Here is a 54,022-nt window from a genome sequence, read left to right on the forward strand (position 1 = left end):
GCCGAATCCGCGCAATCGTCTCCACGATCAGCATCCTCGACCACCTGCTTCATTCCAAAGCAGGCAGCGCAACAGACCAACCTATAGGGGGTCAATTTTGGACGCCGATCCCCCGGCTTAGGGGGTCAATATTGCAGGCCGAATGACAGGAAAGCTCTATCCCCTCATCACGTCGGCTATCTTCGCTAAACCGGACCGTGAGTGACGCCTGCGATAAAGCCTGCCTGTGACCCAAAGCAGTCGTTGCTGGAAATCAACAGGATTGAATGCTCCACCGAGAGGGCGGCAATGCCGGGGCAGCCGGGAAATCGTCAGAGTGCGATTGTTTCCTCGACTACATGTTTCAGCGGCGTCCCCTCAGCGGACAGGGTCATTTGCAGTTTGAGCTTGCCACCTTTCACCGCCCCGCTACGCACCAGGTTCTCAATTTCACGCTGCGATGTAACTCCGACATGCTTCAGAAATTTACGGATAGCCATATTGAAGCGGTCTTCATCGAACTCGGCGGTCATGGCTGTTCTCCCTGGTCGGGCAGGCGAAGTCTAACACGAGGCGAGCAAAGACCAAACATCGAGGCCCAACTCGCGTCGCCGCCGGTTTCCTCCTCAACCTGATTGCCTACAACGTCGGCCCGGAGCGAAGACTATACCTGAGGCTGCAAGGTCGGCCGTTTGAGGTGGACCGGACACGGCTGGCGCTGTCCCCGACCGCCACTCGTGACCCATCGCGGACCTCTGGCTGAGCCGAGCTGTCGGACGCCCCGACCGAGGTCACTCTTTTCATCGCAATTGGGATGACTTGAAAACAGAGCCGACCTCAGCCGCCTTGTTGCCCATCCTCGTCAGCGGGAACAATTGCTGGTGACCGCTCCTCCAATTTCCGAAGCCGTTCGATTTGGCCTCTAAGACTCTCCGGTTGTTCCTTCAGGCTTCAGCGACGCGCGCAGTTGCTGGCCAATCACTCGCATAATTGCTCGACCGTGGTTGTGGTCTATGTCCTTCTGAGTGGGCACAGCGAAGTCTCCTTCGATAAAGAGGCGCCAATATTCAGAACTAGCGCCTACCCCTCTCGCAGCTTTCCGCGTGCGAGCACGGCTGCCCAATCAATGGAACTGGAGACCGCCACTGTTGGCTATCTGCGCGACCGCTTGGAGAACAGCGGGTCGTTGTGGACCTTTGGCTATCCGCGACGTGCGCCGTTTAGTTGACGGCGAGCGACGGTCTCACCGAGCCAAGTCAATCGCAACACTTCGGCGCACGGCCTGCGCTTCGGCCTGAATTTCGAGCCCGAGCAGCACGATTATCGTGAGGGGTTGGCATTCCACTCAACGTCATCGGACTTCTTCCAAGCGTTCGCCCCAAGAGTTTAAGTAACTCGGCGGGTGCTGGAATCAGCGCTGACGATGGCAATCGGTCCGCGCACGGTGTCTTCGTTCCATTAAATGGAACCATCGGTATTCTTTGAAAGTGGGCGAAACATTTTCGCATCCCTGCAACTTAAGCTAAACGTGGGGCCTAATCGAAAGGTCGCGATATGGAACCGACCAATCGAATATCGGACCACATCGACCATAAGACTGCCCGGTCGATCTGTGACGAGGTGGGTGACAGATTGCAACAGAACTTATCTCGAGAAACCTCGCCTCTGCCGCCCTACCTCGTACGTCTAGTCGATGAATTGCGCAAACAGGAGCGTCATCCAATTGATGGCGTCGCAGCACCCGCTAACCGTTTCCTTCATGAGACGCGGCGGGTGGCCGCGGCCGTCTGATCGCGTAAAGAAGAACCGTCGCCGTTCCAAACCGGCGGCGGCTTTTCCGCTATCTTGTTGCTGAGCCATTCCAGGCTCGGCCGCGCCAGACGCCATGAGAACGTGCTTGTTCAGTGAACGGTCAAGCCGCGCTGTTTCCCCTGTTGGCCCTTATCCGACTAGTTAGGGCGAACTAGTCGTGTCCGATCCTGAAGACTGAACGGACACGGCTTTACCTCCGCGCGGGCTAATTGGGTTCACGACAGCCTAGGCAATTTCCGCCGGTTTTCGGACCGCCTCGGACCAGGGGCGCATCCCGCTGCAACGCGATAGAACTTACAATCGGGGCACTCGCCACCAGGTCGTCCCGTCCCACAGCTTGCGATAATGACCGCCGTCGCAGAATCGAACAACGTAACGGACGCCGCCCCATGTGCCTGTCGATCCCTGTGCGACACTGGGTCCGTCGAAATAGTCGGCTGTGTTGTTGAGCAAGACGTCCGGCACCGAGAACCGCCGACGCCGATGTAAGGTTGATCACCGCGTTGGCGCCCGATACCTTGCGGCGCACCTACGGAACAGCACTACATCTGAGAAATTCAGGGAACGAAACGGCTTATCAGTCTTTCACTGACCATTGGGAGGTGCCCATGACTTCTCAGGCACTCGAAGGCGCATGTGCATTCGCTTGGCGGAACTACTTGCTGCTCCATAGCGGTGTCAGCGAGGAAGATAACAGGCGTTCCGCCCTCTTTCGTTACATCACCAGTCTTCGCGATACCGGCGAATATGATTTCGATCTCTTGCAAATAGCGGCAGTCGCTTATTTGAAAAAGCTGGACGAACTGCATGACGACCGGCGTGCGAGACTGGCGGCAGATCAGGCTTTGGCTGAGCGGTTAGAATCTCGCAGCGCAAAACCCGGCGCTTAGCTTTGGGCTTAGGCAAGTCGACGTGGTGATGCCAAAGGTTGTTCAGTAATGGACCTAAAGCATATTTATCGCGACTATATCGACTGCCTGAATGAGCAAGCTTGGTCGCGCTTGGGCACGTTCGTCGCAGACGACATCACCCACAATAGCAATCCCCTCGGCCTGGCGGGTTATCGAAAAATGCTCGAACAGGATTACGCGGCAATTCCCGACCTTCGCTTCAACGTGGAAATGATGATTAGCGAGTATCCCTATCTGGGAAGCCGGCTACGGTTCGATTGCTCTCCAACGGGCGTCTTTCTCGGCTTGCCAGTGAATGGCAGGCGCGTTTCATTCCACGAGAACGTCTTCTACCAGTTCGACAACAACAAGATCGTACGTGTTCGATCGATTATCGATAAGGCAGCCTTGGAGGCGCAACTGTAGAAAATTGGACCAAATGGCTGGCGCTCAAACCGGAGGGTCTCGAGCATCACCCCAAATACGAAATGTCCTTTGCCCGTGACGCGAGCTCACCCTCCACTTTGTCGATTTCCGCTTGATTGCGCTCGATGAAAGCCGCGAGCTCATCCCGCGACATCTCAGAGAGGTTTCTGCTGGGACGACGGGTCCTTGCGAGTTGGAGCGATGTGCCCTGCCCGATCTAGAACTTTGATCGACAGATCGGCTCGGACACGGGCGCTAATGCTTGTGTCTTGGAGGAGCGACTTCGCAACTCGATAAGCAAGCAAGGCACCTACGACTGCAAGGTCAAGCTGTATCGATTCCGAGATCGCAGCCGCGACCGCTGGCAGTCGCATTGTCTTATAAACCGACTTTGGGTGATATCCGGCGAGCTCGGCCGCTTCTTCAGCTTCTTCCCGTCGTTGACGATTAGGCGCACCAAAGTCCGCTGCTGTTCGCTGAGGTCCGGCGACCTCAACGCTTGCATCAAAGACGTCACGGGCGAGGACTTCAGCGCCAAGGATTTCCGCACCTGGGCCGGGACCGTGCTGGCGGCGCTGGCGCTGTCCGAGTTCAAGAAGTACGACAGCCAGGTCGAGGCAAAGCGCAACGTCGTCGCCGCGATCGAGAGCGTCTCGAAGCAACTCGGCGACACGCCGGCCATCTGCCGCAACTGCTACGTGCATCCCGAGGTGCTGGACGCCTACATGTCCGGCGACCTCGTGAAGATGATCGAAGCCAAGATCGCGCAGAAGTTCAAGCGCCAGTACGCCAAGCTCACCTCCGACGAGGTCATGGTGATGGCATTTCTCCGCAAGCGTCTCGATGCCCTGAAGGCCGCCGCCTGAGCCCCGCGTACCAGTCGGCATGAGGCGTGTTCTTGACCGCGTGTCGGTTGAAGTCGGGCGCGCCATCCTTCCACCACACCGGTCCCCGCTCTCCCAGCCGGCGCTTAGCTTCGTCGACGAGGCGATGGGCGACGGTCTCTGCGTCTAGATCTATAGCCGCCCTGGCGTCCTTCACGGCTCGCCGCGCATCCATCAGCTGTTTCACCAGCCGCTCCTTGTCTTGGACAGCAAGGTCGGGATCGCTCATCCGCCAGAGCCTATCGCGAACGACGAAATAGCGCCCATCCGGCGTGACTGGATGCTGCAGGCCCGGCATCAGATGAAGGGCTTCCCTCCGGTCACCGCGACCGTGGTGCCGGAGGTGTAGCTCGATAGCGGATCGGCAAGCATCACATAGGCCGTCGCCAGCTCGGCCGGCTGCCCGGCCCGCTTCATCGGCACCTGCTTGCCGAAATTCTTCACGGTATCCTCCGGCATGGTCGATGGGATCAGCGGAGTCCAGATCGGCCCGGGCGCCACCGCGTTCACACGGACGCCCTTCTCCGCCAGCATCTGGGCCAACCCGCCTGTGAAGTTCTCGATAGCGCCCTTGGTTGTCGCATAGGCCAGGAGCGTGGGGTTCGGCATGTCCGAGTTCACGGAAGCCGTATTGATGATCGCGCTACCCGGCTCCATGTGCGGCACGGCGGCCTTCGCGAGGAAGAACATGGCGTGGATGTTCACGTCGAACGTCATTCGCCATTCCTCGTCGCTGATGTCGCCGAGATCCTTGAAGGTCGCTTGATGCGCGGCATTGTTGACGAGAATGTCGACGCCGCCGAGATCCCGGACCGCCCGATCGACGACCTTCCTGCAATGCTCCGCAGACCTTAGATCGCCTTCGACTAGAACGGCCTTGCGTCCCTCCGCCTCGACGAGGGCCGCAACTTCCTTGGCGTCGTCGTGCTCATCGAGATAGGCGATCAGGACGTCGGAGCCCTCGCGGGCAAAGGCGATGGCGACAGCTCGCCCTATTCCGCTGTCGCCACCGGTGATGATGGCCCGCTTGCCGTTCAGGCGGCCCGCCCCTTTGTAGCTGGCCTCGCCGTGATCGGGGCGTGGGTCCATCTTAGCGGTCAACCCGGGCATCGGCTGCTTCTGACTGGGGTAAGGCGGCTTCGGATAGTCGGGCATCGGATTCGATCTCCGCGGGTCGAGAGCGCGACAACCGCCTGACGACAACCAAGGTTCCTAGCCCGTTGCCCGCCACTCTCCTCCGGACGCCGCCCGCGACGCGCTTGCGCAAAGTAGGAGAAAGAGAGCGCGCTCGGCCTTGTACCTAGCGCCCGCGCGACTGGACTCCGAGCCGGACATGACGACTTCGCCCGCGGCGGTGCAGACCGCCCACTTCCATCGGCTCCGCCCGCGACGCTTCAGCACGACGTCGAACCCCGCAAATCCATCCTCGCCGTCCGGAGTCACGCCGCCACCCTGTTCGGCAACCCACCCTGGAGCTGGTCGAGAAGCCGTTCCTCGCGCTCGATCCGGCTCAGGTAGAGCTGGCGCTCCCGCTCTGTCTTCGCGCTCGCCAGCAGCAGTCGATAGTGGTCGATCACCTTCTCGCTGCCGCGGATCAGCAGGTCCCTGACATCGGTCATGACGCCACCCCCGCGCTCGGCCTTTCAGGCAGGACAAATGCGGTGGGGAAGGTTTCGGAAGTCAGCGCCTCGAGCGATGCGGTCTCCTCGGAGAGGCGCCGTTCGATGAACTGGCGTTCGAGGTCCGAGAGACGGGTCTTCAGCAGGCTGCGATAGCGGTGGATGTTGTTGCGGTGCGCACGGCTACGGGCAAAATCTTCATCGAGCATCGTCGCCACTCCTGACGGTCTTCTTGTCCTTTTCAGCTGCGAGAAACGGGAAAACGAATTCCCCGTCGCAAAAATATTCGGCGCGAAACCGCTGTCAAGATGGCAGTGGTGCAGCGTGCGAATTCTTGTGCCACCGGGTTGACCAAATCACGTTGGCCCGAAAAAAAATTTCCGACGGTCCTCTTGAAACCTCTTGTCGTTTTTCTAATTCATTTTTCGCCGCGAGAGCGGTGCCAGACGCCTTCAAGGGTCCGGCTCGTGCGCCGGCCGGCGGGTCTCGGACAGCCGTCCTGCGCTTCTTGTAGGGCGACGGAGGGTTCGCGCCGCCGTCCATCACACCTGCCCCATTGAAAGGAGTGAAGGGAGGCCGACGATGACCAATGTCAGAACGAATTCCGGCGATCTCAATCCCCTCTTCCATCCCGCCGCGCACTCTGCGTCTCCGGACGACGTGCTGAACAACGAGACCCTCTCGGCTTCGGAAAAACGCGTCATCCTGTCGTCCTGGGCGTCCGACATGTACGCCGTCGAATCCTGTCCCGCGCTGCGCGAGATCCCCGACAGGGGACACGCCATCAGGCTCGCCGAGATCCTCTCGGCGCTGCGGCGCCTCGACGGCGAGGACCACGATCCGCCCCGCCCGGGCGGCGCCACAATGCGGCTGCGGCGGCCTTGGGCCGCCGCGTGGCGGAGGTCTGCGTGATGTTCACTCAGGCCGTTCTTGGAATGGTGCTGCTCAGCCACGTCTCGGCGGCATGGACCGTGCTGCTTCTGGCGCTTTTGTCCGGCTCGGCGGCACGATCGCTCGATCAAAGGTTAGCCCCGCGGGGCTGCCTGTCTCAAGGAGAATCAGCATATGATGCGAAACTATAATCGAGCCTTGACGGCGGCCTCGCGCCGGTGCCGAATTGCCCGAAAAGCGCCAGCGCCAAGCGCGTGATATGGAGCAGGAATTCTATAAAGGTTTGGCACAGCGCGTGCGCGACCTCGCAGACAGAGCGGACCCCTTTACCAGGCGACGCCTGCTGAAGCTCGCCGAGAGTTACGATGCGAAAGGGGGCCGCGCGGGCCAGGCCTCGCAGCGCGCCGAGCGCCCCCTGCCGGTGCCGCGCATCCCACCGACCTAGATCTTCACCGGGTCGGGAGAAGCCTAACCGAGCGCGCCAACGCGGCTTCTCTTCAACAGCACGCCCTCGCCCCATTTAGTTTAGCGGCCTGGCCTTAAAATCTTAGCGCTCCGAACAGGAAAAGTAGCGCGACGGTGACGATGGCTGAAACCACGAGCGAACCGAGACAGCCCAGCCGGTTGGAGAAGAACAAGAACATGCGCCCTCCCAGGTGGACGTCAGCCCTCGATCAGCGTGCCGATCAACGCGAGCAAAGCTTGGTGCTGCGGTCCGTTGCCCTCTGCACGGAGGAAATGCCCGATCTCGATCAGAGACGTCCGTCCCCCTGAGTTTGCGTTCGGCTGATGCTCGACGACCGGGCCTCCGGCATTCGGATCACGGACGAGCCGCCAGATGTCGCCGTTGGCGCTTTCGTAGAGTGTTCTTCCGGTCATGCGCATCAACCTTGGACAGGGGAGCGCGGTTCCTACCGCCTGCAGGAACTGCTTCTTCGCCACGGCTGTTAGTGGTCGCGGAGAAGAGAATGGACCTCCAGAACCGACCCAGGAAACACGCCAGCGCCGACGGCTGGAGCATCGCCACGGCGCTAGGGCTGCTCGCCGTAGCGTTCGTATGGGACCGCATGGCGCCCGCGCAGCCGAAGGAAGGCGGCGGCCTGGAGCCGAAGGAGGACCAGAGCCGGCACGCATCCCCCGCCAGCCTCGTCACCGAAGGCGGAGACCGCGGCCGGCACGCGACGTCGCCGTCGGACATTCCAGCGCGGGGTTGGAAGGACATCCTCTGGCGGGTCTACGGCAACATCGGCAACCACCGCATCCTCGCGCTTGCCGCCGGGATGACCTACTTCAGTATTCTCGCGATCTTCCCCGCGCTCGCGGCGCTGGTGTCCATCTACGGCATTTTCTCGGACCCCGGCAGCATCGCCAAGCATCTCGACGAGCTCGGCGGCCTCGTCCCGGGCGGCGCGATCGACGTGGCGCGCGAGCAGCTCACCCGCGTCGCCACCAAAGGCGACCGGACGCTCGGTTTCACCTTCGCGATCGGACTGGCGATCTCGCTCTGGAGCGCGAACGCCGCCATGAAGTCTCTCTTCGACACCCTGAACATCGTCTACGGGGAGCAGGAGAAGCGCGGCTTCCTCAAGCTGAATGCCATCTCTCTCGCCTTCACCCTCGCCGCCATCGGCTTCATCCTGCTCGCCTTGGCCGCCGTCGTCGCGGTACCCGTCGTCCTGCAGCACCTCTGGCTGTCCCACGCCATCGAGCTTCTAATCCGGATCGCAGTCTGGCCGGCCTTGTTCTTCGCGGTCGCGCTGGGACTGGCCTGTATCTACCGCTTCGGGCCCAGCCGCGAGGCCCCGCGGTGGCGGTGGATCACCTGGGGCAGTACGGTCGCGACCGTGCTTTGGCTCGCGGCGTCCGCGCTGTTCTCCTGGTACGCCGCCAACTTCGGCACCTTCAACCAGACCTACGGCTCGCTTGGCGCCGTCATCGGCTTTATGACGTGGCTCTGGATCTCCGCCATCGTGATCCTGCTCGGCGGCGAACTCAACGCCGAGATGGAGCATCAGACAGCACGCGACACCACGACAGGCGCGTCGAAACCGCTCGGCGCGCGCGGCGCGAAGATGGCGGACACGGTCGGCGCCGCACGCGCCGAGTCGTAGGCAGGAACTGCCTAAAGCTTCGCCGGTTCAAGACTCCTAAAGTGAATCGGAGTCCCCGCGTGCGCATCCTTTTCGTCGAAGACGACCCTCCGATCCGAGAATTCATCGTCGAAGCGTTACGCGAGGCAGGCTATGACGTCATCCACGCCTGCGACGGCGAAGAAGCGCTTGCGTGGTGCAACCGGACGGCGGCCGACGTTCTGGTCACCTATGTGAGGCTACCCGGAAAGATCRACGGCTGGCAGATCGCCGAACACTGCCGTCAACATCATCCGGAGTTGCCGGTGATCTATGCAACGGGCTTCTCTCCCGTGACGCCCCGACCGGTATCGAACAGCCTCATGCTGCAGAAGCCCTACCATCCGGAGCAGATTGTCGAGGCGGTAAGAGAGATGACGGCGGGACGCTGACCGAACTCAGACGAGCCGCCCCCGCCGTATCACGGGCCGGCTCTTCTCATGCGCGGGCCAACTCCGGGATGACCTCGCCTTGCGTCGCACGAACCAGGCCACGACCGACACCGCCAGCCACGCCAGCGAGGCGCCCGCAAATGCGCCGCCGACGCTTCGTTCGACTAGTAGCCAGAACACTCCGGCGAAAACCAGCATCCCGAGCGCACCGAGCGCCGCGCCGGCGGCGTCGAGCGCTGCGGCCTGTTGCCCTCGCCGCCTTCCCTCGAGTCCGGCCTCGCGCATGCGGCGGATCTCGTGCTTCTCGATGAGGGTGGCGCTGGCGCAAAAGATCGCTGGCAGCGCGAGGAATAGCCCGCCGATTGACGCGCCGAAGCGGCTGCTGACCAGGCCGGCGAAGACCGTCGCCGCGCCACCGAGCACGAAGCGCACCACGTATTCGTACCAGCGGCCCTCCCGCAGCGAGGAAGACGATAGTTCGATCGGCGTGCTCATGTCTGACCTCCCGCGGCCGCCCACAGGCCGAATGCCGCTGCGAGCCACACGACGATCGACAGCAGCGAGGCCGGCAGCGCACGCATGCGCGCCCGGATCAACAGCTGGCAGACGACGACGCTATAGATGCCGAGCGCGATGGCACCGGCCATCATCGAACGGGTCTGTACGGCCGCGTAGGATTCGCCGTGCTGATAGATCGCGATGCCGAGGGTGGCGAGCGCGACCGAGGGCGCGGCTCCGAACAGGCCGGCGAAGCTCTTCGGCCTCAGCATGTCTCCGAGCATCGCGAAGACGGACACGACGGCGCCACCTATTAGGAAGCGGACGACGTACTCGCTCATTTTGGTTTCTTCCATAGCTTGGAAAGCGCCCCCTCCCCGCCGTACACCGGGTCCTTGCGCGGGACAGGCACCTTCGGGATCGTCTTCAGAGCTTTCGGACGGTCCTCGACCTCCGTGCACTCGTCGTAGGTGCCGAGGGGCGGATAGGCGCCGACGACGAGGAAGTCCTTCTCCGCAGAGAGGCACTGATGTCCCGTGCCTGCCGGCAAGATCGCGACGTCGCCCACCTTCAGCATAAAGATCCGTCCCTTATTGCCGCCGAAGCGCACCCGCCCCTTGCCGCGCGCGATGCCGAGCACCTCGTGTATGCGAGAGTGGTAGTGGACGTAGTCGTAGATGCCGTCCCGCCAGGTTTCGCCCCAGCCGTTGGCCTCGAACAGATCCTCCATGACGGCCGCCGGATCATGCCCGTCGCCGAGATCGACAGCGCGCCGGTAGATGACGAGAGGCCAGCGCGGATGGTTCGGGATGAGACCGTCGTCCTTGAAACGAGCCGTCTGAGGCTTTCTTGGCCGCGCCAGGTCAGGCGCCTCCTTCTTTCCGGGTCGGCGCAGACCGGTCGCGCGCTGCACGTATTCCTTCACGTCCTCAAGGATTGGCATTGTCATCCTCCTTCGGTGGCGACATCGGATAGCCGGTCCAGAGACGCAGTAACCGCTCCATGATGACTCCGAGCGCGAAGCCCGCGATCACGTCGCTCGCCCAGTGCGCCAGCACTATGACCCGCGTCAGGGAAAGGCCGACCGCCAAGGTACGGATTAGTCGCCGCAGCAGAGGCGGCAATGTGCCCGCAGCGGATGCCAGTGCGCCCATGTGGAGCGCGTGGCCGGACGGAAATGCGTCCTCGCGCTTGCCGGAAAACGAGACCCCGTGCAGATGACCGAGCACCGTCGTGCGATCCGGGCGGGTCTGGTCGAAAACCGATTTCATACCGTGAGGCGCCAGGGAGGCTGCGACTGTGACCAGGAGAGCGTGGTTGCCCGCGCGCTGCAGCTGCTCCGATCTGCCCCTCGTCACGACCCAACCGGCGACGGCCAAAGCCAGGAGGATCTTTTCGTCGGCGCCCCACGTCAGGCCGCGCGAGACCCTCTCCGCGCAATGGTTGGTCTTACTCGCCACGGTCCGTGCAATGAGCACGTCAGGCTTGGTAGGTTTGACAGTGACCAGCGCCATCACCTCGATCCGTGACGGCGTCCGCGTAGTCGCGGACGCCTCGTTTGAATTGCCTTTGCCATCATAACGTCGGAGCAGGTTCCAGGTTCATCTGCCTGTCATGGAACCAATCGACCAGGCCAAGATTTGGAAAACGGGTACAATCGGGAAGAAGCGGAAATCGCAATGGCTCGCATCTAGTCGAGCGCTGGTGCTCGCGACCGTTTTCCTCAGTTACCCGCTGATCGGCGGGAAGAATTCCGGCTCCGTCCACGTCAACTCCGGTGTGAGCACCGAGCAGGCCGCGGCCGATGTCGGAGCGAAAGTCCTTCCTACCGATCCTAAGCTCAAGATCGAGCCCAAGTAGCTACCGGCTTGTCGACCCTTGCCCCCTACGTCGGCGCACTTGCCGCCTTTCTCGCCTCCCTGTCCTACGTGCCGCAGGTCCGGAAGGCTCGGCCACGCGGATCCACGGACGACCTCTCTCTCGGCATGCTCACGGCACTCACGCTCGGCCTGACGCTCTGGATCGTCTACGGCGCCATTAAGGGAGTTTGGGTCATCGTCGGCTCCAACGTGGTCGGCGCCGCCCTCGCCGGTGCCGTCCTCGGCTGCAAGCTCCGCGACCGCAAGTGCCACTCGCACAAGCGAGGAACCAAGCCCTAGCAGGTCCGTTGGGGCTGGCTTTCGAGGATGGGAGCGATGTCAAAAAAGGACGAGCTCAGGTACGGGCCCGTGGGCGCCGAGGCGATCCACCTCTGCGTCGATATGCAGCGCATGTTCGCCGAAGACACGGATTGGAAGATGCCGTGGCTGCCCCGCGTCCTGCCGAACGTCGTGGCGATAACGGCCGCGCACCCGGCGCGCACGGTCTTCACCCGCTTCATTCCGGCGAGCGCTCCCGGCCACGGCGTCGGCATGTGGCGCCGCTACTATGAGCGCTGGAGCTCGATGACCATCGACGAGATCGGTTCCGACATGATCGATCTTGTACCGAATCTCGCCCGCTTCGTTCCACCTGCCCGCACTTTTGACAAGTACGTCTACTCGCCGTGGATCGGCAGCGACCTGCACGCGCAACTGCGCGCCGCCGGCGTCGACACCGTGATCGTCACGGGCGGCGAGACCGACGTCTGCGTGTTGGCGACCGTGCTGGGCGCGGTCGATTGGGGCTTTCGAGTCGTCCTCATGACCGACGCGATCTGCAGCTCCGCCGACGAGACCCACGACTCCATGATGACCATCTACGCGAACAGGTTCGGGCAGCAGGTGGAATGCGTGACGACGGAAACGCTTCTCGGCAGCTGGCCGGGCGGCACCCGCACGGGCCTTCTGCCATGAGCGAGTCCTATCTTGTGCAGATCCTGCTACCGAAGGAGACGGGCAAGGGAGAAAAGATCCCGAAGGATTGGTTCGACGGGCTTCTGAGAGAGCTGACCGACAAGTTCGGCGGCGCAACGAGCTTCATCCGAGCGCCCGGCGAAGGTCTGTAGCGAAGCGGCCGCGGCACCGAGCGCGACAATATCGCCGTCGTTGAGGTCACGACGGAGCTTCTCCTCCCGGACTACTGGCGCGGTCTTCGCGAGCGACTGGAGTCGGAGCTCGCGCAGCATAAGATCGTCATCCGCGCCCAGGAAATCATCGCGCTGTGAGTCCTTAGGAACGCTATCCCGTGCCGGCTGTTTGCAGTGCAGACGCCACCCAGGAGGACACAATGGGCTTTTTCACCAGGGACATTAAAACGCTGAACGACCTCTTCGTGCATACGCTGCAGGATATCTATTACGCCGAGCAGCAGATCGCGAAGAACCTTCCGGACATGATCGAGAAGGCAAGCGATCCCGGCCTCAAGAACGGCTTCCAAACGCATCTCTCCGAAACCAATGGCCAGATCACCCGGCTCGAGAAAGTCTTCGAAATGCATGGCGTCGCGGCGAAGGGCGTCGATTGCCCCGCGATCGACGGCATCCTCAAGGAAGCGAGTGACGTCGCGGGCGACGTCGACGACAAGCAGGTGCTGGATGCGGCTCTGATTGCGGCGGCCCAGGCCGTCGAACACTATGAAATCACCCGGTACGGCACACTGATCGCATGGGCCAAGATGCTCGGCCGCGATGATTGCGCCTCCGTCCTGCAGCAGAATCTCGATGAGGAGAAGGCGACGGACGAGAAGCTCAATACGATGGCGCTGCGCAGCGTGAACCGGAAAGCCGCCTAGTCCGTTGGCAGGATTGAAGTGGAGGGCCGCCCGGAAGGCGGCCCTTGTTTTGAGCAGGAAAGCATGAGCCTTGAAGTATTAAGGACACTGGCAGCCGCCAAGACGATTATCGCTGCCGCCATGGTGGCGGCGAACTGGAACGCGCGCATCACCGTGTGCGGGTTCGCTCTCTTTATCGCCGCGTCTCTCGCATGGATCGCCGACGGGATAATTGAGCCGAAGAACTCGCTCATCATCCAGAACGCCGTTCTTCTTGTGATCAACGTACTGGCGTACGGCGCTGGCTACCGCGCGCCGACAAGGAAGCCGCCGCGTCTCAGCCTGCGGATCACGCGGCCCGGTAGAGAAGATCAGGCCTGCTTCCTGTCTGAAATGGCTCGGCGTGCGAGCGCGGCTTCTCCCGCCTCCGTCAAACCGCCGATCGATGTCTGCCCTTTTCTCGCGCAGGCGATGATGCTGTCGGCGATATGGCTATCATTGATGAGGCGGCCGTCCCATGCTTGCGACTAATCGGCATGCGCAACTGATTTACTTGTCGACGACCAAAGAAAAGCGGCGCGCGTTGCTAGCGGGTTCATGAAGGATCTATTCTTCGACTACGGAGCACTGATCTCGCCGCGCTTTCGCGCGGCATGGCCTTCTCGTTAGGTGCGTTACTATACAATGCAACCTCAGATACCCCATATTTTCATTTGTGGATGCGCGAATTTTCGGGGCGGTCGCTAAAGGCGACGATGGGAGGGATCGAGATCACCCCTCCCCGGTCCAAGCGCTTCAGGGTCGACGGCCCATGGCCGCCTTAATCCTGCGGCGCGCGGCTACATTGTTGGTATTGGCATTAGAGGCGCGAACTAAAAAGTCCGCATGCAGCCGGCACCAAGCCGGAAATGACGACGTCCGCCCAAATCGGCACCAGTTTGACGTCACGTCTGGATCAGCATCCCTGTAACTCAATACAGCCCGAGTTCAGGGTAGGAACGCGCGTCGACAAAGACATTGGCGGTCAGTTCAGAAACTTCACGGCCAGACGGCGCCCATCACGCCATACAACCGAGCAATCAATATCCAAGCCAGCACTTGGAACGCGCAGGCCGAAGGCCGCGGGTACGAAAGGCGCGTTATCGATCTGGACTATCGCAGAGGAATCCGTGAGGTGGCGGACCTTGCACCGCACAGGACTGCCGTCCACCAAGATCTGCGCAGCATAGACATTGCGCCGCCGCTCGCTCGCCACGTCTTGCTCCCCCGCTATAGCGGGGGAGACGTTGATCGGCGTTCCAGTCTCAAATGAGGCTAGACCATGGTTTCATTGCTAGGCGGCGAGCTTTTTCTCCATCGCAGTCAACGGCCAAAGCATTGTCCTGAGCGCGCACAGTTTTGCGCTCCCAGGCCTTGCCGTCGCCCCCGCCGTTCGCCGCAGCGATCCGTCGGGCTGTCCGGCCATCAAGGCTAGCCTCCAGTACCGCGAAGTGCTCGCCAAGCCCCACCCTCACCCGTGGTGCGTCCAAGCTGGCGACCAGCATGCTCTTTCGGGCTGGCTCTTCGTTTCGCCGGCCTCTGCGGGCCGATCGAGTGTTTGGATGGGGTGGCTTCAAACCCTCGGTCGGTTCGTCACCATACCGGTATGGGCACTTGCGGACGCGACGCCGCAGGTTTCCAAGAAGTGTCACCGGGAAAAAATAACCTCGAAACCTGCGGGATGACGCGCCCGATTGTGGGGCCGGAAGTTAAGGCCCACGGTGGGGGAGATCGAAATGGCCCCCTAGCCGGGGCTGATGCCAACCAGTCCGGCGGGCGGCAAGGTCGGTGAATTCGTCGGCCCGAATGGGGCCGTTGTCGTTTGCTGGTGTCATTTTGGCTCCGTGAAGTGCTGTTGGCCGTCTGCGCGGCTCAAGAGACGTCTCGGTGATCAGGCGCCATCCTCTAACTGGGCCTCAAACCAAGCATCGTATTCGGCTTGCTCCTCATCAACAGTCATCCGGCGCTTTGGTGATGGTGAATCGTCGACCGGTGCATCCTCGAAGAATTCCGGATGCGCCGCGTCCCATTCCCTTCGGCCAGCTTCACGTCGCCGCTCCCATTCGGTTGGCTCGCGTCGCGGCGCAATGGCTTCAATGCGCGCTTTGATTGCTGCCTCCTCGGCTTCAGTCAGCGGCTTGGACTCCGGCGCGGGCAACGGCTCCGGCTCGGGCTTCACCGGCAGCGGCGTCTCGTCGTCCGGCCGGGTTGCTGGCGCTTCAAAGCCGTCGCCGGTGATGACGATAGTCCGGCCGTGCAGCTCACCGGAGTCGGAGATTGTCTCCAGGCCGGCCGCGTGTACCAACTTGGCGAGCTGCTTCTGACCTGCGAACTGCGTTTCTGCGTCTGGATGCTCCAGCGTGATAACGTGCTGGTGCTGAATGCCCGCCTCGTCGGTTGCGGTAAAGTGCAACTCTGAGCCGCTGCCGACCTCGACGAGCGCGCTTGAGGTAACGCGGGCCGTTATCGGCGGAGCTGGCTGGCGGGGCTTGGCTGGCTTGGTAGCATTCGATTTCGCCTTGCTGCGCTCCGCCTTTTGGAAACCGCGTGGCGCGTCCTCGTCGTACCGCTCATCTTTCAACCACCGCGCCAGCGTATATCGCGGCGCATTCGGCTTGCCTTGCGCAGCCCATGACGCCTTCCAAGCCGCTGCGGCCTGGATGACGGCGGGGCGGTCTACCTCGGCCGGGAGCGCATCCCATGCCGCTTTGGCTTCCTTCTTGCCCTTGGCGTGGGCGTAGGCGCGCCAGAGCGCTTCGAAGGTTGGCCTGGTATCGGCTGGGGTTCCGGTGCGCTCATCCACCGCCGTCCCGCCCGCAGCGGTGGCCGCAAGGCCATCCGCAAGCGGCGGCGCCGTAGGCGCGGCGGGGTCAATCTCTCTTTCTGTAGACCCGTCTGTAGCCGGGTCCAGTAAGAGAGTCTTTGTCCCGGTAATCTGGGACGCTATTTCGCTTTGCGTCCCGGTAGAGTGGGACACCACTGTCCCAGTAGAGTGGGACGCTAGGGAAATCTCCGTAGCGTCCCGGTGATCTGGGACGCTAAGCGGTAAGGTACCCTGCGCGGCCAATTCCAGAACATTGAGCACAGGCACGTAGCGGCTGCCGCCACGGCCCTTTCCGGTGTAGGTACGAACGAGCCAGCCGCATTCAATGAGCAGCACAATGGCGCGCTGAACTGCGCTGCGCGACAGATGGCGAGCACCGTCCGGCGCGCGACCGCGCATTGTCTTGACGATATGCCTCACTGAGGCGAGTGCATCGCCGTGCTTAGCGTGCATGTACCAGCCGATCATGAACCGATAGACGGTGCGGGCTGGATCTGTGAGACGCAGGTCGTAATCAACGAGCTGGGCCATGYGGAACTGCGCCACCGGCCCGGCCATGTTCTCGATTTTATAGGTCCAGTAGGCGCGCGTGAGCGACTCGCCGCCTCGGCTAGGGGCCTCAGACGTTGGTGCTGGCATCGGCCGGAAGCTCCAAGAGTTTCGCAAGGGCAAGATCAGAAATCGCGCGGTTGAACTGCTCGCCAAAAGCGGCAGTTCGCTCGCTGAAGGCGTTGGGCGCAACGGTCCAAGACCTGTCGCCAGGGCGCTGCCGCAAAGCCAAGTYGTAGAGACGAAGGTGGTCGTTCAGCTCTAAGTCGAAACGGGCGAGCGTCGTCGATCCCGGAGGGCCGGGCCGGACGGATAGGATTTTCAAAGGAGGGATTCCCCTAAAGGGATTTGGGCGGGTATCTCGCCACGGCCGAGGCCGGTGCGCTCAGGCGGTTACAGCTCGTTTGCTGGCTGCCAGGTCGATGTACGCCGCCGCGAAAGCAGCCACGCATCCACGTCTTGTGCCGCGTATTTGATGGTCCTGCCGAGCTTAAAAAAGGCCGGGCCGGTACCAGCCATGCGCTTCTTGGCAAGTGTCGACTGCGACAGGCCGGTGATGGCCGCCACTTCATCCAATGTGAGGAGGGTCACGAAAGACTCCCGAGCGGGGAGAAGTAATCAGCGCCCCGGCAATCCAGTCAGCGCGCCGGAGTTGCCGCGCGTGGCGCTGCATTCCGATATTATCTAATTATCGGTCGAGCGGCCCGCCTAACAGGGGCGGCCGAAAAAAGAATGAGCAGTAGCGGGCGGCTATTTGGCGTCGGGTGGCTACCCGGTGGCGACTCGCCCAGAATCTCGATTTCAGACTTCCCGCTAAGCCTTTGAGGTTATTGGTCGGAGCGAGAGGATTTGAACCTCCGACCCCTAGTCTCCCAGACTAGTGCGCTAACCGGGCTGCGCCACGCTCCGAACGTCGTTCCATTAGCTAGGATCGCCGCTTTGCGCAAGGCGAGGTCGCAGCATTTTGGCGTCCGCGCCCACAGCCCCCGGAACTGCCGGCAAAGCTCGCAAAAAGTCCCCTAGCCGTCCTTCAGCGCCTGATCCAGCATCTCCCGGCACGCGACGAGGTCAGCGAGCACCCGTCCGAGCCGCTCCCGGTCGATGGCGCTGGGCCCGGCAGGTGCGGCGGGAGTGCCGCCCTTGCGGAAGGTGGTGAGGATGTCCTCGTCGTCGACCTCCGTGAAGCGGAAGTCGATGCCTTCCTCCTCGTCGCCCTGGTAGTCGTCTTCGTCGGCATCCGTGACGCCCTTGATGGGCGCCTCGTCGTCATCGTCGGGCTCCATCAGGCTGGCGCCGATGGCGTCCTCGATGGCCCCGAACGAGACCGCGGCCGCGCCGTCGGCGAGGCCCTGCACCGACTTGACGCCGTGCTCCTTGAGGATCCGCTGCACCCCGCGGATGGTGTAGCCCTCCCCGTAGAGCAGGCGGCGGATGCCCTTGAGCAGATCGACGTCGTCGGGGCGGTAGTAGCGGCGGCCGCCGCTGCGCTTCATCGGCTYGATCTGGGAGAATCGGGTCTCCCAGAACCGCAGCACGTGCTGCGGAATGTCGAGTTCCTGCGCTACTTCGCTGATGGTTCGGAACGCATCCGGCGCCTTGTCCAAATGCCAAATCCTTCGCGCAGGCGGTTAAGCCTCGGGTTGAGCCTTGCTGGCGTCGCCATTGCCGCGATGCTGGGTGTTGATCCGCTGCTTCAGGATAGCCGACGGCTTGAACACCATGACGCGGCGCGGCGAGATCGGCACCTCGGTGCCGGTCTTCGGATTGCGGCCGATACGCTGACCCTTCTTGCGGACCATGAAGGAGCCGAAAGAGGACAATTTCACCGTCTCGCCCTTCTCCAGGCAGTCGGTGATCTCCTTCAGGACGAGTTCCACGAACGCAGACGATTCCGTGCGCGACAGGCCCACCTTCTGGTAGACGGCCTCGCAGAGATCAACACGCGTTACGGTTTTGCTTTGGTCGGTCATCGCCCTGCCCCACATCACGGCGAACAATTGTTGTCTGAAATTATGAGGTTACGATACGCCGGTCAACAGCGCTCATCAATGCAGGCGCATCGATAATCGCGGCTAATTCCGGCAAAATTTTATCGAATGTGGCGCTACCAGCGCACCAGCGCGGAGCCCCAGGTGAAGCCGCCGCCCATCGCCTCCAGCAGAACCATGTCGCCGCGCTTGATGCGGCCGTCCTTGCGCGCCACCGACAGCGCCAGCGGGATCGAGGCCGCCGAGGTGTTGCCGTGGCGGTCCACCGTCAGCACCACCTTCTCCGGCGCGATGTGGAGCTTGTGGGCGGAGGCGTCGATGATTCGCTTGTTGGCCTGGTGCGGCACAAACCAGTCGATGCTGTCGGCATTGAGCCCGGTGGTCTGGAAGGCGTCGACGATCACGTCGGTGATCATGCCGACCGCGTGCTTGAAGACCTCGCGGCCCTCCATGCGCAGATGGCCGACGGTCTGGGTCGAGGACGGACCGCCGTCGACGAACAGCTTTGCCTTGTGGCGGCCGTCGGAGCGCAGGTGAGTGGTCACGACGCCGCGGTCGGTCGCGGCATTGCCCGGCTGCTCCTGTGCCTCCAGCACCACCGCGCCGGCACCGTCGCCGAACAGCACGCAGGTGCCGCGATCATTCCAGTCGAGGATGCGCGAGAAGGTCTCGGCGCCGATCACCAGCGCGCGCTTGAAGGCGCCGGTGCGCAGGAAATTGTCGGCGGTGGCGAGCGCGAACACGAAGCCCGAGCACACCGCCTGGAGATCGAACGCCGCGCCATGGTTGATGCCGAGCGCGTGTTGCACCGCGACCGCGGTTGCGGGGAAGGTGTTGTCAGGCGTCGAGGTCGCAAGCACGATCAGCTCGATCGACTGCGCGTCCACGCCGGCGTCGCTGAGCGCAGCCTGCGCCGCCTTGATCGCCAGATGCGAGGTGAACTCGCCCTCGGCCGCGATATGCCGCTCGCGAATGCCGGTGCGCTGCACGATCCATTCGTCGGACGTGTCGATGCGCGCCGCCAGCTGGGCGTTGGTCACCACCTGCTCCGGCAAATAAGAGCCGCAGCCCAGCACGACCGAACGAATTTGAGTCACGAAACAGCCTCCTGCGCGGTCTGCACGGAACTAAGTGCACCACCCTCGCGGTTGAGCATCTGATTGATCTTGTTCAGGAGATCGTAGTGAGCCATCTCATARCCAACATCGATCGCATAGGCAAAGCCTTCGGAGCTGATTCCACCATGGCTCTTGACCACGATCCCGTTCAATCCAAGGAACACGCCGCCGTTGGACTTGTTCGGGTCCATCTTGTCCCGCAGGGCCTTGAAGGCGCTGCGCGCCAAGAGGTAGCCGAGCTTGGACAGCCAGCTCCGCTGCATCTCGTTGCGGAGTAATTCCGCCATCTGCCGTGCGGTTCCCTCGGCGGCCTTGAGCGCGATATTGCCGCTGAAGCCTTCGGTGACGATGACGTCGGCCAGCCCTTTGCCGATACCATCCCCCTCGACGAAGCCGAGATAATCGAGCTCCGGCAGGTTCACCGCACGCAGCCTGTCCCCGGCCTCGCGGATCTCCTCGTGCCCCTTGATCTCCTCGGTCCCGATATTGAGCAGGCCGACCGTGGGCCGGGGCTTGTCGAACAGGACGCTCGCCATCGCGGCGCCCATGACGGCGAGCGACACCAGATGGTGTGCGTCGCCACCGATGGCGGCACCGAGGTCGAGCACGACCGATTCGCCGCGCTTGGTCGGCCATACCCCGGCAATCGCCGGGCGGTCGATGCCCGGCAGCGTGCGCAGGTGGAAGCGCGACATCGCCATCAGCGCGCCGGTATTCCCGGCGGAGATCACGACATCCGCCTCGCCCTTCTTCACCGCGTCGATGGCGAGCCACATCGAGGATGTCTTGCGGCCGCGCCGCAGTGCCTGGCTCGGCTTATCATGCATGGCGACGGCGACGTCGGTATGGATGATCTTCGAAGCGGCCTTGAGGGCGGGATGCTTCTCGAGCTCGGGCTCGATCTTGGCGCGGTCCCCGACCAGCAGGAATTCGATCTCGCGATGCCTGTGAAGCGAGATGGCGGCGCCTGGAATGACCACGGCGGCGCCGACGTCGCCCCCCATGGCGTCAAGCGCGATGCGAACCTTGCTTGGCATAAAAGTCCTGGAAACCTGGTCTGGTGCGGTCTTGAACGAGCGGTGCCGCAAAATGGGTCCGCCATGGACATGGCGACCGGTCAGGCGCCACGCGGCGCCCGGACCGGGGCGCGACAATAGCGTTTTGTTATCCCGAAACAACCTCTTGCCCCCAGCCTTTTGCATTCGGGGCGACCCGCGGGCGGCGGCGAAAATTCACAATAAGCGCATTGAAATCAAACAGATATAAGCTCCTTTCAAAGCATCCGGACAGGCATCTCACGCTCCCCGCAAAGCGATCCCCACCGGGAATGCCCAGCTATTTGCCTTTCTTCTTGTCCTGGAGCGCCTTCAGCGCCGCGAACGGATGGTCCTCGGGGTCCAGCGCGGTGACCTCGGCCTCGAACTTGACGCCCGGCTTGCGCGGATAGGGATCGACCGCCAGGAACAGGGCATCGGTGGCAATCCGGCCGAGATCGATGATGCCGTTCACGATTGCCTCCGGCGGATCGATCACCTCCGGCGGCTCCGCGTCGTCCTGCCCCTCCTCGATCAGGTCGGCCATCTTCCGAACCTCGGCTTCCGGGGCAAACACCAGGTCGACGTCTTCCTCGATCTCGCTCTCGATCGGATCGAGGGTGACGACGCAGGTCTGGCCGATCCGGGCGCGGACGTGCCCCGTAACCTGGATCCGGCCGCCGCTCTTGGGGACGACCTCGAAAGCAGCCTGGGCGGAGAGCACCTCCCGCAAGCCGCCGACCTCGGCGATGGCCTGCAGTTCGGCGACTGAAGCCTCGAGCTTGCGGTGCAGGCCGGTGTCGGGGATCTGCGCGACGATGACGGGGGACCGCCAGGGATCGGGTCTGGATTCGGCGTTCGGTCGGCTCATCGGGTGATGTCCTCAGTGAGCGCTGGGGGATACTTGAAGGATGCGCACAGCAGCGTGGCCTCGTCGGTCCGGCCGAGATCGGCCTCGGTGGCCCGGGCGTAGGCCGCGAGCCGCCGCGCCTGGTCCATGCCGGTCCCATTCAGGATATTCTTGCAGATGGCGGCTRCCAGCGCCTCGCCGCCGCCTTCGATGGCCTGGTCATAGGCCTGGACGCGGCCGTAAAACGCCTCGCCGAAGGCCCGCATCCGCTTCGGCACGGTCTGGTCGCCTATCCCCATCTCGCGCAGATTGTCGTCCATATCCTCGCAGAAACGGTCGAACAGCGCCTGCGACAGCTCCGTGGCGCCTTGGCCCTGGTTGGCGCCTTGGTTGACGCTCTGGACCGTGCGCAGGCGTCGCAGCAGCAGCCAGAGATGCAGCAGCAACAGATCGAAACGCCCGTTAACCGTATCGGGCACGCCCAAGTCGCGGTAAAATATGGGTTCTCGCGCCTGCGTCACGATCATGCCATAGATGGCTTCAATGGTGCCGCGCGGGGCTTGCCGGGGTTTCCTGAAGTGATTGAACGGCCAAACCATTGTGGGTTCCGCAAGCGGGCGTGCGCGTGTTGCAATTGCAGTCTCCGCCCGGTACTTCAGCGCCTCGCGCGACGCAAGGGGACGGAATCAGTTCCACGATGACGATAACGAACCAGACCAGCCTGCGCGCCAACAAGCCGCGCGGCCTTCATGCACGCTGGCGCGGTTTGCGCATGCTCGCGGCCGTCGCCCTGGTCGGCGCCGCCCTTGCCGGCTGCACCGGCGAGCAGTTCCAGAAGGGTTACATCCTGCCGCCCGGCGCGCTGGAGCAGATTCCGATCGGCGCGAGCCAGGACCAGGTGCTGATCGTGATGGGCACCCCCTCCACGGTCGCAACCCTCGACGGCGAGGTGTTTTACTACATCTCGCAGCGCTCGGAGCGGATGGTCGCCTTCATGAACCAGAAGGTGGTCGACCAGCGCGTCATCGCGGTCTATTTCGACAAGAATCGGCGCGTGCGCCGGCTGGCGAATTACGGCCTTCAGGACGGCAAGATCTTCGACTTCATCAGCCGGACCACGGCGACGTCGGGTCAGGAGATGAACTACCTCACGCCGCTGTTCAAGCTGCTCAGCTTTAACTGAGTCTTCAGCCTGCGGCGTCGTGCCGCCCTCCGCGCGGCACTTGCCGTCGCGTGCGGCTTGCCGTTGCGCGCCCGGTTCCATACGCTCCCTGCAAAACAAGAAGCAGGGAGTGGATTCGTGCCCAAGACTTTGTTGTCCCGCCGTCGCGTGCTCGCCGGTGCTGCCGGCCTCTCGGCCGCAGCGATCCTGCCGCGATCGAGCCTGGCGGACTGGAAGCCCACTGAAAACGTCCGCATCATCGTGCCGGCCGCGGCCGGCGGCTCGACCGACGTCATGGGCCGGCTGCTGGCCGCGCATCTGCAGACCGCCTGGGGCCAGTCGGCGGTCGTGGAGAACCGCTCCGGCGGCGGCGGTACGATCGGCACGGCCGAGGCCGTCCGCGCCAAGCCTGACGGCCACACCATCCTGATCGGCAACCCCGGGCCGAACGCGATCGCCTACAGCATCTTCAAGAACCTCACCTACAAGCCGGACCAGCTCCAGCCGGTCTCCAACATGATCCGGATCCCGAACATCGTCTCAGCGCATCCGAAGACCGGCATCAAGTCGGTCGCCGAGCTGATCGCATATCTGAAGACCAACCCGGACAAGCTCAGCTACGCCTCGTCCGGCGTCGGCCAGAGCCCTCACCTCACCGGCGCCTGGTTTCTCCAGCTCACCGGACTGAAGATGACGCACATCCCGTTCCGCGGCGCGGGCCCCGCGCTCCAGGCCGCGCTGGCCGGCGACATCCAGATCCTGTTCGACAATCTCTATCCGAGCCTGCCGCAGGTGCAGAACGGCACCCTCACCGGCCTCTGCGTCACCACGACCGACCGTAGCGACCTCGCGCCGAACCTGCCGACCATGCGCGAGAGCGCGCCGGAGCTGGCCAATTTCGACGTGTCGTCGTGGTTCTCGGTGTTCCTGCCGAAGGGTGTGCAGCCCGCCGTGCTGGAAGCGCTCAATCTTCAAGTCAAGGCGATGCTGGAGCGCGACGACATCAAGAAGAACATCGCCGCCATGGGCGCCCGCGCCGACTACGGCACGCCGCAGCAGTTCGCCGACTTCGTGGACGCCGAGACGAAGAAGTTCGCCGGCATCATCCAGAAGGAAGGCCTGCAGATGGACGTGCAGTAGGCACCACATCCGTCATTGCGAGCGCAGCGAAGCAATCCAGACTTTCGCCGCGGGAAGATTCTGGATTGCTTCGCTACGCTCGCAATGACGTGGTGAGAGCCTCCAGCCCATCAAACAAAAACCCCGCGGCTCGCGCCGCGGGGTTTTGTCGTGTGTCGCTTGCGCCGTTCAGTGCGCGAGGATCGCCAGCAGCAGCAAGGCCACGATGTTGGTGATCTTGATCATCGGGTTCACGGCCGGTCCCGCCGTGTCCTTGTAGGGATCGCCGACGGTGTCGCCGGTCACCGCCGACTTGTGGGCATCACTGCCCTTGCCGCCGAAGTGACCGTCCTCGATGTACTTCTTGGCGTTGTCCCAGGCGCCGCCGCCCGAGGTCATGGAGATCGCGACGAACAGGCCCGTCACGATCACGCCGAGCAACATCGCGCCCACCGCGGAGAACGCAGCCGACTTGCCGGCCGGGCCGCCACCCGCGATCGCATAGATCACGAAGTAGACGAAGATCGGCGACAGCACCGGCAGCAGCGAGGGGATGATCATCTCCTTGATCGCCGCTTTGGTCAGCAGGTCGACCGCCTTGCCGTAATCCGGCTTGTCGGTGCCCTGCATGATGCCCGGCTTTTCGCGGAACTGCCGGCGCACCTCCTCGACGATCGCGCTTGCCGCGCGACCGACCGCAGTCATGCCCATCGCGCCGAACAGATACGGCAAGAGGCCGCCGAACAGCAGGCCGACAACCACGTAGGGGTTGTTGAGCGAGAAGTCCGGATTGACGCCGGCGAAGTACGGATGGTGCGCGGAGTCCGCAACGAAGAACTTGAGGTCCTGGTTGTAGGCCGCGAACAGCACGAGGGCACCGAGACCGGCGGAACCGATCGCGTAGCCCTTCGTCACCGCCTTGGTGGTGTTGCCGACCGCATCGAGCGCGTCGGTCGACTTGCGCACCTCCTTCGGCAGGCCCGCCATCTCGGCGATGCCGCCGGCGTTGTCGGTGACCGGGCCGAAGGCGTCGAGGGCGACGACCATGCCGGCCAGCGCCAGCATGGTGGCCGTCGCGATCGCGATGCCGAACAGGCCCGCCAGGCTGTAGGTGACCAGGATGCCGGCGATGATGACGATCGCGGGCAGCGCGGTCGCTTCCATCGAGACGGCGAGACCCTGGATCACGTTGGTGCCGTGACCGGTCACCGACGCGTGGGCGATCGACTTCACCGGCCGATAGTCGGTGCCGGTGTAGTATTCGGTGATCCAGATGATCAGCGCGGTGACGACGAGGCCGACGATGCCGCATTGGAACAGCGACATGCCGGTGTAGTCGACGCCGTCGAGCTTGCCGAAGCCGATCAGATAGTAGATCACGCCAGCGATTCCGATCAGCGACAGGATGCCGGTTGCGATCAGGCCCTTGTAGAGGGCGCCCATGATCGACTGGCTCGGCCCGAGCTTCACGAAGAAGGTGCCGATGATCGAGGTGATGATGCAGATGCCGCCGATGGCGAGCGGCAGCGTCATCATGTTCATGAGGATCGGCGTCTTGGCGAAGAAAATCGCCGCGAGCACCATGGTGGCGACCGCAGTCACCGCATAGGTCTCGAACAGGTCGGCGGCCATGCCGGCGCAGTCGCCGACGTTGTCACCGACGTTGTCGGCGATGGTGGCCGGGTTGCGCGGATCGTCCTCGGGGATGCCGGCCTCGACCTTGCCGACGAGGTCGCCGCCGACGTCCGCACCCTTGGTGAAGATGCCGCCGCCGAGACGGGCGAAGATCGAGATCAGCGAGGCACCGAAGCCGAGCGCCACCAGGGCGTCGACCACGAGACGGCTATCAGGCGCCAGTTTCAGCGAGTGCACCAGGAAGCCGAAATAGAGGGTCACGCCGAGCAGCGCGAGACCCGCCACCAGCATGCCCGTGATGGCGCCTGCCTTGAAGGCGAGCTCGAGGCCGCCGGCAAGCGACGTGGTCGCTGCCTGGGCGGTGCGCACATTGGCGCGAACCGAGACGTTCATGCCGATGAAGCCGGCCGCCCCCGACAGGACGGCGCCGATCAAGAAGCCGATGCCGACGTAGAGACCAAGGAAATAGACAAGCAGGACGAAGATGACGACGCCGACAATACCGATCGTCGTATACTGGCGCCGCAGATACGCCTGCGCGCCTTCAGCGACTGCGCCTGCAATTTCCTGCATGCGCGGTGACCCCGCATCCGCACTCAACACCGAAGACGTCGCCCAGATCGCGTAGACGATGGAAAGCACTCCGCAGAGCACTATCAACCATAATGCTGTCATGTGATTTTTGCCTCAGATCCTTGATGTACGTACCCCCGGCGCCTTTTGTTTTTCCGTCATGCGGTGGGCGCCCTTATGTTGAACAGGGCCGCCCCTTGCACGAAGGTGTGGCCCTGGTCGGTCACAAGCTTRCCAAAATCAAATTGAGGGTGCAACGCCGGATGAGGTCGAAAAAGCCGATCTCGGCAAGTATTTAGGCCAATTCTGGTGCGTTTGACCGACGGCTTGACGCAACTCCGCGAGGCGCCTCTCCGAAACCGGCGAGGCTTGGCCGCGGCCACGCCTATGCGGCCGACCTCACGGGATGGCGAGACGCTGCCGCCAGTTCCAAGGTCTGCCCGTCGGCTGTCGTGCGTCGGTTGAAGATCTTGACGTCGTAGACGCTGCCATTGGGGCCAGCCTCCAGCGTCACCGAAACGGCCTGCTCGGGCTTGAGGACGCCGAGCGGCACATCCTGGTCGGGCAGGATGAGCGTCGCCTGCTCATTGACCAACACCACGACAAGATGGCCTTTCGCCATGTTGGCCTTCGACAACCCGCGCAACTGGCCGTGATAAGGCTCCCGGGTCCAGGCCGATGGCAGGCCGGGATCGACCACGACATGGATGTTGTTAGTCCCGGGATGCAAGGTGAGCACCATCTTCGACTGATCCGGCTTCCATTGCATGGACATCGACGGCATGGTTTTCCAGAGACAATTGAACGCGGCGCACTCGTCCGGCAGATTGTCGTGGATCGTGCAACCCCGGCCGGGCTTGCAATGCGAGCACCATTTGCCAGCGGCCTTGCCGAGCTCGACCACGTTGTAGACCTTGCAACAGAGCGTGCAGCTTCCGCACTCCCTCCCGGGAACAATCTGCGCCTCGTTCAAACCCGCAACGGCCGCCGTCATCGAATCAAATCCATTGGCTGCATTCGCACCAACGGTTCGGATACATCTACTTGCTTTCGTCGGGGTTGCGGCAAGCGGCGACCGGCAAATCCGGACAGATCGGGCTTGAGGCGAGTCGAATTCAGAAGTGGCTGTAGGACAGGCGCTTCAAGGTCAGTTCCTGACCCTGCCCGTCCAGGAAGCGCGGCTGCTCGCGGCCCGCGACGATCGTGCCGATTGCTGTGACGGCCACGCCTGCCGCCCGCCCCGCGGAGATCAGCGCATCGCTCTCGGCTGGTGGTACCGTGCACAGCACCTCGTAATCGTCGCCGCCGGCAAGCAGCGTCTCAACGCAAATAGCGTTGCGCGCGATCAGGCCGGCCGCAGCAGCCGAGAGCGGCACGTTCGCGACGTCAACCGTGGCCGAGACGCGCGACGCTGCACAGAGTTTCGCCAGATCGCCGGCGAGCCCGTCGGAGACATCCATCGCGGCCGTCGCGTGGTCACGCACGGCCTGCGCCAGCACATTGCGCGGCTGCGGCACGCGATAGCGTGAGACCAGCACCTCCTTCGCTTGCGGTTCGGACGCGAGCGCCCCGGCCGCGGCGCCGCCTGTGAGCACGTCGAGGCCGAGCGCGGCGTCGCCGATCGTTCCCGTTACCAGGATGCGGTCGCCCGGCCGCGCGCCGGTACGGCCGACCATCCGTCCCTTCGGCACGCGGCCAAAGGCGGTGATCGAGATCATCTGCGGCCCCGGCGTCGACACCGTGTCGCCGCCAAGCAGCGGGCACGCGAAAGCCCTGCTGTCCTCGCCGAGCGCATCGGCGAACGGCCTGAGCCAGGCATCCTCCTTGCTGCGCAGCGCCAGCGTCAGCACGAAGCCGGCGGGCGCCGCGCCCTTGGCGGCGAGATCCGACAGGTTCACCCGCAGCGCCTTGCGCGCGATGGTGTCGGGCGGATCGGTGGCGAGATAATGCACGCCTTCGACGACGGCGTCGGTGGTGACGACGATGTCGTCGCCGGACGAGGACAGCACCGCGGCATCATCGACCAGCCCGAACGCGCCGGGGTCAGTCGCCAGCGGCTTGAAATAGCGCGCGATGAGGGAGTCTTCGGCGGAGGGGTTTTGAGAGTCTGCCATCGGCCTTAGCCACACCCAATGCTGTCATCGCCCGGCAAAAGCGCGAAGCGTGTCTTCAAAGAAGACACCGGGCGATCCAGTATTCCAGAGACGGTCGTGTCAAATCGATAGGCCGCGGCGTACTGGATCACCCGCCTTCGCGGGTGATGGCAGCGGAGTATGGGGCAGCCGCATCGCATCTCTTCACCGCCCTCGTGGATAACTACCCCCGCCCGAACTCGTCGCCGCGGAACTGGCGGCCGATCTGGTCGAGCACGGCGTTGACCATGCCGGTCTCCTCGCGGTCGACGAATGCATTCGCAACGTCGACATATTCTGACACGACGACGCGGCCCGGCACGTCCTTGCGATGCTGGAGCTCATAGGCCCCTGCCCGCAGCACCGCGCGCAGGATGGCCTCGATCCGCTTCAGCGGCCAGCCCTTCGACAGCGCCTCGTCGATCAGGGGATCGAGCATCTTCTGGTCGCGCACGACGCCGGAGACCACGTCGCGAAAGAAGGCCGCTTCGGCCGGCAGGTAAGTATCGCCCTCGACCTCGTTGCCGAGCCAGTGGCTCTCGAACTCCGCAAAGATGTCGTTGATGCCGGCGCCGGCGATGTCCATCTGATACAGGGCCTGGACGGCCGCGAGCCGCGCCGCACCGCGCCGGTTCGCTTTCTTCTCGGTGCCGGCCGGCGGCTTTTTGCTGTGATCGGCCATGATCAAGCCCGCGCCAGCCGGCGCTTGATGCGCAGCATCGCAAGCGCGGCGCGCGCGGCATCGCCGCCCTTGTTGAGCTCGCTGGCGCGCGCCCGCGCCCAGGCCTGCGCCTCGGTGTTAACGGTAAGGATGCCGTTGCCCAGCGGCAGCTTTCGCAAAACCGCAAGATCCATCAGCGCGCGCGAGGATTCCTGCGAGACGATCTCGAAATGGATGGTGTCGCCACGGATCACGCAGCCGAGCGCGATCACCGCGTCATAGGGCTTGCCGTTCGCCGCCGCGGCATCGATCGCGATGGCGACCGCCGCCGGGATTTCCAGCGCGCCGGGAACCGTGATGACGTCATGCGTCAGACCGGCCGCCTTCAGCTCGGTCACCGCGCCGTCCAGAAGCGCATCCTGGAGATCGTCATAGAACCGCGCCTCGACAATCAGCGCGCGTGCGCCGGAAATGTCGGTCTGGTTCTTCAGGGGTGCGCGTCGCGCGTCTGCCATCGTCTAAATCCGTTCTACAGAGGTCGGCGCTATGTAGTCGCCGGACGCATGTAAGCCAAGTTCAAAAGACACTGTCATTCCGGGGGCGATGCGAAGCATCAAGCCCGGAATCTCGAGATTCCCCGGCGCGCAATTGCGCACCTGTGGTCTGGTCCTTCGGACCATCCCGGAATGACGGCTCAGCCGTCACTTCATTTCCGTCAGCCGCGCGGCATAGCGGGCCATCAGGTCGACCTCGATATTGACCTCGGCGCCCGCTTTCCAGCCGCCGATCGTCGTGACCGTCAGCGTATGCGGGATGATCAGCACCGAAAAGGTCACGTCTCTCACCGTATTGACCGTCAGGGACACGCCGTCGAGCGTGATCGAGCCCTTGGTGGCGATGAAGCGCGCGAGCTCCCGCGTGGTCGAGAGCTCGAACCGCGCCATATCAGGCAGGTCCTCGCGACTGACGAGGGTGGCGACACCGTCGGCGTGGCCGGCGACGATATGGCCGCCGAGCTCGTCGCCTATCTTGAGCGCGCGCTCGAGATTGAGCCTCGTGCCGACCTTCCAGTGCCTTGCAGTCGTCAGCGCCAGCGTCTCGGCGGCGGCATCGACGTCGAACCAGGTTCTGCCGCCTTCGACGCCGGAAGCAACCACCGTCAGGCAGACGCCGTTGCAGGCGATCGAGGCGCCGTCGGCGATGGTGGTCTGATCGTAGCGGCAAGCGATGCGCAGCCTGTGCAACTGGCCCTGCGCTGTCGGCGTAAAGCCGACGATCTCGCCGATATCGGTGACAATGCCAGTGAACATTACGCGCGCTCGTAGATGGTGAGAGTATCCTTGCCGAATGTCTCGCTAGCATGAACCTTATAGGCCTGCGACTGCGTGATTTTCGACAGGGGCAATGCATCGAGCGCATCGACGCCGCCCGGGCCGACCCCTTCCGCTCCGCGGAACAGCCAGATCTCGTCGGCGAGGTCGGCCGCGACGAAGGACGCCGCGACACGGCTGCCGCCCTCGACCATCAGCCGCGTGATGCCTTTCTCCGCCAGCACATGCAGCACGGCCGAAAGATCAAGCCCGGAAGCGTTTCCTGGTGGTACGCGGATGATCTGAGCGCCGGCCGCTCCGAGCCGCGTGGCGGCGGCGGCTTCCGCAAGCTCGGAGCCGATCACCCAGAGCGGCGTCTCCCGCGCGGAACGACCAAGCTGGCTCGCGGCCGAAATGCGCAGATTCTGGTCGAGCACGACGCGTATGGGAGAACGCGCTTCCATGCCCGGCAGGCGACAGTTGAGCTGCGGATCATCCGCCAGCACCGTGCCGATGCCGACCAGGATGGCGTCGCTCTGTGCGCGGAGCAGATGCACGCGATTGCGCACGGCCTCGCCCGTGATCGCAAGCGGCTTGCCGCCAGCCGCACCGATCTTGCCGTCAGGCGAGACCGCGAGCTTCAGGATCACATGCGGGCGCTTGTCACGGATTCGGCGAAAATGCCCGGCGTGGTCGAACGCGGCCTCTGCCGCGCACAGACCCACCTCCACCGCGATGCCGGCCGCGCGCAAGCGCGCATGACCCTGGCCCGCGACTTCCGGATTGGGATCCTCGATCGCCGCGACCACCCGCGTGATGCCGGCGGCGATCACCGCGTCTGCGCAAGGCGGCGACTTGCCGAAATGCGAGCACGGCTCCAGCGTGACATAGAGGGTGGCGCCTCGCGCGGCCTCGCCGGCCCGCCGCAGCGCTTCGGGCTCGCCATGCGGTCGCCCGCCTGGCTGCGTCCAGCCGCGGCCGATGATGACCCCGTCTTTCACGATGACAGCGCCCACGGCAGGATTGGGCCAGGTGCGCCCCTGCCCGCGCTTGCCGAGCGCCAGCGCCAGCTGCATGAAGCGGCGATCAGCGTCCTTGGACTCGCGGGCCTTCTGCGCGAACTGATCCTCCAGGATCCGGAAGATCATTTGCGGATCGCGGCGAGCCGCGCTTCCTCCTCACCGGAGAGCTCGCCGAGCACGTCGGCGAAATCCTTGGCCTCGCGGAAATTGCGATAGACCGAGGCAAAGCGCACATAGGCGACGTCGTCGAGCGTGCGCAGATGCTCCATCACGGTCTCACCGATCACCTCGGAGGAGATCTCGGCCTCGCCGCCGGTCTCGAGTTCGCGGACGATGGTGGAGACCATCTTCTCGACCCGCTCCGGCTCGACCTGCCGCTTGCGCAAGGAGATCGACACCGAGCGCATCAGCTTGTCGCGGTCGAACGGCACGCGGCGGCCGTTGCGCTTGATCACCGTGAGCTCGCGCAACTGCACGCGCTCGAAGGTGGTGAAGCGGAAATTGCAGGCGACACACACGCGCCGCCTGCGGATCACGGAAGAATCCTCGGTCGGACGCGAGTCCTTTACCTGCGTATCGAGACTGTTGCAGTTCGGGCAGCGCATCCGTTTACCCTAGACCTTACTGATAGATCGGGAACCGATCGGTGAGCGCCTTGACCCGTTCCTTGATCGCGGCTTCGACCAGCGGCGCCTTGCCGTCGTCGGACTGCGCGATCGCGTTGAGGACCTCGGCGATCATGCCGCCGACCTGCTGGAACTCGGCGACGCCGAAACCACGGGTCGTCGCCGCCGGGGTGCCGAGACGCAGGCCCGAGGTGACGAAGGGCTTTTCGGGGTCGAACGGAATGCCGTTCTTGTTGCAGGTGATGGCGGCGCGGACCAGCGCCTTCTCCGAGACGTTGCCCTTCAGGCCCTTCGGCCTGAGGTCGACCAGCATCAGATGGTTATCGGTGCCGCCGGAGACAATATCGAACCCGTGGCTCTTCATCGCCTCGGCCAGCGCCTTGGCGTTCTCGACGACGTTCTTCGCATAGATCTTGAAGTCCGGACGCAGCGCCTCGCCGAAGGCGACCGCCTTCGCCGCGATCACATGCATCAGGGGGCCACCCTGCAGGCCCGGGAAGATCGCCGAGTTGAGCTTCTTGGCGAGCGCCTCGTCGTTCGAGAGGATCAGGCCGCCGCGCGGACCGCGCAGCGACTTGTGCGTGGTGGTGGTGGTGACGTGGGCATACGGCACGGGCGAGGCATGCACGCCGCCGGCGACGAGACCGGCGAAGTGCGCCATGTCGACCAGGAGGTACGCGCCGACGCTGTCCGCGATCTCGCGAAAACGCTTGAAGTCCCAGGCGCGCGAATAGGCCGAGCCGCCGGCGACGATCAGCTTGGGCTTGACCTCTTCGGCCTGCTTGGCGACCGCGTCCATGTCGATGATCTGGTCCTCGCGGCGCACGGTGTAGTGCGCCGCTTTGAACCACTTGCCGCTCATGTTGACGGGCGAGCCGTGTGTGAGATGGCCACCGGCCGCGAGGTCGAGGCCCATGAAGGTATCGCCGGGCTGCAGCAGCGCCAGAAACACCGCCTGGTTCATCTGGCTGCCGGAGTTCGGCTGCACATTGGCGAAGTTGGCGCCGAACAGCTTCTTGGCGCGATCAATCGCGAGGTTCTCGGCGACGTCGACCCACTCACAACCGCCATAGTAGCGCGCGCCCGGATAACCCTCTGCGTACTTGTTGGTCATCACCGAACCCTGCGCTTCCAGCACGGCACGGCTGACGATGTTCTCGGAGGCGATCAGCTCGACCTCATGGCGCTGCCGGCCGAGCTCGCCCTTGATGGCGGCGGCGATTTCCGGGTCGGCCTGGTCGAGCGAGGCGGTGAAAAACGAGTCGGGCGCGGAGGCGGTTCTGGCTGAGGTCATCTTGCGAATATCTCCACCGCCGCAGCCTTTTGGCGGGCTACGGGCGGTCTGGTGTGGCGATCGGAAGCGGCGAGCGCGATCTACCACATCACCCGCCCCCGGCCAAGTATTTGCGGGTCGAGAGCGAGAATTATGCCAGATATGGTGGGGATTGAAGGATCCGGGCGAGAGGACGGCTGCTTGAACCGTCCGCCCCGGTCAGTCCTGAAGGGTCCGATTTGGACCTTAAAATCCGTGCCGATGCGGGCCGGACCTGCCCCTACAGCCCGGTATACCCCGCCTTCACGGGATCGACGCTGCCGTCGAGCTGGCGCAGATAGGTCAGTCCGCACACCGTCAACCTGTGGGTGTCCTTCTCGCCGGCTTCCATCAACGTATTGAGGTAGTTCGTGACCTTGGCCCGTGCCTCCGCGCTCGCCGCGGACGTGCGGTTCGCGAGCAGGTCATAAGTCTGCATGATCCGGTCGATGGCAGCTTCCATATCACCCTCTGGTTCTGTCGAATTTTGGGAGTTTTGATCAGGCAACCGCGCGGGCCCCGGACTGGGCCTCGAACCGGCCAATGGCCTTGTTGGCGAGCCTGATCTTGTTCAATTCGCCGTGCTGGAGCAGCTTGATGATGATCTCGAGCAGGCTTTCGTTGGTGACCAGCGTGTCGGGAATCGCGCCGGAGCGGCGGAGGTAGTTGGCTGCGATGGCATAGGCGTCGCTCACGAGTTCGACGTTCATTGCCTGAAGCCCGCGCTCGACCAGCATCGCATCCTCCGATCCGCAGTAACAACTGCGGTGCGGGGAACTGGTTCCGCCTGGCCGGCAATTATTTCGCAGTCGCGAAACGACAAAACGCACCGGTCCGGGGCAGAGCCGGGCCGGCGCGCTTGGGGAGGTCAGGCACGTTCGGGAGGCTTGCCGGTCTTGTTATGGGCCGGCTTGGCCAAGTCCCGTCGCAAAGAACTCAGAGACGATACAGGATCTGGTCGGTCCAGAACCGCTCGAGGCGGTGCAGCGACTTGTTGAGGGTCGAGAACTCCTCGCCCGAGATGCCGCCGACCTGCTCCACCGTCTTGACGTGCTTCTGGTAGAGGGAGTCGACGATGCGGCGGACTTCCTGGCCCTGCGGGGTCAGGCGGATGCGCACCGAGCGGCGATCGACGCGCGAGCGCTGATGATCGAGGAAGCCGAGCTCGACGAGCTTCTTCAGATTGTAGGAGACGTTGGAGCCGAGATAGTAACCGCGCGTGCGCAGCTCGCCCGCGGTCAGCTCCTTGTCGCCGATGTTGTAGAGCAGGAGCGCCTGGACCGAGTTGATGTCCGCACGGCCGCGGCGATCGAATTCATCCTTGATGACGTCGAGGAGCCGGCGATGCAGCCGCTCCACCAGAGTCAAAGCTTCCAGATAGAGCGACTGCACCGAACCCTGCTGGCCGGAGACGCGCTCTGCGGTATCTGCCGCAGTTGCGACGGCTTTCATCATGACACTTCCCCTGTTGTCGTTTTTATCGACACTCATTCGACGAAACTTTTGCTCCGTCTGATAGGTGCAACTTAAGGGGGGCGTTTGAAGATCGGCTTAAATAAGAGAATAAAGAGATCATGAATTTAAGACAGTGAATTGCGGATTAAGCCTGTGTCACAAGGGCTTTTCGCAACCGTCTGTTGACCCTCGCAAGGTCCTGTTCACCCTCCGTCCGCCACCTCTGTCGCATTCCAGTACAGGGCCGCCCCGTTTCGAAACGGGCGCGTAAGAGCTGTGGCGGAACGCACGGAGTCAATGAAAAGTTACCTCGAATTTTAGGCAACCAACGGTCAACCAAGCCACGACTTTGGAAATGCCGCTCTCGTGTCCCGGACAAGCGCAGCGAAGCGGAGCGCAGAGCCGGGACCCAGAAGCCGCAAACGAGATCGTGGAGAGCTGGGCCCCGGCTCAGCAGCGCATCACTGCGTGCTGCGCTGCGTCCGGGGCACGAGAGAGTGTGAGTGTGCGTTGAAATCGCAAGCGCGCTACGGCGGCCGCTCGCGCGCGGCCATCCAGGCGAGCGCGAGATAGGCGGCGAGCATGAAGGCTTCGACACCGACGACGATCAGGCTGCCGCCGTAGATGCCCGGGAACATCAGTTCGATCACCGCCATCGACACCACGGTCGTCAGCCACACCACCGCGCCCCAGGGCGTCGCAAGCCAGAGGCCGACCGCGGCAACGAGCTCGATCACGGCGAAATAGACCGTGGCGGCCTGCCAGGCCATCGACTGGTTCTCGAACGCCTCGTCCTCACCGCCGACGAAGCCGGTGACCTGGGCCCAGTGATAGAGGCCCTTCAGAATCGACAGCAGCGCCATCACGCGCAGGAACAGCACGAGCCGGCGCGTCCAGACATTGTCGTCGGACTCGGGGCGCTCCGACGAGATCGCCGCCACCGACATCGCGTTGTCTCTGGCGTTGTCTCTGGCGGCGTCCCTGGCACTGGCGCCGTCGCGGGCCGCATCGCGGGTGGAGATTTCGGACATGGTCCCCTTCTGGCTGCTTCGCCCCGCAAAATCAATCGGCTGCCCGATTGACCTCAATTTTGCCTTGCGGCAGGTCAAGCCGCGGTGACGGGAACCATGCGAGCTGGTATAAGAATAATTCCAGCCGGAGGAAGAATGATGGCGATCAAATACGGACGTCCGATCGAATTGCGCGAGGTTTCGCGCCGGGATGGCGCCAGTGCCTCCCCTGCCCTCGATCTGGCCGTCCGCCCGCGCCGCAACCGCAAGGCCGAATGGGCCCGGCGCATGGTGCGCGAGAACGTGCTGACCACCGACGATCTGATCTGGCCGCTGTTCCTGATCGACGGCAACAACAAGCGCGAGCAGATCGCCTCGATGCCGGGCGTCGACCGCCTCAGCGTCGACCAGGCCGTGCGCGAGGCCGAGCGCGCCATGAAGCTCACCATCCCCTGCCTCGCGCTGTTTCCCTACACCGACCCGTCCCTGCGCGACGAGGAAGGCTCCGAGGCGACCAATCCGAACAACCTGGTCTGCCAGGCGGTGCGCGCGATCAAGAAGGAGTTTCCTGACATCGGCATCCTCTGCGACGTCGCGCTCGATCCCTTCACCAGCCACGGCCATGACGGCCTGATCTCCGACGGCAAGATTTTGAACGACGAGACGGTCGCGGTGCTGGTGCGTCAGGCGCTGGTCCAGGCCGAAGCCGGCTGCGACATCATCGCGCCCTCCGACATGATGGACGGCCGCGTCGCCGCGATCCGCGAGGGGCTGGACCGCTCTGGCCTGCTCGACGTGCAGATCATGGCCTATGCGGCCAAATACGCCTCCGCCTTCTACGGCCCGTTCCGCGACGCCATCGGTTCGGCCAAGACGCTGACCGGCGACAAGCGCACCTACCAGATGGACAGCGCCAACACCGACGAGGCGCTGCGCGAGGTCGATCTCGACATCTCCGAGGGCGCCGACATGGTGATGGTGAAGCCCGGCATGCCCTATCTCGACGTGGTCCGGCGCGTGAAGGACACCTTTGCGATGCCGACCTTCGCCTACCAGGTCTCCGGCGAATACGCGATGATCGCAGCCGCCGCCAACAATGGCTGGCTCGACGGCGAGCGCGCAATGATGGAGAGCCTGTTGGCGTTCAAGCGTGCCGGCGCCGACGGCGTGCTCAGCTATTTTGCGCCGAAGGTGGCGGAGAAGCTGCGGAGCCAAACGTAAGGTATCGCGGGGTGGGCCAAGCGGCTTGTCCGCCGTAGCTCGAAGAGCGAAGGCGGAAGCGTGCCCACCATGCCAGCTAGCGATCGCGGAACGATGGTGGGCACGGCGCTAACGCGCCTTTGCCCACCCTACGACGCCTTCCCTGAACGACAGCGGTAACAGCCCCGCCCCCGAATTGCCGGAATATTTCGGCTTGTTGACGCCCGCACGCCCTTGGCACGGGGATGACTTGCTCCCATGTCCTGCCACGGGAGTTTCCCTTGGGAGAACGGACTATGTCGTATTCGGACTCGCGCAATGCCTGGCGCAATGACGGCGCCATGCAACCGCACGCCTTCGATCCCTATCTGCACCCGGAATTGTTCCGTGGCGTGGCAACGCGGCGGGCGTTCGCGTTCCTGATCGACATGGTCGTGATCTCCGTTCCCGTGATCCTCGGCTACATCTTCATCGCGCTGTTCGGCATCGTCACGCTCGGCATCGGCTGGGCGCTGTTCTGGCTGGCCTGGCCGGCCTCCGTTGTTTGGGCGATCGTCTATTACGGTGCCTGCATCGGCGGTCCGTCGTCCGCGACGATCGGCATGCGCCTGATGGATCTGGAGTTGCGCACCTGGTACGGCGCGCCCGGCTATTTCGTGCTCGGCGCCACCCATGCCGTGCTGTTCTGGGTGACGGTCTCGTTCCTGACACCTTTCGTGGTGCTGGTTGGGCTGTTCAACGGCCGCCGGCGCCTGCTGCATGATGTCGTGCTGGGAACGGTCGTGATCAACAATTCCGTCCGCGCGCCTGTGCCGCAGGCGGCAAGGACCTACTGAGAGCCTGATGATCAAGAACCTATCAACCAGGACCGACTAAACTGACTGATCTGACCTGCCGAGTAGACCGATTGACCGGGGGCCTTCGTAGCGCGATGTTAATGCCCACTTTGGAGGCCCACGACGTCCCTTGACCCAGCACTCGCGCGACACCCCCCAATTTTACCTCACGGCGCCCTCTCCCTGCCCGTATCTGCCGGGCCGGCATGAGCGCAAGGTGTTTACGCACCTCGTGGGGGAGCGCGCAGGTGACCTCAACGACCTCCTGACCCATGGCGGGTTCCGCCGCAGCCAGTCGATCGCCTACCGGCCGGCCTGTGACCAGTGCCGCGCCTGCGTCTCCGTCCGGGTGGTCGCCAACGAATTCCGCCCCTCCCGGAACTTCCGCAAGGTGATCGCGCGCAACGCCGACATCATCGGCGAGCAGCGCAGTGCGGTGCCGACCTCCGAGCAATATTCGGTGTTCCGCGCCTATCTCGACTCCCGCCACCGCCATGGCGGCATGGCCGACATGACCGTGCTCGACTACGCCATGATGGTCGAGGACAGCCATGTCGAGACCCGCATCATCGAGTACCGCAAGCGCGGCCCCGACAGCGGCATCACCGGCCGCGGTGAGGAGCTGATCGCGGTGGCGCTGACCGATGTGCTCAGCGACGGCCTGTCGATGGTCTATTCGTTCTTCGAGCCGAGCCAGGTCAGCCGGTCGATGGGCACCTTCATGATCCTCGACCATATCGCACGGGCGCGACGTCAGGGCCTGCCCTACGTCTACCTCGGCTACTGGATCGAAGGCTCCAAGAAGATGGACTACAAGGCCCGCTTCCTGCCGCAGCAGCGCCTCGCGCCGTCAGGCTGGCTGCGCATCGATGCGCAAGGTGACGCGACGTCAGAGCCGCAGGATTAAGGGAGCGGTGGTTCGACGTCCCGCGGCGAGAATAGGCCCGTGCTTGCGGTCTGCAATTTCCGTCCTGTTCGCACTGTCGTTGATCATCCCGTCGAGCATCGACGCCCATGCCTGTGACGCCGGCCACAAGGACTATTTTGGCCGCTGTATCGCGGTGACACCTCTGCCCCCGAAGCTTCGCGCGTTCCTCAAGGACTACGGCCAGCCGATCGGCAAGGCTGGCGAGGTCGCTGATCTCTTCGCGCCAGACCTTCCCTTGTTCGACAAGCCCGAGCCTGGCCGCAAAATCATTCACACGTGGCGGCGCCCGAACGCCAACGTCGAATCCGAAGCCCGGATCGAGGACGTTCTTCCCGACTTCTATGTCGTGACAGTGAGCGTGTACGAAGGCCCGACATCATGCGGGATCGAGGAGTTCAAGCAGAAGGGACCGAAGACGCTGCGGGGTTACGGTCCCGAAGACCAGCCCGCAAGGACTGCCCTCGCTCTGGAAGTTCAAGCATATGAGTGGACTCTGCTAGCGGCCATAACCGCAAGCGCACTCACCCGAACAGCGTATCCACCAGCAACTTCACGTTCAAAATCACGATGATGCCCGCGACGATCCACGCGATCGCGGCGACGTATGGCGGTATCGCGAACTTGCCCATCTTGCGCCGATCCGAGACGAAGCGGACCAGCGGGATCACGGCGAAGGGCAACTGCATCGACAGCACGACCTGGCTGAACACCAGGAGATCCGCCGTGCCGCGCTCGCCATAGATCGCGGTGACGACGATCACCGGCACGATAGCGATGCCGCGCGTCAGCAATCGCCGCGCCCAGCTCGGCAGGCGCAGGTCGAGAAAGCCCTCCATCACGATCTGGCCGGCGAGCGTCGCCGTCACCGTCGAGTTCAGGCCCGAGGCGAGCAGCGCAATCGCAAACAGCGTCGAGGCGATACCGAGGCCGAGCAGCGGCGACAACAGCTCGAAGGCCTGGCCGATTTCGGCGACGTCGGAATGGCCGCTCTTGTGGAAGGTCGCGGCTGCCACGACAAGGATCGCTGCATTGATGAACAGTGCCAGCATCAGGGCGATGGTCGAGTCCGTCGTCGCCCATTTGATCGCCTCGCGCCGGCCGGTGTCGTTGCGCTCATAGGCGCGCGTCTGCACGATCGAGGAGTGCAGATAGAGATTATGCGGCATCACGGTTGCGCCGATGATGCCGATCCCGATGTAGAGCATTTCCGGGTTGGTGAAGATTTCGGTCTTCGGCATAAAGCCGTGCAGGACTTCCGCCATCGGCGGCGCGGCGGCCACGATCTGGACCAGGAAGCAGACCGCGATCACGACAAGCATCGCGATGACGAACGCTTCGAGGAAGCGAAAGCCGCGGTTCATCAGGAGCAGCAGCAGGAACGCATCGAGCGCAGCAAGCAGCGCGCCGCCGATCAGGGGAATGCCGAACAGCAGTTTGAGCGCGATCGCTGTGCCGATGACCTCGGCGAGATCGCAGGCGATGATCGCCGCCTCGCAGGCGAGCCAGAGCAGGAAGTTCACCGCCGGCGAATAGGTCGCGCGGCAGGCCTGCGCGAGGTCGCGGTCGGTGACGATGCCGAGCCGCGCCGCCAGCGACTGGAGCAGGATCGCCATCAAATTCGAGAGCAGGATGACCGAAAGCAGCGTGTAGCCGAACTTCGACCCTCCGGCGAGGTCGGTCGCCCAGTTGCCGGGGTCCATGTAGCCGACCGAGACCAGATAGCCGGGGCCGACAAAGGCGAGGAATCGCCGCCACCACACCCCCGCCGTGGGGATGGCAATCGTGGCGTTCACCTCGGCGAGGCTCTTGGTAGCAGGCGCATCAGTGCGCCAGCCGGCGGCATCTTGGGTCAAATCGGGGGAGCGGGCATCCATATCAGCACAATACCGAAGTCGAAGCTTATTGCAACTCATTTGCAACTGCATCTAGCCGCATGAGTTCCCGGCGCGGCGGTTATTGGCCGCCCTGTCGGGAAGCGGGTGGGTTTGGCCGTCCTCGGGGGCGGATACTGGCGGCAACACGACTTTGCAGGAAATGCGCCATGTCAAACCCGCTTCGCCTCCCAGACACCTTCAACCGCCTCGCCTGGTCCAACCTGGCGGCGCAATCGGCCGAGCAGATCGCGCTGGCCGCGGCCCCCATCGTCGCCGTGCTCACGCTGGGTGTTGCGGAAGGCCAGACCGGCCTGCTCCAGACCGCCCTCACCCTGCCCTTTGTCCTGTTCGCCATTCCGGCCGGCCTACTCGCCGACCGCATCTCCCGCCGCTCGCTGATGGCGGGTGCCGAAGCGCTGCGCGCGGTCGCGCTGGCGGCCATCGTGCTGCTGCTCACACTTGGCGCGCTCAATTTGCCGCTGCTCGCTCTGCTCGGCTTTGCCGCCGTATGCGGCACGGTCGTCTACAGCGTGGCGGCGCCGGCCCTGGTGCCCTCGCTGGTGAGCGCGGAGCTGTTGCCGTCGGCAAATGCCCGCATCGAGCTCGCCCGCACCATCGCCTTTGCAAGCGGGCCTGCGCTCGGCGGCGCACTGGTCGGCTGGTGGGGCGCGAGCCCGGCCTTCGGCTTCGCCGCAGCGCTTTCGGCCATCGCCGTCGTGCTGCTCTCCGGCATCTACGAGCCCACCCGGACGCCCTCGCCGCGGCGCCATCCGTTCCAGGACATCCGGGAGGGCGCGGCCTTCGTGTTCCACCATCCGCTGCTGCGGCCGGTGTTCATCACCCAGTTCATCTTCAACACCGGCTGGTTCCTCCAGATCGCCGTGTTCGTGCCCTATGCGGTACGCCATCTCGGCCTGACCGCCGCAGGCGTCGGCACCGTGCTGACGATGTACGGCGTCGGCATGGTGATCGGCGCGCTGTTCGCCACGCGCGTGATGAAGCGCATCGCCTTCGGCACGGTGGTCGGCCTTGGCCCGGTCACAGGTTTCGTCGCTGCGGTGGTGATGGCGCTGACGGTGCTGGTCCCCTCCCCCTGGCTCGCAGCCTTGAGCTTCTTCCTGCTCGGGGTCGGGCCGATCCTGTGGGTGATTTCGACCACGACCCTGCGGCAGTCCGTGACGCCGCCGCGCCTGCTCGGACGCGTCTCCGCCATCAACATCATGAGCTACGGCGCCCGCCCGCTCGGCTCGGCGCTGGGCGCGATCGTCGGCGGCCTCTGGAGCGCGGAAGCCTGCCTGTATCTCGCAGCCGCCGTGTTCGGCGTGCAGGCGCTGGTAATCTGGCTCTCTCCCGCCGTGGCGCTGGATCGGCAGCCCGCCATGGTGGGGGACGAAGTGCCGGCGCGGTGCTAGTCCGGTACGCAATCAGTGGCGATGGCCCGCGCCAGTCGGGCAACCGCCGGCGCAATGGTCTGCTGCGGGTAGCCGCTGAAGCCCAGCATCAGCGCCGACTGCGCCGGGGCCTCGATATAGTGGCGGCTCATCGCGCGAACGGTGACGCCGTGGTCGCGAGCGGCCCGTTCGATCTTCACGTCGGACAGTCCCCGTCGCGTGTAGGCAACCAGGTGCATGCCCTGGTCCGGCGGCTCGACCGACAAATGGTCGCCCAGGCGCCGCCTCAGTGCCGCAACGAGGGTATCGCGCTGGCGGCGATACACTTCCCGCATTCTGCGGATGTGGGCTGCGAAATGCCCCTCCTCCATGAAGGCCGCAGCAACGGACTGGCAGAGGCTCGACGGTTGACGGTCGATCAGATAGCGCGCGGCAACGAAATTCCGCACCAGCGGGTGTGGCAGCACGGCGTAGCCAAGCCGCAGTCCGGGGAAGAGCGCCTTGTTGAGAGTTCCGACGTAAATGACACGGCCGGCCTCATCCAGGCCCTGAAGCGAAGCGAGGGGACGGCCGCCGTAGCGGAATTCGCTGGCGTAATCGTCCTCGATGATCCAGGCGCCGGACTCGCGGGCCCAGGCGAGAAGTTCGAGGCGGCGCGCCATCGACAGGGGAACGCCTGTCGGAAACTGGTGCGAGGCCGTTATGAAAACTGCGCGCGCCTTCGGGGCGCGGCGGATCCCTTCCGTGACGTTGACGCCGTGCTGGTCAACCGGGATGGCGCAAACCTTCGCGCCTGACGCAGCGAGCGTAAGACGGGTCAGGGTATAGCCGGGGTCTTCGATCCAGACCTCCTTGTCCGGCCCGGGCATGACACGTGCGGCGATGTCCACGGCTTGCTGCGTGCCGGCGGTGATCACGATCTGATCGACCTCGCAGCGCACGCCGCGTGCGGCCCGAAGATAGTCGCAAACCGACTTGCGCAGCTCCAGCAAGCCACGCGGATCGCCGTAGCCGAGATGATGTCGCTCAAACGATCGCAGCGTGCGCGCCGTGAGTTTGCGCCACAATTCGGCGCTACGTGCATCCAACAGCGTGCGACCCAGGTTGAAGGGACGCTCGTCATTCTGCGTCGTCACATCGACGAAATCGCCGAGGCCGTGAAAGGAGGCCGCGCCTGCCGCGGCCGGTGCCGCCCGCGTCTTGCGGCCATGAGGCGCGGCAAACGGTTCAGGCAGATCGGACGCAACGTAAGTCCCCGCCCCCTTCCTGCCGAAGGCATAACCTTCGGCCAGCAGCTGCTCGAAAGCCGAAACAACTGCGGTACGCGAGACGCCGAGCTGCGCCGCAAGGTCGCGCGTCGAGGGCAACTTGGCCGCCGGACGAAGCGCTCCGGACAGAATTGCCGATCGTAGCTCGAGGTAGATTTGGCGGAATACCGGCGCCTCCGCCGTGCGGTCGACGCTGAAGGAATAGAGTTCTGCCCAGCTCTGCCTGCTCTTCACGGGTCCTCGTCCGACAGGGTGAGCCGCACGTCGGGAAGTGGTATGCTGCAATAGGGCCAAGTGGACCTTTGCTCAAGACCACTATTTTTCTATCCTGTTTCGGATAACAAGGAAACCTGAAATGTCCGCTCATTCGGATGGCGGCGCGGAGCGTCTTGCACCATGAGTTCACCGCAAATCCGTCGCGAGGACCGCGCCATGTCGCAGGAGCGGATCCTGGAGATGCTGGCACGCGGATATGCTGGCCATCTTGCGACAGTCAGCGAGGACGGCTTTCCCTACTGTATCCCGCTCCTCTATCTCTGGCTCGACGGTGAGGTGTATCTGCACACGACAGCCGCCCGGGGACATCTGCGCGCAAACATCGAGCGAGATCCCCGCGTCTGCATCGAGATCGATGAGCACGAAGGTGTCTTCGACTATGGCCGGTTCGAATGCGATTCCGGTCTCGCCTATCGAAGCATATGCCTGTTCGGCCGCATCAGGGTCGTGGGCGACACGGGCATCAAGCAGCGGTTCTGCGAAACGTTGATGGCCAAATACGGCAAGCCGGATACGACGCGACCGAAGGGGTTCTTCCCGCGGCTCGACATCATCACCGTCTACGCCGTCGCCATTGAGCGCATGACCGGCAAGGAGACTTCGATGCCGCCGCTTTCCGAACAATGGCCCGCCAAGGATCGAACGAAAACGCCCAATGTCTCGGCCCCTGCGATCCGCCGCTAATTCGCCAGATATCGCTCGTAGCTCCCGGTCACCGGCTCGCTCGTATCGACCTCAGGATCGAGCGTGTAGAGGTCCTGCGCGCGGCCGATGCCGCGCAGCGCGTAGCGCCCGGTGGAGACGAGGTAGCGACGGCCGGTGGCGTCCAGGCCCTTGTAGAACTCGGCCGAGGCCAGCAGCTCGCGGTCGACCGAGCGGCTCATCGAGGCGATGCGACTAACCTCGTTGACGGTGGGGCCGACGACGGTGAAGTCGAGCCGGTCCGCGCTGCCGATATTGCCGTAAAAGACCTCGCCGACATGCAGGCCGATATAGGCCGACGTCGTGGGACGGCCATCGGCCTCCCGCCGCTTGTTCAGCGCAGCGACGTTCTTGCGGAACAGATGCTCGGCGCGTAGCGCAGCGCGCCGCGCGTCCGACATGTCTTCCCCCCAGAACATCGCGAGCACGCCATCGCCGATCAGCTTCAGGACGTCGCCGCCGGCATCGTGGATCGCGTCGATCACGGCCTGGGCATAGTCGTTGAGGAACGGGATGATCTCGTCGGGGCCGATGCTCTCGCTGATCCCGGTCGAGCCGCGCAAATCCGAATACCACAGCACGGCATTGATGCGCTCGGTGACGCCGCGTGTGATGCGCCCGCCCAGCACCTGCGCGGAGGCATCGCGGCCGAGATAGACGCGGCCGAGGGTTCGCGCGATGTCGACCTGCTGCGCCGACTTGATCGCGAGCCCCAGCACCGGCACGAGATCGCGCAGAGCTTCGAGCTCGGGTTCGGAGAAGCCGCTGTCGCGGCGCGTGGTCCAGCAGGAATAGAGGCAATCCATCAGGCCGAGCGCGCCGTTCTCGCCGAAGCGATGCACGAAGGCGAGATAGTGCTTGTGGCCTTTTTCCGCGAGCTCGCCGATCTGTGAGAAATCCATCGACGGCGCGTCGGCAAGGTCGATCACCCTCTCGTCCTCGCCGTGCTCGAGCATGTGGAAGAACACCGAGCGGCGCCAGCTCTTGGCGGCATCGCCTTCGGCGGTCGAACCATATTCGAACACATCGCTCTCGTTGCTCTGCCGGTCGCTCCACCGGAAGCCGCGGCCCTCATAGATCGGATGCAGCGTGTCGATCACGACGAGCCCGCGCGAGAGTTCCAGCCCTTCGGCGCGGCAGCGCTCGCAGAAGCCGCGGAGCAGCTCGTTTTCGGGCAGGCCCGTCAGCCCTTGGCCCGTCAGCCAGTTCATCAGCGCGAGGCGCGAGGTCAATTGCATGCGCCATTATGGCGTGCATTCGTGACGAGCGAAAGGCCACGCGCGAACCGTGCGCAACCAAGGCTCCCGTCCGCAGCAGATCGAATATGCCGCGGACGCTGTTGACGCGCTCTCGCCACGGGCCGCAAATGCAGCCGATGGCACCGCCGCAAACCGAGACCAGAATCGCACCGAGATGAGCCAGCGCCAGCTTCCGATCATCCTGGCGCTCGGCACCACGCAGACCCTGGCCTGGGCTTCCAGCTACTATCTGCCGGCGCTTCTCGCCGATCCCATGGCGCGCGACCTCGGCGTCTCCTCCAACTGGATCTTTGGCGCGTTCTCGGCCTCACTGGTGATCTCGGCGATGCTCGGCCCGCGCATCGGGCGGCAGATCGATCTGTTCGGGGGCCGGCAGGTGCTGTCGGTCTCGAACCTGACGATGGCCGCGGGTCTCGTCCTGCTCGGCCTCTCGCACTCATTGGCGGTGATGGCGTTCGCCTGGCTCGTGCTCGGCATCGGCATGGCGATGGGGCTCTATGACGCCGCCTTCGCCGCGCTGAGCCGCATCTACGGCACCGAGGCGCGCAGGCCAATCACCGGCATCACGCTGATGGCAGGCTTCGCCTCCACCGTCGGCTGGCCCCTCACCGCCTGGGGCCTGTCCCATATCGGCTGGCGCGAGACCTGTTTTGCCTGGGCGGCCGCCAATCTCCTGATCGGCCTGCCCCTGAACTTCTTCATGCTGCCGGCGATCAAGGGCGCCGGGCAGGCCGCGGCGACGGCCGAGAAGCCGCATTTGCCGCTCGACCGAACCATGGTGCTGCTCGCCTTCGTGTTCGCGGCGGTCTGGACCGTCACCGGCGCAATGGCCGTCCATTTCCCGCGCCTGCTGGAGGCCACAGGTGCGACGCATGTCGAGGCCATCGCGGCCGGCGCGCTGATCGGCCCGGCACAGGTGGCCGCGCGCATTCTCGAAGCGGGCTTTCTGAGCCGCTTCCATCCGCTGTGGTCGACGCGCCTTGCCTGCGTCACCCACCCGCTCGGCGCCGCAATCCTCGCCATCTTCGGCGCCCCCGCCGCAAGCGCGTTTGCACTGCTCCACGGCTCGGGCAACGGCATTCTCACGATCGCGCGCGGCACGCTGCCGCTGTCGATCTTCGGCCCGAAAGATTTCGGCTACCGCCTCGGCATCATCGGCGCGCCGGCACGGATGGCGCAGGCCGTGGCGCCGCTGGCCTTCGGCCTGCTCATCGACGTCATGGGCGCCAAGGTGCTGATGGTCTCCTCCGCGCTCAGCCTCTCGGCGCTGGCCGCGCTGTTCCTGATCCGCGCCGAACGGCGCCCGGATTGACCGCGCAGCCCCTTTCGCGCACAAGCGGGCCATGAGCGAAGACAACAGCCCGCCCCGCACCTTCAAAGGCCTGCTGCGCTGGGCAACCACGCCGCCACAGGCCTGGGGCGTCTATCTCCTCGCCATCATCCTGGTGTGGCTGCTCTCGTTCTACGCCGGCACGCTCAAGCCGAAGAAAACGCCGGACGCCAGCCCGCCCCCGGTCACGGCACCGCGCAGCTAGGCCGGCTTCGCCTGGCTGGTCGCGATCCAGATGCCGGCGAACACAGCAACCAGCCCGATCAGAAGGTTTGCGGTGATCGGCTCGCCGACGAGCAGCGCCGCCAGCAAGGTCGCGGCAATCGGATTGACAGTCATGGTATTGGCGACGCGGGTCGGCGTCGCCCGCGCCAGCGCCATCACCCAGAGGATGAAGGCGAGCGCGCCGCCGCCGATGCCGAGATAGATGCCGGCAATCCACTGCCCCGTCGTGAAGTGATCGAGCGCCGCAAAGCTGCCCTTCACGAACCCCGCCAGCACCAGCAGGGCGGCGCCCGCGCCCATACCGACGGTGAGAAAGCCAAGCGCGCTGGAGCGCTGCATCAGCGGGCGCGACAGCACGTTGTAGAACGCCATGCAGAACACGGCACCGGTCATGATCAGTTCGCCGCGCCAGGCGCCGGGCGGGCTCTGGGCGAGCCCCGCGGCCAGCGCGGCTGCCACACCGAGCACGGCGATGCCGACGCCGATAATCTTGCGCGCCGTCAGCCGCTCGACGCCGAGGATCGCACCGACGACCATGGTGTGGAGCGGCAGCGTCGCCAGCGCGAGACTGGCGCGCGCGGCGGTCGTGTAGGACACCGCGATATTGTAGAGGATGAAGAACAGGCCGAAGAAGCAGATGCCGAGCAGGGCCACCGCCGGCCAGTCGGGCCGCTGCGGCCAGCGCACGCCAAGCAGCAGCGCGCAAGGCAACAGGCAGAGAAAGCCGATCCCCCAGCGCAGGATCGCCAGCAGAACCGGATCGGCGCCGCCGACGAGATAGCGGGTGATCGCCGCGGCGGTGCCGCCGAGGCTGCTGGACGCCAGCGCGATCGCAACCCCGGCCCACTCTCCCACGATCATCTCCTGTCGCGGAGCTTTCCTGGGCCGTAGCACGCTGCTGCTGCCAGCGTCATGGCAGCAGCCTCGGCGCAAACGTTAGTCGTAAAACTCAGGCGCCATCTTCTGGCTGTCGCGCTGGGCCTTGTCGTGGTTGATCCAGAGCTGCGCCTTCTCCTTGACGAGCGTGTCGGCGATCTTCTGCATCGACGCCGCGCTCTGGTCCTTGTTGGCGTTCATGCTGGGGACGCGGCGGTTGTCCCAATTGTCCTTGAAGTGGACGGCGTCGCCCGACAGCACCACCGCGCCGGTTTTCGGCAGTTTCACCAGCAGCGACTGGTGTCCCGGCGTGTGGCCGGGCGTCGACAGGATGGTCACGCTGCCGTCGCCGAACACGTCCTTATCCCCCGCGAGCAACTCGACCGGATGCGAGGGCTTGAAGCGCGGCTCGTTGTTGGCGCCGGGCCAGTCATATTCGGCCTTCTGCACGTAGAGCGTGGCCTGCGGGAACAGCTCGACATTGCCGGTGTGATCAGGATGCGTATGCGACACCGCCATCGCCTTGACGTCATCCGGCTTGAGGCCGAGCTGTTCGAGCTGGGCGGCCAACGTCTTCGGCCGGCGCCAGGTGACGGCCTTGGGATCGGCGGGGACAAGGCCATTCGGCATGGCGGCGACGGCATCGGCGATGCCTGTGTCCCACAGGAACCAGCCCTTGCTGCTGTGCTTGATGAGATAGCAGCTGTCGACGAAATCCATCGCCTTGCCCTCGTTCAGGCCGGGCGTCCAGCGCGAGATGTCCCCGGCGGTGCCCTCCCCGCAATTGAGGACGTAGAGCTTTTCGACGCCCGATTTCTCTGACTGCGCAACGGCCGCGTGGCCGGACAGAGCCAGCGCGGCGACGGCGAGAGCAAACTTCATCCTGGGCATCATCCTTGGTCCCTCTTGCAGAGCCGTGTATGGCTGCGACCGAGGATCAACCCCGGCCGCGCCGCCGAATTCCGTTTCGGCAGATCACATCAATGCGGGCAGGTCTCGACCTCGACCGTGACGTGGCTCAGGCCCTTCAGCCCAGCGAGCCGCTTCTTATAGACGGCCGGCTGCTTCGGCTTGTCCGACACCAACGAGACCAGCACGGCGCAATGGCCGGGGCCGACCTGCCAGAGATGCAAGTCGGTGACGCGGTCCTCGCCGACTTCCATCCGCGCGCGGATGGTGCGTTCGAGCTTCTCGTCGGCGCGCACGTCGAGCAGCACCGCGCCGGATGACTTGACCAGGCCGAACGCCCAGCTCGCGATCACGGCGCTGCCGATCAGGCCGACGGCCGGATCGGCCCAGACCCATCCCGAATACATCGCGACCACCAGCGCTGCGATCGCCAGCACCGAGGTCGCCGCATCGGCCATGACGTGGACATAGGCCGCACGAAGATTGTTGTCGTGATGATGGTGGTGATGACCGTGATCGTCGTGATCATCATGCGCATGCCCATGGCCGTGGTCATGGCCGTGATGATGGTGATCATGGCTGTCGCGCAGCAGCCACGCGCTGGCGAGGTTGACGCAGAGGCCGAGGGCGGCGACCGCGATGGCCTCGCCATAGACGATCGGCACCGGCGTGAACAGCCGCAGCACGCTCTCATAGGCGATCTCGACCGCGATCAGGCCCAGGATGATCGCGCTGGAGAAGGCCGCGAGGTCGCCGAACTTGCCCGTGCCGAAGGTGAAATGCGCATTCCCCAGGTGCCGGCGCGCGAAACGGTAGGCGAAAGCAGCAATGCCAAGCGCGGCCGCATGCGTGCCCATGTGCCAGCCGTCGGCCAAAAGCGCCATCGAGCCGAACAGCGAGCCGGCAACGATCTCGCCGACCATCATGACCAGGGTCAGGACGACCACGAGCCAGGTGCGCCGCTCGTTCTCATCGTGCTTCTCGCCCAGAAAGACGTGGTCATGGGTCCATTGCTCGGTCGAATGGGAATGCATCGAAAAGTCTCCGAAAGGTCCGGTCCGTTGACCCGCAATATAGACCTGCGGAATGTCCGGGCAAAATCAAGTCAACGAGCCGATTGACAGCCCGGGGCGGTTTCGTTGTAATGACGCTCATGGGGACTGAGCGATCTCCCCACGAGGCGACAAGCCCAAGTATCGCGTCCCGTTTGTTTCTACGAGGGCGCATCATGTCTTCCTACACAACGATATCATCTGACAAATTGGCACGGCTGATCGGCACGGCGAACGCCCCTGCCCTGATTGACGTGCGCACGGACGAGGATTTTGCCGCAGACCCGCGACTGATCCCCGGCTCGATCAAGTTCAGCCACAGCAACGTTCCGGACTGGGGCGGCGAATTCTCCGGCCGTTCCGCCATCGTCGCCTGCCTGCGCGGCGAAAAGCTCGCACAGGGCACGGCCGCCTGGCTGCGCCAGCTCGGCGTGCAGGCCGAGACGCTGGAAGGCGGTTTCGAGGGCTGGAAGAACGCAAAGCTGCCGCTGGTCGATGCTGCAAAACTGCCGCCGCGCGACGCCAAGGGCCGCACCGTCTGGGTGACGCGGGCCCGGCCGAAGGTCGACCGCATCGCCTGCCCCTGGTTGATCCGCCGCTTCGTCGATCCCAACGCGGTGTTCCTGTTCGTCGCGCCCTCTGAAGTGGTCGCCGTGGGCGAGCGTTTCAACGCGGCGCCGTTCGACATCGAGAACGTGTTCTGGAGTCACCGCGGCGAGCTCTGCACCTTCGACGTGATGATCGAGGAGTTCGGGATCGCAACACCGCCCCTGCTGCGGCTCGCCACGCTGGTCCGTGGCGCCGACACCGCGCGGCCCGACCTCGCGCCGGAAGCCCCCGGCCTGCTCGCGGCCTCGCTCGGGCTGTCGCGAATGTACGACGACGATCTTGAACAGCTCGAAGCCGGCATGACGCTCTACGACGCCTTCTACCGCTGGTGCCGCGACGCGACGGCCGAGACCCACAACTGGCCGACCAACAAGGTGAAGGCGTGATGGACACCCGCGCCAATCAAACGGGAGCTGATGCCGGTCACGGCATCAGCTTCAGTGAAGCCTTCCGAGTCTGGCTTCGCGTCGCCTGCCTGAGCTTTGGCGGGCCCGCGGGCCAGATCGCGGTCATGCATCGCATCCTGGTCGAGGAGAAGAACTGGATCTCCGAAGGCCGATTCCTGCATGCGCTGAACTACTGCATGCTCTTGCCGGGACCGGAGGCGCAGCAGCTGGCCACCTATGTCGGCTGGCTGATGCATCGCACCGCCGGCGGCCTGATGGCGGGCGGGCTCTTCATCCTGCCCGGCATCATCGCCATCATGGGCCTCAGCTACATCTACGCGGCTTTCGGCAATGTCAGCTTCGTCGAGGCGCTGTTCTTCGGGCTGAAGGCGGCCGTGCTGACCATCGTCCTCGAAGCCGTGGTGCGCGTCGGCAAGCGCGCGCTGAAGAACCGCATCATGATTGCACTCGCCGCAATCGCCTTCGTCGCGATCTTCTTCTTCGCGGTCCCCTTCCCGATCATCATCATCGCCGCCGGCGTGATCGGATATGTCGGCGCGCGGGCCGGCCGTCCGGAGTTTGCCCCGGCGGCTCACGGTCCCGGCGGCAGCACCGCGGTGATCGACAGCATGCTCGGCGAAGCCGTTCCCGAGCATGTGCGCCCCAACACCGCGCGCGCGATCCGCGTCGGTGCGCTCTGGCTCGCGCTCTGGCTGGTGCCGGTGATTGCGTTGCTTTTGATCCTCGGGCAGGCCAGCATGTTCAGCCAGATCGCGCTGTTCTTCTCGAAGATGGCGCTGGTCACGTTCGGCGGCGCTTATGCCGTGCTGGCCTATGTGGCCCAGCAGGCGGTCGAGCATTATCACTGGCTGAAGCCGCACGAGATGCTCGACGGTCTCGGCATGGCCGAGACCACGCCGGGTCCGCTGATCATGGTGCTTCAGTTCGTCGGCTTCATGGCCGCCTATCGCGATCCAAGCGGCCTGTCGCCGATGCTTGCAGCGACGCTCGGCGGATTGCTGGCGACCTGGGTCACGTTCACCCCCTGCTTCCTCTGGATCTTCGTCGGCGCCCCCTACATCGAGCGCCTGCGCGGCAATACGGGCCTCGCCGGCGCACTCGGCGCGATCACCGCCGCCGTCGTCGGCGTGATCCTCAACCTCTCGATCTGGTTCGCGCTGCACACGCTGTTCCGCGAGACCGTTCCGGTGCACGCTTTCCCGTTCGCATTCGACAGGCCGGTGCTGACGAGCGTTGACGTCCCGGCGCTGCTGCTGTCGATCGCGGCCGCGACCGCGATCTTCCGCTTCAAGCTCGGCATGCTCACCGTGCTCGCCGGCAGCTGCGCCGCGGGCGTGGTGCTAAGGCTGGTGGGCCTGATCTAGGCCGCGGCAGCCGCACGACCGGGGTCGAACTCTCCGTCGCGCGGCTCGAGCAGGCGCGACGGTTGCTCCGCGCCCGGCTGCGCCGAGGGACGCTGCGCGGCATCGCAGGTGCCGCGCCACTGCTCGATCAGATCGAGATTCGAATTGGTGCGGAGCGAGTCCTCCAGCGCCGGCATCGCGCTGGCGCCATCGGCCCCCTGCAAAATCCGATCGAACTCCTCGGACCTTCCCTGGAGTCGCGCCTGCCACGAAGCCCACAGCAGCGAGCTCGCCGTGCGGATACCGTGCGTGCGTAGCTTTTCGCGTGCGCTGCCTCCTTCCTTCGGCTTGGGCTGCGGCCCAAGCTGCGTGTAGAGGATGGCCTGGTCGGTCCAGTCGATGATCCGCTCCGGCGGAAGGCGCGTGTTGAGCAGGAGCTCGACGATGTCGGCAGTCGCCATATTCGGGACGTTCTCGATGTCCTCCTCCTCGAGCCTGACCTCGTGCCAGACGGTGAGACCATCGAGATCGCTGATCGGCAATTGCGAGACCATGCTCGGCAAGATGAGGCCCGCCGCCTTCTTGAACATCTGCTCCACGACCTGCCAGAGCACGCGCGGGAATACGCCGAAGACGAAGCCGGCGAGCAGAAGCAGATGGTCGTTCGCGCTAGACACAGCCGTGAAGGTCCAGATCCCGATGACGGCCAGAATGATGCGCAGCGACACCGCGACATAGGCGCTGCCACCGAGATCCTCCAGGACGTAGCGGCGAAACAGCATCTGGAGCGAGAAGAAATAGGCGCCGAGGAACGCGAGCTGGACCGGCGTGCCCGACGGCGTCAGTGCCTGCACGCCCGGACTCACGGTGAAGACAACGTCGGCCTGATACGGCGGCAGCGTGACAAACCAGCCGAGCGAAATCAGCACCGTGGCGAGCAAGACCGGGACCGTCGCAGTCGAGAGTGTCGTCACGCCGCCGGTATCCGCCCTTGAATATTTGCCGAGACGGCCGCTCAGCACATCCGCATAGACGTTCGGCGCAAGCTCGCCATAGATGGCTTCGAACTTCTGAAGATACCCCTGAACGCGACGTCCCCGGATCGCCGCATCCTCGTTCCGCACCTGGCGCAACAGCCCCAGACGATCGAGATTGACCAGGTATTCGTTCAGCAGGCTCGCCTTGCGCGTTCCGACGAAGAGATACCACATTGCGCCGGGCAGCAGGCACACCACGGCCAGGAACACGCCGCGCAGCACCGTGTACTGGTAGAATTTGCCGAGCGAGGCAACAATGGCCACGATCGACACCAGCACTAGCATGAAGAATATGAAGAGCCCCGCACGTGTGGACGCCTTGCTCTCTCTCAGCCATCGCTGCCCGATCGGCATCAGCAAGATCGTCGGGATGACGACAGCGGCGAACACCACGATCGGGATGATCACCTGGCGTGAGTCCCAGATGAAATTGCGGAGCGGCTCCACGCTGAGGACCACGATGAAAACGCCGCCAAGAAATGGAATCACCTCGAAGAACGATTCCAGCCGTTTGGCGAATCCGGATGCGGGCGCCGGAGCTTCAGAATCTGCAAGGTCCGCCTGAGCCGACTCGTCGGCGGGCACGGGTTTTGGAGTGTCGCTCATTGCCAGACCTCCCTTCATTGCGGGAACGGCGTCTGAAAATGCGAACCGCCAGCGCTTATCGGGCATGGCGTAATTTGAGCCGAACTCCGGCCATGGTGCTGGGTCAGCCAGCGCTGTCGAATGCTAGCACGACCCCGCTGTGACCGCTGTGAAGTGGTTCACCTTCGATGGCACCAGGTAAAATCAGCATCGACGTCAACGAGCCGTCATGCTCGCCGCGTGCATCGGATCCGAGCGTGACATTTGCGCCACGGCTCTACCCCAA

General features: G+C 64.2%; 63 protein-coding genes and 1 tRNA gene (1 of these 64 cut by a window edge). 26 read left to right on the forward strand and 38 right to left on the reverse strand.

Annotation, left to right across the window (positions count from 1 at the left end):
* Positions 1-311: 311 nt before the first annotated feature.
* Positions 312-512 (reverse strand): DUF6494 family protein, encoded by a 201-nt coding sequence (locus tag AB4Z51_RS14190; RefSeq protein WP_135216833.1) that lies wholly within the window; start codon positions 510-512, stop codon positions 312-314.
* A 1,887-nt stretch (positions 513-2,399) separates the two neighbouring features.
* Here AB4Z51_RS14190 and AB4Z51_RS14195 point away from each other — a divergent pair.
* The 3 genes from AB4Z51_RS14195 (at position 2,400) to AB4Z51_RS14205 (ending at position 3,973) form a co-directional block, all read left to right on the forward strand.
* Complete coding sequence (locus tag AB4Z51_RS14195) at positions 2,400-2,681, forward strand: hypothetical protein (RefSeq protein WP_135216831.1); 282 nt, start codon at positions 2,400-2,402, stop codon at positions 2,679-2,681.
* A 48-nt stretch (positions 2,682-2,729) separates the two neighbouring features.
* Complete coding sequence (locus AB4Z51_RS14200) at positions 2,730-3,107, forward strand: ester cyclase (RefSeq protein WP_135216830.1); 378 nt, start codon at positions 2,730-2,732, stop codon at positions 3,105-3,107.
* A 395-nt stretch (positions 3,108-3,502) separates the two neighbouring features.
* Positions 3,503-3,973, forward strand: coding sequence for a hypothetical protein (locus tag AB4Z51_RS14205; RefSeq protein WP_441497581.1), 471 nt, complete (start codon positions 3,503-3,505; stop codon positions 3,971-3,973).
* 315 nt (positions 3,974-4,288) lie between these two features.
* Here AB4Z51_RS14205 and AB4Z51_RS14210 read toward each other — a convergent pair whose 3' ends face one another.
* From AB4Z51_RS14210 to AB4Z51_RS14220, 3 genes are all read right to left on the reverse strand, one after another.
* Positions 4,289-5,146, reverse strand: a complete 858-nt coding sequence (locus tag AB4Z51_RS14210) for an SDR family oxidoreductase (RefSeq protein WP_135216828.1) — start codon at positions 5,144-5,146, stop codon at positions 4,289-4,291.
* Positions 5,147-5,430: 284 nt separating this feature from the next.
* The gene (locus AB4Z51_RS14215) at positions 5,431-5,610 is read right to left on the reverse strand and encodes a hypothetical protein (protein WP_028153950.1); all 180 of its coding nucleotides are present in this window, start codon (positions 5,608-5,610) and stop codon (positions 5,431-5,433) included.
* Positions 5,607-5,819 carry a hypothetical protein gene (locus AB4Z51_RS14220; RefSeq protein WP_135216827.1) on the reverse strand — a complete coding sequence of 71 codons (213 nt, stop codon included), beginning with the start codon at positions 5,817-5,819 and terminating at the stop codon, positions 5,607-5,609. The genes AB4Z51_RS14215 and AB4Z51_RS14220 overlap by 4 nt, the downstream gene beginning before the upstream one ends.
* A 373-nt stretch (positions 5,820-6,192) precedes the next feature.
* On the opposite strand from AB4Z51_RS14220, the gene AB4Z51_RS14225 reads away from it, so the two are divergent.
* A complete protein-coding gene (locus AB4Z51_RS14225) occupies positions 6,193-6,522 on the forward strand; it encodes a hypothetical protein (protein ID WP_135216826.1) in 330 nt (109 codons plus the stop codon).
* A 238-nt stretch (positions 6,523-6,760) separates the two neighbouring features.
* The gene (locus AB4Z51_RS14230; RefSeq protein ID WP_441497582.1) at positions 6,761-6,946 is read left to right on the forward strand and encodes a hypothetical protein; all 186 of its coding nucleotides are present in this window, start codon (positions 6,761-6,763) and stop codon (positions 6,944-6,946) included.
* Positions 6,947-7,164: 218 nt separating this feature from the next.
* Here AB4Z51_RS14230 and AB4Z51_RS14235 read toward each other — a convergent pair whose 3' ends face one another.
* The gene (locus AB4Z51_RS14235) at positions 7,165-7,443 is read right to left on the reverse strand and encodes a hypothetical protein (protein WP_244623433.1); all 279 of its coding nucleotides are present in this window, start codon (positions 7,441-7,443) and stop codon (positions 7,165-7,167) included.
* A 26-nt stretch (positions 7,444-7,469) separates the two neighbouring features.
* Between AB4Z51_RS14235 and AB4Z51_RS14240 the strand changes: the two genes are divergently transcribed.
* Positions 7,470-8,612 (forward strand): YihY/virulence factor BrkB family protein, encoded by a 1,143-nt coding sequence (locus tag AB4Z51_RS14240; protein WP_135216824.1) that lies wholly within the window; start codon positions 7,470-7,472, stop codon positions 8,610-8,612.
* 59 nt (positions 8,613-8,671) lie between these two features.
* Positions 8,672-9,022 (forward strand): response regulator, encoded by a 351-nt coding sequence (locus AB4Z51_RS14245; RefSeq protein WP_441497583.1) that lies wholly within the window; start codon positions 8,672-8,674, stop codon positions 9,020-9,022.
* Positions 9,023-9,028: 6 nt separating this feature from the next.
* On the opposite strand, the gene AB4Z51_RS14250 is transcribed toward AB4Z51_RS14245, so the two are convergent.
* From AB4Z51_RS14250 to AB4Z51_RS14265, 4 genes are read right to left on the reverse strand one after another with little or no spacing between them, the layout of a single operon-like run.
* Positions 9,029-9,517 carry a DUF3147 family protein gene (locus AB4Z51_RS14250; protein ID WP_441497584.1) on the reverse strand — a complete coding sequence of 163 codons (489 nt, stop codon included), beginning with the start codon at positions 9,515-9,517 and terminating at the stop codon, positions 9,029-9,031.
* Positions 9,514-9,861: a DUF3147 family protein gene (locus AB4Z51_RS14255; protein ID WP_135216822.1), complete on the reverse strand. Its 348-nt coding sequence runs from the start codon at positions 9,859-9,861 to the stop codon at positions 9,514-9,516. The genes AB4Z51_RS14250 and AB4Z51_RS14255 overlap by 4 nt, the downstream gene beginning before the upstream one ends.
* Complete coding sequence (locus AB4Z51_RS14260) at positions 9,858-10,463, reverse strand: cupin domain-containing protein (protein WP_135216821.1); 606 nt, start codon at positions 10,461-10,463, stop codon at positions 9,858-9,860. Before AB4Z51_RS14260 ends, AB4Z51_RS14255 begins: the two co-directional genes overlap by 4 nt.
* Entirely contained in the window at positions 10,450-11,034 is a 585-nt protein-coding gene (locus AB4Z51_RS14265; protein ID WP_135216820.1) for a phosphatase PAP2 family protein, read from the reverse strand. The genes AB4Z51_RS14260 and AB4Z51_RS14265 overlap by 14 nt, the downstream gene beginning before the upstream one ends.
* A 100-nt stretch (positions 11,035-11,134) precedes the next feature.
* Between AB4Z51_RS14265 and AB4Z51_RS14270 the strand changes: the two genes are divergently transcribed.
* The 6 genes from AB4Z51_RS14270 to AB4Z51_RS14295 all read left to right on the forward strand — a co-directional run bounded on the left by AB4Z51_RS14270 (position 11,135) and on the right by AB4Z51_RS14295 (position 13,741).
* Complete coding sequence (locus AB4Z51_RS14270) at positions 11,135-11,380, forward strand: hypothetical protein (protein WP_135216819.1); 246 nt, start codon at positions 11,135-11,137, stop codon at positions 11,378-11,380.
* A gap of 8 nt (positions 11,381-11,388) precedes the next feature.
* Complete coding sequence (locus AB4Z51_RS14275) at positions 11,389-11,679, forward strand: SemiSWEET family sugar transporter (protein WP_135216818.1); 291 nt, start codon at positions 11,389-11,391, stop codon at positions 11,677-11,679.
* 36 nt (positions 11,680-11,715) lie between these two features.
* On the forward strand, positions 11,716-12,354 hold the full coding sequence (locus AB4Z51_RS14280) for a cysteine hydrolase family protein (RefSeq protein ID WP_135216817.1): 639 nt from the start codon (positions 11,716-11,718) through the stop codon (positions 12,352-12,354).
* Positions 12,351-12,506 carry a hypothetical protein gene (locus tag AB4Z51_RS14285; protein ID WP_244623430.1) on the forward strand — a complete coding sequence of 52 codons (156 nt, stop codon included), beginning with the start codon at positions 12,351-12,353 and terminating at the stop codon, positions 12,504-12,506. The genes AB4Z51_RS14280 and AB4Z51_RS14285 overlap by 4 nt, the downstream gene beginning before the upstream one ends.
* A 221-nt stretch (positions 12,507-12,727) precedes the next feature.
* Positions 12,728-13,231, forward strand: coding sequence for a YciE/YciF ferroxidase family protein (locus tag AB4Z51_RS14290; protein ID WP_135216816.1), 504 nt, complete (start codon positions 12,728-12,730; stop codon positions 13,229-13,231).
* 63 nt (positions 13,232-13,294) lie between these two features.
* Positions 13,295-13,741, forward strand: coding sequence for a hypothetical protein (locus AB4Z51_RS14295; protein ID WP_135216815.1), 447 nt, complete (start codon positions 13,295-13,297; stop codon positions 13,739-13,741).
* Positions 13,742-15,140: 1,399 nt separating this feature from the next.
* Here the strand turns inward: AB4Z51_RS14295 and AB4Z51_RS14300 are convergent.
* The 9 genes from AB4Z51_RS14300 to AB4Z51_RS14340 form a co-directional block, all read right to left on the reverse strand.
* On the reverse strand, positions 15,141-16,604 hold the full coding sequence (locus AB4Z51_RS14300; protein WP_231142116.1) for a hypothetical protein: 1,464 nt from the start codon (positions 16,602-16,604) through the stop codon (positions 15,141-15,143).
* Positions 16,605-17,015: 411 nt separating this feature from the next.
* Entirely contained in the window at positions 17,016-17,213 is a 198-nt protein-coding gene (locus AB4Z51_RS14305) for a helix-turn-helix transcriptional regulator (protein WP_063982866.1), read from the reverse strand.
* A gap of 240 nt (positions 17,214-17,453) precedes the next feature.
* Positions 17,454-17,531: transfer RNA gene (locus tag AB4Z51_RS14310), tRNA-Pro, on the reverse strand.
* A gap of 110 nt (positions 17,532-17,641) precedes the next feature.
* Positions 17,642-18,226, reverse strand: a complete 585-nt coding sequence (locus AB4Z51_RS14315) for a MerR family transcriptional regulator (RefSeq protein WP_441497585.1) — start codon at positions 18,224-18,226, stop codon at positions 17,642-17,644.
* Between the two features lie 24 nt (positions 18,227-18,250).
* A complete protein-coding gene (locus tag AB4Z51_RS14320; protein ID WP_028152484.1) occupies positions 18,251-18,592 on the reverse strand; it encodes an integration host factor subunit alpha in 342 nt (113 codons plus the stop codon).
* A 134-nt stretch (positions 18,593-18,726) separates the two neighbouring features.
* On the reverse strand, positions 18,727-19,707 hold the full coding sequence (locus AB4Z51_RS14325) for a beta-ketoacyl-ACP synthase III (protein ID WP_038957963.1): 981 nt from the start codon (positions 19,705-19,707) through the stop codon (positions 18,727-18,729).
* Positions 19,704-20,765: a phosphate acyltransferase PlsX gene (gene plsX / locus AB4Z51_RS14330; protein ID WP_063982863.1), complete on the reverse strand. Its 1,062-nt coding sequence runs from the start codon at positions 20,763-20,765 to the stop codon at positions 19,704-19,706. Before plsX ends, AB4Z51_RS14325 begins: the two co-directional genes overlap by 4 nt.
* Before the next feature lie 298 nt (positions 20,766-21,063).
* Complete coding sequence (locus AB4Z51_RS14335; RefSeq protein ID WP_135215689.1) at positions 21,064-21,633, reverse strand: YceD family protein; 570 nt, start codon at positions 21,631-21,633, stop codon at positions 21,064-21,066.
* Positions 21,630-22,211: a ubiquinol-cytochrome C chaperone family protein gene (locus AB4Z51_RS14340; protein WP_441497586.1), complete on the reverse strand. Its 582-nt coding sequence runs from the start codon at positions 22,209-22,211 to the stop codon at positions 21,630-21,632. Before AB4Z51_RS14340 ends, AB4Z51_RS14335 begins: the two co-directional genes overlap by 4 nt.
* Before the next feature lie 98 nt (positions 22,212-22,309).
* On the opposite strand from AB4Z51_RS14340, the gene AB4Z51_RS14345 reads away from it, so the two are divergent.
* The gene (locus tag AB4Z51_RS14345) at positions 22,310-22,795 is read left to right on the forward strand and encodes an outer membrane protein assembly factor BamE (protein WP_028152489.1); all 486 of its coding nucleotides are present in this window, start codon (positions 22,310-22,312) and stop codon (positions 22,793-22,795) included.
* A gap of 117 nt (positions 22,796-22,912) precedes the next feature.
* Positions 22,913-23,914: a Bug family tripartite tricarboxylate transporter substrate binding protein gene (locus AB4Z51_RS14350; RefSeq protein ID WP_039147814.1), complete on the forward strand. Its 1,002-nt coding sequence runs from the start codon at positions 22,913-22,915 to the stop codon at positions 23,912-23,914.
* Between the two features lie 168 nt (positions 23,915-24,082).
* On the opposite strand, the gene AB4Z51_RS14355 is transcribed toward AB4Z51_RS14350, so the two are convergent.
* From AB4Z51_RS14355 to AB4Z51_RS14415, 13 genes are all read right to left on the reverse strand, one after another.
* The gene (locus AB4Z51_RS14355; RefSeq protein ID WP_441497587.1) at positions 24,083-26,203 is read right to left on the reverse strand and encodes a sodium-translocating pyrophosphatase; all 2,121 of its coding nucleotides are present in this window, start codon (positions 26,201-26,203) and stop codon (positions 24,083-24,085) included.
* A gap of 283 nt (positions 26,204-26,486) precedes the next feature.
* Entirely contained in the window at positions 26,487-27,095 is a 609-nt protein-coding gene (locus AB4Z51_RS14360; protein WP_135215692.1) for a hypothetical protein, read from the reverse strand.
* 121 nt (positions 27,096-27,216) lie between these two features.
* Positions 27,217-28,215 carry a thiamine-phosphate kinase gene (gene thiL / locus AB4Z51_RS14365; RefSeq protein ID WP_441497588.1) on the reverse strand — a complete coding sequence of 333 codons (999 nt, stop codon included), beginning with the start codon at positions 28,213-28,215 and terminating at the stop codon, positions 27,217-27,219.
* A gap of 202 nt (positions 28,216-28,417) precedes the next feature.
* On the reverse strand, positions 28,418-28,915 hold the full coding sequence (gene nusB / locus AB4Z51_RS14370; RefSeq protein WP_063982855.1) for a transcription antitermination factor NusB: 498 nt from the start codon (positions 28,913-28,915) through the stop codon (positions 28,418-28,420).
* Positions 28,916-28,917: 2 nt separating this feature from the next.
* Positions 28,918-29,409, reverse strand: coding sequence for a 6,7-dimethyl-8-ribityllumazine synthase (ribH, locus tag AB4Z51_RS14375; protein WP_135215694.1), 492 nt, complete (start codon positions 29,407-29,409; stop codon positions 28,918-28,920).
* Positions 29,410-29,595: 186 nt separating this feature from the next.
* The gene (locus AB4Z51_RS14380; protein WP_028152495.1) at positions 29,596-30,204 is read right to left on the reverse strand and encodes a riboflavin synthase; all 609 of its coding nucleotides are present in this window, start codon (positions 30,202-30,204) and stop codon (positions 29,596-29,598) included.
* Positions 30,204-31,352, reverse strand: a complete 1,149-nt coding sequence (ribD, locus tag AB4Z51_RS14385) for a bifunctional diaminohydroxyphosphoribosylaminopyrimidine deaminase/5-amino-6-(5-phosphoribosylamino)uracil reductase RibD (RefSeq protein ID WP_135215695.1) — start codon at positions 31,350-31,352, stop codon at positions 30,204-30,206. Before ribD ends, AB4Z51_RS14380 begins: the two co-directional genes overlap by 1 nt.
* Positions 31,349-31,831, reverse strand: coding sequence for a transcriptional regulator NrdR (gene nrdR, locus AB4Z51_RS14390; RefSeq protein WP_007603426.1), 483 nt, complete (start codon positions 31,829-31,831; stop codon positions 31,349-31,351). Before nrdR ends, ribD begins: the two co-directional genes overlap by 4 nt.
* Positions 31,832-31,847: 16 nt before the next feature.
* Positions 31,848-33,146 carry a serine hydroxymethyltransferase gene (glyA, locus tag AB4Z51_RS14395; RefSeq protein ID WP_028152497.1) on the reverse strand — a complete coding sequence of 433 codons (1,299 nt, stop codon included), beginning with the start codon at positions 33,144-33,146 and terminating at the stop codon, positions 31,848-31,850.
* 259 nt (positions 33,147-33,405) lie between these two features.
* Positions 33,406-33,627 (reverse strand): hypothetical protein, encoded by a 222-nt coding sequence (locus AB4Z51_RS14400; protein ID WP_008131709.1) that lies wholly within the window; start codon positions 33,625-33,627, stop codon positions 33,406-33,408.
* Between the two features lie 37 nt (positions 33,628-33,664).
* Entirely contained in the window at positions 33,665-33,901 is a 237-nt protein-coding gene (locus tag AB4Z51_RS14405; protein WP_028152498.1) for a hypothetical protein, read from the reverse strand.
* A gap of 199 nt (positions 33,902-34,100) precedes the next feature.
* Positions 34,101-34,619, reverse strand: coding sequence for a transcriptional regulator LdtR (gene ldtR, locus AB4Z51_RS14410; protein WP_011087797.1), 519 nt, complete (start codon positions 34,617-34,619; stop codon positions 34,101-34,103).
* A gap of 527 nt (positions 34,620-35,146) precedes the next feature.
* The gene (locus AB4Z51_RS14415) at positions 35,147-35,650 is read right to left on the reverse strand and encodes a DUF6163 family protein (protein WP_028155097.1); all 504 of its coding nucleotides are present in this window, start codon (positions 35,648-35,650) and stop codon (positions 35,147-35,149) included.
* Positions 35,651-35,788: 138 nt separating this feature from the next.
* Here AB4Z51_RS14415 and hemB point away from each other — a divergent pair, with 138 nt between their 5' ends.
* The 4 genes from hemB (at position 35,789) to AB4Z51_RS14435 (ending at position 39,164) form a co-directional block, all read left to right on the forward strand.
* On the forward strand, positions 35,789-36,850 hold the full coding sequence (gene hemB, locus AB4Z51_RS14420) for a porphobilinogen synthase (protein ID WP_063986325.1): 1,062 nt from the start codon (positions 35,789-35,791) through the stop codon (positions 36,848-36,850).
* Between the two features lie 275 nt (positions 36,851-37,125).
* On the forward strand, positions 37,126-37,665 hold the full coding sequence (locus AB4Z51_RS14425) for an RDD family protein (protein WP_135215696.1): 540 nt from the start codon (positions 37,126-37,128) through the stop codon (positions 37,663-37,665).
* Between the two features lie 130 nt (positions 37,666-37,795).
* Positions 37,796-38,572: an arginyltransferase gene (locus AB4Z51_RS14430; RefSeq protein WP_014494765.1), complete on the forward strand. Its 777-nt coding sequence runs from the start codon at positions 37,796-37,798 to the stop codon at positions 38,570-38,572.
* A 43-nt stretch (positions 38,573-38,615) separates the two neighbouring features.
* Positions 38,616-39,164, forward strand: a complete 549-nt coding sequence (locus AB4Z51_RS14435; RefSeq protein WP_135215697.1) for a hypothetical protein — start codon at positions 38,616-38,618, stop codon at positions 39,162-39,164.
* Here AB4Z51_RS14435 and AB4Z51_RS14440 read toward each other — a convergent pair.
* Positions 39,115-40,467, reverse strand: a complete 1,353-nt coding sequence (locus tag AB4Z51_RS14440; protein ID WP_135215698.1) for an Nramp family divalent metal transporter — start codon at positions 40,465-40,467, stop codon at positions 39,115-39,117. The genes AB4Z51_RS14435 and AB4Z51_RS14440 overlap by 50 nt on opposite strands.
* A gap of 167 nt (positions 40,468-40,634) precedes the next feature.
* Between AB4Z51_RS14440 and AB4Z51_RS14445 the strand changes: the two genes are divergently transcribed.
* The gene (locus AB4Z51_RS14445) at positions 40,635-41,879 is read left to right on the forward strand and encodes an MFS transporter (protein WP_135215699.1); all 1,245 of its coding nucleotides are present in this window, start codon (positions 40,635-40,637) and stop codon (positions 41,877-41,879) included.
* On the opposite strand, the gene pdxR is transcribed toward AB4Z51_RS14445, so the two are convergent.
* A complete protein-coding gene (gene pdxR / locus AB4Z51_RS14450) occupies positions 41,876-43,360 on the reverse strand; it encodes a MocR-like pyridoxine biosynthesis transcription factor PdxR (RefSeq protein WP_166097070.1) in 1,485 nt (494 codons plus the stop codon). The two genes, AB4Z51_RS14445 and pdxR, sit on opposite strands and share 4 nt — an antisense overlap.
* 162 nt (positions 43,361-43,522) lie before the next feature.
* On the opposite strand from pdxR, the gene AB4Z51_RS14455 reads away from it, so the two are divergent.
* The gene (locus AB4Z51_RS14455; RefSeq protein WP_063982847.1) at positions 43,523-44,086 is read left to right on the forward strand and encodes a pyridoxamine 5'-phosphate oxidase family protein; all 564 of its coding nucleotides are present in this window, start codon (positions 43,523-43,525) and stop codon (positions 44,084-44,086) included.
* Here AB4Z51_RS14455 and AB4Z51_RS14460 read toward each other — a convergent pair.
* Complete coding sequence (locus AB4Z51_RS14460) at positions 44,083-45,342, reverse strand: adenylate/guanylate cyclase domain-containing protein (RefSeq protein WP_071913209.1); 1,260 nt, start codon at positions 45,340-45,342, stop codon at positions 44,083-44,085. The genes AB4Z51_RS14455 and AB4Z51_RS14460 overlap by 4 nt on opposite strands.
* 175 nt (positions 45,343-45,517) lie before the next feature.
* Here AB4Z51_RS14460 and AB4Z51_RS14465 point away from each other — a divergent pair, with 175 nt between their 5' ends.
* Together AB4Z51_RS14465 and AB4Z51_RS14470 are read left to right on the forward strand one after the other, a co-directional pair.
* Complete coding sequence (locus AB4Z51_RS14465; protein WP_135215701.1) at positions 45,518-46,675, forward strand: MFS transporter; 1,158 nt, start codon at positions 45,518-45,520, stop codon at positions 46,673-46,675.
* Positions 46,676-46,706: 31 nt separating this feature from the next.
* Positions 46,707-46,898: a hypothetical protein gene (locus tag AB4Z51_RS14470; protein WP_014494760.1), complete on the forward strand. Its 192-nt coding sequence runs from the start codon at positions 46,707-46,709 to the stop codon at positions 46,896-46,898.
* Here the strand turns inward: AB4Z51_RS14470 and AB4Z51_RS14475 are convergent.
* From AB4Z51_RS14475 to dmeF, 3 genes are all read right to left on the reverse strand, one after another.
* On the reverse strand, positions 46,895-47,773 hold the full coding sequence (locus tag AB4Z51_RS14475; protein ID WP_135215702.1) for a DMT family transporter: 879 nt from the start codon (positions 47,771-47,773) through the stop codon (positions 46,895-46,897). The two genes, AB4Z51_RS14470 and AB4Z51_RS14475, sit on opposite strands and share 4 nt — an antisense overlap.
* Positions 47,774-47,854: 81 nt before the next feature.
* A complete protein-coding gene (locus AB4Z51_RS14480; protein ID WP_135215703.1) occupies positions 47,855-48,688 on the reverse strand; it encodes an N-acyl homoserine lactonase family protein in 834 nt (277 codons plus the stop codon).
* A gap of 86 nt (positions 48,689-48,774) precedes the next feature.
* Positions 48,775-49,737: a CDF family Co(II)/Ni(II) efflux transporter DmeF gene (gene dmeF, locus AB4Z51_RS14485; protein WP_135215704.1), complete on the reverse strand. Its 963-nt coding sequence runs from the start codon at positions 49,735-49,737 to the stop codon at positions 48,775-48,777.
* A gap of 194 nt (positions 49,738-49,931) precedes the next feature.
* Between dmeF and AB4Z51_RS14490 the strand changes: the two genes are divergently transcribed.
* Complete coding sequence (locus AB4Z51_RS14490; RefSeq protein ID WP_135215705.1) at positions 49,932-50,750, forward strand: chromate resistance protein ChrB domain-containing protein; 819 nt, start codon at positions 49,932-49,934, stop codon at positions 50,748-50,750.
* Positions 50,750-52,135, forward strand: a complete 1,386-nt coding sequence (gene chrA, locus AB4Z51_RS14495) for a chromate efflux transporter (protein WP_135215739.1) — start codon at positions 50,750-50,752, stop codon at positions 52,133-52,135. The genes AB4Z51_RS14490 and chrA overlap by 1 nt, the downstream gene beginning before the upstream one ends.
* Here chrA and AB4Z51_RS14500 read toward each other — a convergent pair.
* Positions 52,132-53,757: a hypothetical protein gene (locus AB4Z51_RS14500; RefSeq protein WP_144030670.1), complete on the reverse strand. Its 1,626-nt coding sequence runs from the start codon at positions 53,755-53,757 to the stop codon at positions 52,132-52,134. The genes chrA and AB4Z51_RS14500 overlap by 4 nt on opposite strands.
* 208 nt (positions 53,758-53,965) lie before the next feature.
* Here AB4Z51_RS14500 and AB4Z51_RS14505 point away from each other — a divergent pair, with 208 nt between their 5' ends.
* Positions 53,966-54,022 carry the beginning of an outer membrane protein gene (locus AB4Z51_RS14505; protein ID WP_244623276.1) on the forward strand. It continues 822 nt past the right edge of the window, so the window shows 57 of its 879 coding nt (coding positions 1-57); it begins with the start codon at positions 53,966-53,968; its stop codon lies beyond the right edge, outside the window.

Source organism: Bradyrhizobium sp. 2TAF36, from assembly GCF_052114925.1.
Lineage (GTDB): Bacteria > Pseudomonadota > Alphaproteobacteria > Rhizobiales > Xanthobacteraceae > Bradyrhizobium > Bradyrhizobium barranii.

What these genes read in the sequence shown, in the direction of transcription:
- nusB (WP_063982855.1), bottom strand. Translation starts at nt 28,915, where the DNA reads ATGGCCGATCACAGCAAAAAGCCGCCGGCCGGCACCGAGAAGAAAGCG.
- AB4Z51_RS14480 (WP_135215703.1), bottom strand. Translation starts at nt 48,688, where the DNA reads ATGATGCCCAGGATGAAGTTTGCTCTCGCCGTCGCCGCGCTGGCTCTG.
- AB4Z51_RS14460 (WP_071913209.1), bottom strand. Translation starts at nt 45,342, where the DNA reads ATGCAATTGACCTCGCGCCTCGCGCTGATGAACTGGCTGACGGGCCAA.
- AB4Z51_RS14255 (WP_135216822.1), bottom strand. Translation starts at nt 9,861, where the DNA reads ATGAGCGAGTACGTCGTCCGCTTCCTAATAGGTGGCGCCGTCGTGTCC.
- ribH (WP_135215694.1), bottom strand. Translation starts at nt 29,409, where the DNA reads ATGGCAGACGCGCGACGCGCACCCCTGAAGAACCAGACCGACATTTCC.
- AB4Z51_RS14500 (WP_144030670.1), bottom strand. Translation starts at nt 53,757, where the DNA reads ATGAGCGACACTCCAAAACCCGTGCCCGCCGACGAGTCGGCTCAGGCG.
- AB4Z51_RS14405 (WP_028152498.1), bottom strand. Translation starts at nt 33,901, where the DNA reads ATGCTGGTCGAGCGCGGGCTTCAGGCAATGAACGTCGAACTCGTGAGC.
- dmeF (WP_135215704.1), bottom strand. Translation starts at nt 49,737, where the DNA reads ATGCATTCCCATTCGACCGAGCAATGGACCCATGACCACGTCTTTCTG.
- ldtR (WP_011087797.1), bottom strand. Translation starts at nt 34,619, where the DNA reads ATGATGAAAGCCGTCGCAACTGCGGCAGATACCGCAGAGCGCGTCTCC.
- AB4Z51_RS14470 (WP_014494760.1), top strand. Translation starts at nt 46,707, where the DNA reads ATGAGCGAAGACAACAGCCCGCCCCGCACCTTCAAAGGCCTGCTGCGC.
- thiL (WP_441497588.1), bottom strand. Translation starts at nt 28,215, where the DNA reads ATGGCAGACTCTCAAAACCCCTCCGCCGAAGACTCCCTCATCGCGCGC.
- AB4Z51_RS14490 (WP_135215705.1), top strand. Translation starts at nt 49,932, where the DNA reads ATGTCTTCCTACACAACGATATCATCTGACAAATTGGCACGGCTGATC.
- nrdR (WP_007603426.1), bottom strand. Translation starts at nt 31,831, where the DNA reads ATGCGCTGCCCGAACTGCAACAGTCTCGATACGCAGGTAAAGGACTCG.
- AB4Z51_RS14440 (WP_135215698.1), bottom strand. Translation starts at nt 40,467, where the DNA reads ATGGATGCCCGCTCCCCCGATTTGACCCAAGATGCCGCCGGCTGGCGC.
- AB4Z51_RS14230 (WP_441497582.1), top strand. Translation starts at nt 6,761, where the DNA reads ATGGAGCAGGAATTCTATAAAGGTTTGGCACAGCGCGTGCGCGACCTC.
- AB4Z51_RS14345 (WP_028152489.1), top strand. Translation starts at nt 22,310, where the DNA reads ATGACGATAACGAACCAGACCAGCCTGCGCGCCAACAAGCCGCGCGGC.
- AB4Z51_RS14195 (WP_135216831.1), top strand. Translation starts at nt 2,400, where the DNA reads ATGACTTCTCAGGCACTCGAAGGCGCATGTGCATTCGCTTGGCGGAAC.
- AB4Z51_RS14225 (WP_135216826.1), top strand. Translation starts at nt 6,193, where the DNA reads ATGACCAATGTCAGAACGAATTCCGGCGATCTCAATCCCCTCTTCCAT.
- AB4Z51_RS14260 (WP_135216821.1), bottom strand. Translation starts at nt 10,463, where the DNA reads ATGCCAATCCTTGAGGACGTGAAGGAATACGTGCAGCGCGCGACCGGT.
- ribD (WP_135215695.1), bottom strand. Translation starts at nt 31,352, where the DNA reads ATGATCTTCCGGATCCTGGAGGATCAGTTCGCGCAGAAGGCCCGCGAG.
- AB4Z51_RS14425 (WP_135215696.1), top strand. Translation starts at nt 37,126, where the DNA reads ATGTCGTATTCGGACTCGCGCAATGCCTGGCGCAATGACGGCGCCATG.
- AB4Z51_RS14190 (WP_135216833.1), bottom strand. Translation starts at nt 512, where the DNA reads ATGACCGCCGAGTTCGATGAAGACCGCTTCAATATGGCTATCCGTAAA.
- AB4Z51_RS14280 (WP_135216817.1), top strand. Translation starts at nt 11,716, where the DNA reads ATGTCAAAAAAGGACGAGCTCAGGTACGGGCCCGTGGGCGCCGAGGCG.
- AB4Z51_RS14240 (WP_135216824.1), top strand. Translation starts at nt 7,470, where the DNA reads ATGGACCTCCAGAACCGACCCAGGAAACACGCCAGCGCCGACGGCTGG.
- AB4Z51_RS14415 (WP_028155097.1), bottom strand. Translation starts at nt 35,650, where the DNA reads ATGTCCGAAATCTCCACCCGCGATGCGGCCCGCGACGGCGCCAGTGCC.
- AB4Z51_RS14355 (WP_441497587.1), bottom strand. Translation starts at nt 26,203, where the DNA reads ATGACAGCATTATGGTTGATAGTGCTCTGCGGAGTGCTTTCCATCGTC.
- AB4Z51_RS14200 (WP_135216830.1), top strand. Translation starts at nt 2,730, where the DNA reads ATGGACCTAAAGCATATTTATCGCGACTATATCGACTGCCTGAATGAG.
- glyA (WP_028152497.1), bottom strand. Translation starts at nt 33,146, where the DNA reads ATGACCTCAGCCAGAACCGCCTCCGCGCCCGACTCGTTTTTCACCGCC.
- AB4Z51_RS14455 (WP_063982847.1), top strand. Translation starts at nt 43,523, where the DNA reads ATGAGTTCACCGCAAATCCGTCGCGAGGACCGCGCCATGTCGCAGGAG.
- AB4Z51_RS14285 (WP_244623430.1), top strand. Translation starts at nt 12,351, where the DNA reads ATGAGCGAGTCCTATCTTGTGCAGATCCTGCTACCGAAGGAGACGGGC.
- AB4Z51_RS14380 (WP_028152495.1), bottom strand. Translation starts at nt 30,204, where the DNA reads ATGTTCACTGGCATTGTCACCGATATCGGCGAGATCGTCGGCTTTACG.
- AB4Z51_RS14320 (WP_028152484.1), bottom strand. Translation starts at nt 18,592, where the DNA reads ATGACCGACCAAAGCAAAACCGTAACGCGTGTTGATCTCTGCGAGGCC.
- AB4Z51_RS14220 (WP_135216827.1), bottom strand. Translation starts at nt 5,819, where the DNA reads ATGCTCGATGAAGATTTTGCCCGTAGCCGTGCGCACCGCAACAACATC.
- AB4Z51_RS14250 (WP_441497584.1), bottom strand. Translation starts at nt 9,517, where the DNA reads ATGAGCACGCCGATCGAACTATCGTCTTCCTCGCTGCGGGAGGGCCGC.
- AB4Z51_RS14335 (WP_135215689.1), bottom strand. Translation starts at nt 21,633, where the DNA reads ATGAGCCGACCGAACGCCGAATCCAGACCCGATCCCTGGCGGTCCCCC.
- AB4Z51_RS14290 (WP_135216816.1), top strand. Translation starts at nt 12,728, where the DNA reads ATGGGCTTTTTCACCAGGGACATTAAAACGCTGAACGACCTCTTCGTG.
- AB4Z51_RS14400 (WP_008131709.1), bottom strand. Translation starts at nt 33,627, where the DNA reads ATGGAAGCTGCCATCGACCGGATCATGCAGACTTATGACCTGCTCGCG.
- AB4Z51_RS14265 (WP_135216820.1), bottom strand. Translation starts at nt 11,034, where the DNA reads ATGGCGCTGGTCACTGTCAAACCTACCAAGCCTGACGTGCTCATTGCA.
- AB4Z51_RS14270 (WP_135216819.1), top strand. Translation starts at nt 11,135, where the DNA reads ATGGAACCAATCGACCAGGCCAAGATTTGGAAAACGGGTACAATCGGG.
- AB4Z51_RS14210 (WP_135216828.1), bottom strand. Translation starts at nt 5,146, where the DNA reads ATGCCCGACTATCCGAAGCCGCCTTACCCCAGTCAGAAGCAGCCGATG.
- AB4Z51_RS14215 (WP_028153950.1), bottom strand. Translation starts at nt 5,610, where the DNA reads ATGACCGATGTCAGGGACCTGCTGATCCGCGGCAGCGAGAAGGTGATC.
- AB4Z51_RS14465 (WP_135215701.1), top strand. Translation starts at nt 45,518, where the DNA reads ATGAGCCAGCGCCAGCTTCCGATCATCCTGGCGCTCGGCACCACGCAG.
- AB4Z51_RS14445 (WP_135215699.1), top strand. Translation starts at nt 40,635, where the DNA reads ATGTCAAACCCGCTTCGCCTCCCAGACACCTTCAACCGCCTCGCCTGG.
- AB4Z51_RS14360 (WP_135215692.1), bottom strand. Translation starts at nt 27,095, where the DNA reads ATGACGGCGGCCGTTGCGGGTTTGAACGAGGCGCAGATTGTTCCCGGG.
- AB4Z51_RS14300 (WP_231142116.1), bottom strand. Translation starts at nt 16,604, where the DNA reads ATGGCCCAGCTCGTTGATTACGACCTGCGTCTCACAGATCCAGCCCGC.
- chrA (WP_135215739.1), top strand. Translation starts at nt 50,750, where the DNA reads ATGGACACCCGCGCCAATCAAACGGGAGCTGATGCCGGTCACGGCATC.
- AB4Z51_RS14295 (WP_135216815.1), top strand. Translation starts at nt 13,295, where the DNA reads ATGAGCCTTGAAGTATTAAGGACACTGGCAGCCGCCAAGACGATTATC.
- hemB (WP_063986325.1), top strand. Translation starts at nt 35,789, where the DNA reads ATGGCGATCAAATACGGACGTCCGATCGAATTGCGCGAGGTTTCGCGC.